The following is a 44,297-nucleotide window of genomic DNA, read 5'->3' on the forward strand; positions in this document are numbered from 1 at the left end:
CCCCACGGGAGAACGCGTGCAGCAATAAGCGGGCGATCGAGCGGTGGTCCTGAAAATGCCCTATCGCGCTGCAAAACCAGCGCTGCACGGTGGGCACCATGATTGCCCCGACAATCGCGGCGGCGGTTGCCGAAAACAGGATCAACCGGAAATCGCCCAGCAGGTGACTCCCCGTTCCCGCTGCCAACGCATTCTCGATACGTTTGGCAAGGAACGGTCCCAGGAAACTGTTGGAGAGACGCGAAACCAGCACCAGAACATTAAACAGAGCGAAGGACATCGCGATACGGCGGGTCCTGACGCCTGCAATGCGCGCCGAATATGCGAGTGCACCAATTAGATGTATGCCGAAGGTCAGGAAGCATATGACGAAAAGCTGGATGTCCATGCGTACTCTTTCCGCGAGAGGGTGATTGCCCTAGTCGAGCGCTGGGCTTTATGGGATGAAAATGGAATTGACCACTCGCAACCGCATTGAGAGCACGCCGAATGTCGTTTGATCAGGCGGCAATCATGTTGATCCTTGGAACCATGCTGGTTGTTTACGCAAGCGAACGGTTCCGGGTGGAAGTCGTCGCCATGAGCGGCCTTGCCGCGGCATTCGTTATCGGCGTCGTTCCCGGCACTTCGGTGTTCGCGGGGTTCGCCAGCCCCGCAGTCATCACCGTCGTCGAAATACTGCTGGTCGTTGCCGCGCTTGCCAATGCGCGATCGCTCGACGGCATATCCCGGCGATTGACCGCCAGGCTCAAAAGCGAGACCGCGGTTATCCTTTTCCTGTGCGTGGCTGGGGCAGTGATTTCGGTCTTCATGAACAACATCGGCGCGCTCGCCCTGATGTTTCCTATAGCGATCTCGCTCTGCGCCAGGGCGGGCATAGCTCCGGCTCGCGTCCTGATGCCCCTATCCTTCGCTACGTTGCTTGGCGGGATGTGTTCGCTGACCGGGACGCCGGCCAATCTGGTCGTCAATGAATGGATGGCTGCGGAGACGGGCCGCAACCTGGGGTATTTCGAACTGGCACAGGTCGGCGGGCCGCTTGCCGTCTTCGGAATTCTTTGCCTCGTTCTGGTCACGCCGCGCATATTCACCCGTTTCGCAGCAAGTGATGGATCGCCAAGTGACGCAGGTCCATCCGATTTTCTGGCAGAGCGTATGCTAGCCAGCAGTTCCCGATTCGTTGGCCTGCATATTGCAGAATTCGAACTAAAGAGCGCACTTCGCATTCACGGAGTCGTTCGGCACGGGGCCCATGTCTTCGCTCGCCGGCAGGATATCGTCCTTTCAGCGGGCGACATACTCATGGTCGAAGGCGCTATCAGCCTGCTGGAGGAGTTGGAAGGCGATGGTGAGATCGAACCGCCGTACCACCATTCCGACGAGGAAACAGTCGAGCTCATCGTCATGCCGGACAGTCTATTGCTTGGCTCGCGGGTCGAAGATCTCGAGGCCTTGTCAGGGCCGTCGGTCCGCGTCGCTGCCTTGGCCAGTCGCCGGGGCCGAATCGAGGGGCGGTTTGCCGATCTGCCGCTATCCATGGGCGATGTTATTGTCCTGACAGGCGCACGCGAGGCTATTCGTCAGCTTGCCGGAGAGTGCGGGCTGCTGGCACTATCGCCAAGACGTTTGATGCGTCGGCAGAAAAATGCGCTTGCCGGCGTCGGTCTTTTCGCGATCGGGGTACTCGTCACGGCATTCGGGCTGTTACCCGTCGAGGTCGCTTTCGGAGCGGTCGTCCTGGCTTTGGCCATGACGGGCATTCTCAATCTTCGGACCGCACTTGCCGATGTAAATTGGGGCATCGTAATACTGCTCGCCTGCATGATACCCTTGGGCCTTGCGGTTGAAGAGACCGGCGCGGCGCGGGTGATCGCGGACCATCTTGCGGACCTTCTCCCCTTTGGCGAGCCATTGGTGGTCGTGCTCGCCGTTCTTGCAATGGCTGTGGCGATCACACCTTTCGTGGACAACGTTTCAACCGCCGTGGTGCTGAGCCCGATTGCCGCTGGGCTTGCCACGCGAACGGGAACCCCGGTCGAGCCGCTTCTGATCGCGGTTGCGATTGGTGCTTCACTCGACTTTCTGACGCCGTTTGGCCACCACAACAACGCCGTGGTCATGGGAGCAGGGGGCTATCGGTTCAGCGACTTTCCACGGCTCGGGGTTCCTTTGACGCTGGTCTGCCTAGTCGTCGCTGCGGTGGTCTTTGCCTTATTGCTAGCCATGTGACCGTTGAATCGACAGTTCATCTGATGTAATGCCTATTCACAACATAGGGAAAAAGAAATGATTTCGAACAAGGCCCGTTATGCCTTCCGTGCCTTGCTGGCGATTGCGGCCACGCCGGAAGGCGAAGCAGTAACAAGTGCCGAAATCGCCCGCCGCTACAACATCCCCCACAAATTTCTCGAGCAGATCCTGCTTGATCTGCGTAAGGCCGGGATACTTGACAGCAAGCGTGGGAAGAGCGGGGGTTATGTCATGCTTCGCCCTTCCGATACCGTAAGTTTCGGCGAAGTCCTGCGCATTTTCGAAGGTCCGCTGGCACCGCTGCCTTGCCTGTCCCGGCAGGCCTACCGTCGCTGTGAAGACTGCGTCAGCGAAGCGCAATGCGAGATTCGGCGCGAGTTCGGCCGTGCCTATGATGCCAGCCGCGCAGTGCTCGACACACGCACCATCGGCGATGCACTCTCCGACACGCCTTACAACGCACCATGGCACCGGGAAGACCGTCGGGCCAGCTAGTCCAAAATTCCCTATTGCTATTCCCTATTAGTCCGATAGGCTTAAAGGGTAATTGATTCGCTAGCGCTGCGGCGCGGCTTCGACGGGGAGAATATCGAATGGCTTTCGGACTGAAATCTCGGCGCGGCGCGATTGGCGTATTGCTCGGAACAACCGCTTTGCTGCTCGCCGCCTGTTCGCAGGCACCGGGCTCCGATGCAGGCGGCGCTGCCGACGCCGTAGAGCTGCTCAACGTATCCTACGATCCGACCCGCGAACTGTACGAGGAGATCAATCCGCTCTTCGCAGCCGACTGGAAAGCCAAGACCGGACAGGACGTAACAATCAACATGAGCCACGGCGGTGCAGGCAAACAGGCGCGCGCCGTGATCGACGGGCTCGATGCTGATGTTGTCACTCTCGCACTCGCGTATGACATTGACGAGATCGCCGCCAAGACCAACGCGCTGAGCGAGGGGTGGCAAAAGCGTTTGCCCAACAACAGCTCACCCTACACTTCGACGATTGTATTTCTCGTCCGCGACGGCAATCCGAAGAATATTCGAGACTGGGATGATCTCGTCAAATCAGGTGTCGGTGTCATTACGCCAAACCCGAAAACGAGCGGCGGGGCGCGTTGGAATTTCCTCGCCGCCTGGGCATTCGCAAAGGATAAATACGGGTCGGACGCAGCAGCCGAGGACTTCGTTCGAAAGCTCTTCGCCAACGTTCCTGTTCTCGACAGCGGTGCCCGCGGTTCGACCACGACGTTTGCCGAGCGCGGTATCGGTGATGTCTTGCTAGCATGGGAAAACGAGGCGTTCCTCGCACAGAAGGAACTCGGGGAAGACAAGTTCGACATCGTCGTTCCGTCGATTTCGATCCTTGCCGAACCGCCGGTGACGGTGCTCGACGGAAACGCCGGGCGTCATGGAACCGCAAATGTCGCAAGCGCCTATCTGAACTTTCTCTATACCCCCGAAGCGCAGGACGTGATCGGCAAGAACTTCTATCGGCCAACCGCGGATGCGGCGAAGGCAAAGTACGCATCGAGCTTCCCGGAAGTAAACCTCGTGACTGTCGATGGTGCATTCGGCGGTTGGCAGGCGGCGCAGAAACGCTTCTTCAATGATGGCGGCGTCTTCGACAAGATCTTCACCGAGACCAAGCGCTAGCGCGCGTTAGCGCAAGCGTTGAGCAGACCACTGCAGATGCACCAGCCATTGATCATCGAAGCCCCGCTGGGGGCTGCCGCACCGCGAACCTGGCGGCGCAAGTCGATCATTCCGGGCTTCGGCCTGACGATGGGTTTTACGCTCGCCTGGCTTTCCCTAATCGTGCTCATCCCGCTCAGCACCGTGTTCATTCGTGCTGCTGGAATGGGCTTCGCCGAATTCGTCGAAGTCGGCTTTTCCGATCGCGCCATGGCCGCTTACAAGGTCAGCTTCGGAACAGCCCTGGCGGCCGCCCTGATCAACGCGGTCTTCGGGATGATCGTGGCCTGGGTGTTCGTGCGATACGATTTTCCGGGTAAACGGATATTCGACGCACTGATCGACCTGCCGTTCGCCTTGCCTACTGCGGTTGCGGGTATTGCGCTGACGGCGATCTATGCGGGAAATGGCTGGATTGGGCAGTTCCTCGAACCACTTGGTATCCAGGTCGCATATAATCCGATCGGGATCACGATAGCACTCATCTTCATTGGCTTGCCGTTCATCGTTCGGTCCGTTGAGCCGGTGCTCGCCGACCTATCCAGCGAGGTCGAGGAAGCGGCGCTGTCGCTTGGCGCGACGCCGTGGCAGGTCTTCGCCCGGGTGATTTTGCCCGCCGTGCTGCCTGCTTTGCTGACCGGCTTTGCTCTCGCACTTGCCCGCGGGGTCGGCGAATACGGTTCGGTCATCTTCATAGCCGGCAACATGCCGTTTAAATCCGAAATCGCTCCGCTTCTGATCGTCACCCAGCTCGAGCAATATGACTACGCCGGAGCCACCGCGATCGCGGTGGTCATGCTGCTGGTTTCCTTCGCGATGCTGCTGTTCATCAATCTTGTGCAGGCCTGGAGCCGCAGAAAGGTCGACGCATGATAGGTTCGACCCATCAACGACGGCCAGTCCGATCTCCCTTGCTGCTCACACTGGCATTGGGTTTCCTTGCCGTATTCTTGCTCCTGCCGTTGATAACGGTGTTCGTCGAGGCGTTGGCCAAGGGCTTTGGCGAATATGGCGCCGCGCTTGTACAACCCGATGCGATTTCCGCGATCAAGCTCACCCTGCTCGTCGCCGCGATCAGTGTTCCGCTCAACATCGTCTTCGGGATCGCCGCCGCCTGGGCGATCGCCAAGTTCGATTTCCCGGGCAAAAGCATCCTGACGACGTTTATCGACTTGCCGTTTTCGGTTTCGCCGGTCGTCGCGGGCCTGGTTTACGTATTGATGTTCGGGATGCAGGGCTGGTTCGGCCCGTGGCTGCGCGAACATGACATTCAGATCATCTTTGCGGTTCCCGGTATCGTCCTGGCCACTGTCTTCGTCACCTTCCCCTTTGTCGCGCGTGAACTGATCCCCCTGATGCAGGAGCAGGGCCGGGATGACGAGGAAGCGGCGCTGTCGCTGGGCGCGAGTGGATTCCAGGCATTCTGGCGGGTGACACTGCCCAACATCCGCTGGGGCCTCCTGTACGGTGTCCTGCTCTGCAACGCGCGGGCGATGGGCGAATTCGGGGCGGTCTCGGTGGTTTCCGGTCATTTGCGCGGGCTGACCAACACGATGCCGCTGCATGTCGAGATTCTCTACAACGAATACAATTTTGTCGCGGCCTTTGCAGTCGCATCGCTTCTGGCGCTGCTTGCTCTGCTGACGCTGGTGCTCAAATCGATCCTCGAATGGCGTTACGGCTATAACCACGGGAGTGCGGGACATTGATCACGCTCGATAATATCTCCAAGCACTTTGGCAATTTCACCGCCTTGAGCGGGATCGATCTTGCTGTCAGGGATGGCGAGTTCCTTGCGCTGCTCGGGCCCTCCGGATCGGGCAAGACCACCTTGCTGAGGATTATTGCCGGCCTGGCTTTCCCCGACGAGGGCCGTGTTTCTTTCAATGGCGAGGATGTCACCGACCTCAAGGTTGCGGATCGCAAGGTCGGGTTTGTCTTCCAACACTATGCGCTGTTCAAGCATATGAGTGTCGTCGACAATGTCGGTTTCGGCCTTTCGGTCCGGAGGCGCGGCCAGCGCCCCTTGAAGGCGGATATCCGCGCCCGCGCGCATGAATTGCTGGACCTCGTGCAGCTGGGAGGACTGGGCGAACGATACCCGGCGCAGCTTTCGGGCGGCCAGCGCCAGCGCGTCGCGCTCGCACGCGCATTGGCCGTCGAGCCGCAATTACTACTTCTCGACGAACCGTTTGGCGCTCTCGACGCGAAAGTTCGCAAGGAGTTGCGCCGATGGCTGCGCCAACTTCACGAGCAGATGGGTCTTACTTCGATCTTCGTCACCCACGATCAGGAGGAAGCGCTTGAACTCGCCGACCGCGTCGTGGTCATGGACAAGGGTAAGATCGAGCAGATCGGCACGCCCGAAGAAGTCTATATGGCGCCCCGAAGCGGCTTCGTGTCGGGGTTTGTGGGCGACATCAACAGCCTGGCGGTAACCGTTGTTGATGGGAAAACCCGCTGGCATGACCGCATGATCGATATAGACCCTGATGGCGCAGCCGATGGCCCTGCACGGCTGGACTTCCGCCCGCATGATGTGGCGCTGGGCGCCGAAGGTAGCGGCAGCCTGCCGATGGTCGTCACCAGTGCCTATCGCAAGGGCGGGGACTGGCGGGTGGAAGGCACCGTCGGCGGTGCTGCCCGGGTGATCGAGGTAGATTTGCCGGCGGATGGTCCGCAGCCCCGTGCCGGACAGCGGCTAAGCCTGAGAATTGGCCGAGGGCGCCTGTTCAGGGAGGATGAGGAGGCACGCCGATGACCGAAATCCGCCAGGTCTCCAAAGCTCCTGCCGACAAGCACCGGCATGTCGAAGACGGCCTCGCTGCCATACGCGATGCTTTGCTGGGCCTCCAATTCGGATCGGTGACGGTCACGATGCACGAAGACCGCATCGTCCAGATCGACGTGACCGAAAAGAAGCGGATCGCTCCAAAGCACTGACTAAGAACCAAAGACGATGCTGACCGGTCAACCGGAGGTGTCGCGATCAGGAAAGGAAATCATGATGATCGCACGCTATCTGACCGCTGCCAGCGCATTGGCCCTTGCCGCACTCGGCAACCCCGCGCTCGCGCAGGACAAACCGAAATCCGAACCGTGGACTTTGCAAGAGGCCCTCGGCGATCCGGAAGGCCTGGAAGTCTCCGGCAGTATCCGCGTCCGTTACGAGGCACTGGCGAACCAGTTCCGCCCAGGGCTCGACGAGAATGACGACATCGTCTCGCTGCAAACCCGTCTGTTCGCGCAATACGATACCGGTCCGATCCGGATTGGCGGGGAAATCATCGATTCGCGGGTTTACGCAGCGGATGCAGGCAGTTCGGTCGGAACCGGTGAAGTGAATGCGCTCGAACTTGTCCAGGCCTATATCGGCGCGGACTTCGGCGATGCTTTCGGTGAGGGGTCCGAGGCAAAACTGGATGCGGGCCGGTTCACCCTCAACCTCGGTTCGCGCCGACTGGTCGGCCGCAACAATTTTCGCAACACGACCAACGCCTTCACCGGGGCGAAATTCGAACTGGCGGGCAGCGGCGGGGAACAGCTGACGCTCTTCTACACCTATCCCCAACAGCGCCTGCCGAGCGATAAGGACTCGATTCTCGACAACAAGGTGAAATGGGACCGGGAGGGTGACGAACTGGTGTTCTGGGGGGGATTCCTCAGCAAACCGAAGATCACAGGATCCACGAATCTGGAGGTCTATTTCTACGCCCTGGAAGAGGAAGATACCGCAATACGCGCCACCCGTGACCGCACGCTTTACACACCCGGAGCACGGCTGTTTCGAAATCCGGCGGCCGGCAAACTGGATTTCGAATTTGAATACGCCTATCAATTTGGTGATATCAACACCAGCAGCGCAGCCGCCGCGCCCAAGCAGGATGTTGCCGCCCAATTCCTTCATGCAGAGCTTGGATACCAGTTTGCCGGCGGGTGGCAGCCGCGCATCGCGCTCGAATATGACCTGGCCACCGGCGATGAGCCCGGCGGCAGCTATGGGCGTTTCGACAGTCTCTATGGCCCCCGCCGGTTCGATTACGGCCCGACCGGAATCTATGGTCCTCTTGGCCGCAACAATATCAGTTCGCCCGGCGTTCGGCTTGAAGTGAAACCGTCCAAGCGCTGGGACGGCTTCCTGTTCTACCGCGCGGCCTGGCTGGATAGCGCTGCCGACAGCTTCGCAAGCACGGGGGTGCGTGATGCGAGCGGAGCCTCGGGCAAGTTTGGCGGGCACCAGATCGAAGCGCGTGCGCGGTACTGGATCATTCCCAAGGCTTTACGGCTCGACACCGGTGCCGCTGCGCTGTTCCATGGCCGATTTCTTGAAACCGCCCCCAATTCAAACGGGTTTGGCGACACGCTGTATGGTTACATCGATGTAACGGCGAGTTTTTGATGGGAGGTGTCAGGATAATGCCAGACAATTCTTCCGCGGAATTTGGAGAAAGTCGATGTTCGACAGCATCCTGGTGCCGGTGAAGCTTACCAAACCAGCCGAGGCGGAGCGAGCGGTCAAAATCGCCAGCAAACTCGCGCGCGAATTCGACGCGTTGCTTACATTGGCAACCATCACACCGCACTGGGTAACAGTGAAGGATGCCGATTACTCGTGGGAAGCGCGCCGTTGGTTCGAATCTCGCGCGGCAATCGGTCTCGACCAACTCAAGCTTCTCACGGGTGATGCCCGGTGCCGGACCCTGAGCCGGTGGGGCTCGGTACCCGGGTCCATTCTGGACATGGCTGAGGAGGTTGACGCCGATTTGATCGTGCTCAATGCTGACAAGTCGAAGCTCACCCATTTCCTGCACCAGCCAGATTCTGGTCGCCTAGCGAGCAGGGCCAGCTGCTCGGTCTTCCTCATCAAATAACGAGATATACCTCGCTGCGGTTTTGGATGTCCGCGTTGAGTACTATCTTGGACCCTCCGAATGTCTCCATCAGGGCGAAGCTTGACGCGCCAGGATGTCCGCTATCCCAATGTGCGCTCCTGAAAGGAGACGTTCCGGTCTGTTCGACTTAGCAGCCAATCAATCCTGCTCTCTGAGCGTCTCGAAATAGGCGAGCAGATTGGCGATATCGTTATCTTCAAATACGAAGACTGGCATTTCCATCGAATGGCCGATCTGAACTCCACGCTCAAACGACGCCTCTACCGCCCATTCCGGCAAGCGGTGGGCCGCACGCCGAAGGCTAGGGGCGTTCGGATTGGGTGAAACACCGTCATCAAGCGCGTGACAGCTGGCGCAGTTCGCTTGGGCAAAGGCCCTGCCCTCGGCTGCACTTTCGGAGAGAGTGTTCGCATCGCGATCAGTTACGCACGCTGCGACGAGGAGCGGAATTGCAAGGATGAGTAGACGCTTGAGCACGATATTGCCCCCTTTCGGACCACGGCAGTGTATCGCAGTGAGGCAGGCAAACACAAGTAATCCCGGGACGAAGCGAGTATTGGCTGTGAATGTCCGCAATGGTGTCGTGTCCGGGCAGGCAGCCTTTCTATCAAGCAGGCATGAGCCGCCCGCTCAGCATGGCGGGGGAATTGCATCGCGCATTCCCCCGCCAACCTGTACCTGCTTGGCGCACAAGCGGCGCCGCGTTGTGCGCCGTTTTAGAAGCGCACTTCGCCGGTGACGAAGAACCTGCGCGGGTCGCCGTAGAAACCGGTCAGCGTGCCCTCCAGTCCCAGCGTGGAGCGGAAGGGCTGGCCGCCCGTGCCGCCGGATACGAAATTGTAGCCGGACACGATGTAGCGTTTGTCGAACAGGTTCTTGCCGTGGACCCCGATCGAAAACCGGTCTGCATCGTCGGTATAGACCAGGCTGGCATCGACCAGCGCGAAGCCGTCCTGATCGAGGAACGCGTTCGGCGCTTCGAACTGGCTGGCGTCGCTGCGCATGCTGACCGAACCGAGGAAATCGACCATTCCGGCGGCAACCGGCAGGCCCAGATCGAACCCGGCGTGGACGGTGAATTCCGGCGTGTTCTGGAACACCCGCTGATCGGCCACATCGTTGCCCAGCGCATCGATGAAGGTGTTGAACTTGGCGTCCAGATAGCCGAGCGACCAGTTCACATTGAACCGGCTACCCGCCCCGGCGAAGTCGCGTCCGACCAGCGCGCGGCCTTCGAATTCAAGCCCGTTCACATCCGCGCTGGCAGCATTGCTGGTGATCCCGGCGAAACTGTCGTTCTGCCCGTCGCCATCGGAATCGAACCCGACCGAACCGGGGATCTGGACATCGCTGTAATCGCCCTTGAACGCGGCAAGGCTGATGTTGAGCCGGTTGTCGAGCAGCGAGGCCTTCCAGCCCACTTCATAGGAATCGACGGTTTCGGGATCGAAGCTGAGGAAATTGAAGATATCCTCCGCATCCCGCGCACCGCTGCCGTTGAGGTCCGGCGCCTGGGTGGACTGGCCGCGCGGATCGAAACCACCGCCCTTGAAGCCCCGTGAATAGGAAATGTAGAAATTGTGGTTCTCGTTCGGCTTGAAGCTGATCGAGGCGCGCGGCGTGAATTCCTTGAACGTTTCGCTGCCGAGGAAGTCGGAGGTAACCGCAATCGGCACGCCGGTGCCATCGAACAGATCGGAAAATCCGCCGATAAAGGTCGTCCGCAGGATCCGCGAGGTCCGCTTGTCATTGGTATAGCGGCCGCCGACCGAAACCGAGAATTGTTCGGTCAGATCATAGGTGAAATCGCCGAACACCGACCATGTCTTGGTGCCGACATCGCCCAGCGTCTGGGCATTCAGCCCGGGCAGTCCGATCAGGGTGCCGGTGGTAAACAGTGCCACATCGAACGCGGTGAAGGCGTTGGCGTCGAGGTAATAGGCACCCAGCACACCGTTCAGATTGTCGCTTTCATACAGCAGCTGCAATTCCTGGCTGAGCTGGTCGTTGTTGTAGATGGCCGGCACGTCGAGGTCGGCAGCGGGAAGGCTGTCGAAATCGATCGGCGTGGTGGATTTGTCCTCGCGGTAACCGGTGATGCTCTTAAGGGTTATCGTGTCGCTGACCTGCAGGGCAATGTTCAGCGCGCCGCCGTACGCCTCGACACTCTGTTCCACCACATTCAGGCCCGCCCGCGTGTCGAAGACATTGTCGAGCACGGGGGCGCCGGTGAACAGGCTGGGGATCAGGCGGTGGCCCTGGCGCGCTTCGCTGTTGTCCTTGACGTAATCGCCCGACAGGCGAACGAACAGCGGACCGTTGTCGAATTCGACCGTGCCGCGCGCGGCCCACACGTCCTTGTTGTAATTTTCCGTGCCGAGCGTCAGATTGTCGCCAAACCCGCCGCGCGACAGCCGCGCACCGCTGGCACCGACGCGCAGACTGTCGGTCAGCGGGGTCGAAGCGGTCACGACCACGTCGGCCTGGTCGTACGAGCCATAGGTGCCGCGAATCTTGACCTGCGTTTCAGCCGGCAGCCGAGCGGTTACATATTTGATCGCGCCGCCGATTGTGTTGCGACCGTACAACGTACCCTGCGGCCCGCGCAGAACTTCGATCCGCTCCACGTCATAGACATCGAGCACGGCGGCCTGCGGCCGGTTCAGATAGACATCATCGACATAGAGGCCGACGCCCGCCTCGAACCCGGCGACCGGGTCCTGCTGGCCGACACCGCGGATGAAGGCGCTGAGCGTGGTGTTGGTCCCGCGGCTGACTTCGAGTGTCACGTTGGGCATTTCCTGCGCGATCTCGGTGATTTCGAGCGTGCCGCTCTTGGCCAGTGACTCGCCGCTAATCGAGGTGACCGACAGCGGCACATCCAGCAGCCGTTCTTCGCGGCGGCGCGCGGTAACCACGATCAGGTCGTCCGAATCATCGGCTGCAGCCGAATCGAACTGGGTTTCGGGCGCAGCATCCTGCGCAAGAGCCGGACCATCGGCCAGCGCGAGCGCAGCGACGCCGGCCAGAAGACTGCAGGCGAAGGTTTTGTTGATAGCCATTGGTTCGTTCTCCCTGTGCGTTTTTTTGCGCAATATTGAATGTTGAACCAACTTTCAAGTTCTGCTTGTAAATTTTCTTTTTGGAAACTACGCACCGCGAAATGAGGGCGGAAAAACACGCAGCCGGGCAGAACGCCGCAAAGCAGCCGCGCACGGCGCGCGGGGCGCAAACCATGCGCAAATTACTCGATGCGGCAGAGGCCGAATTCGGCGAGCGCGGCTTCCACGAAGCCTCGGTCAGCGGGATAACCCGCCGCGCCGGCACCGCGCTGGGCAGTTTCTACACCTATTTCGACACCAAGGACGATGTGTTCCGCGCACTGGTGCGGGACATGAGCGAGCGGGTAAAGACGCAGGTCGGCGGGGCAATCGGCCCCGGCCTGTCACCGCTGGACGTGGAATGCACCGCCCTGGAGGCATTCCTCGAATTCGTCCGCACGCACAAGGAAATCTACCGCATCATCGACGAGGCGGAATTCGTCGATCCCGAAAGCTACCGCGCGCATTACGAAACCACTGCCAGCCGGATCGAGGCGCGGCTGGCCAAGGGGATGGCGAGCGGCGAGCTGCGGCCGGACCTGGAAGAGGCGCACGCCTGGGCCATGATGGGGATGAACGTCTTTCTCGGGCTGCGTTACGGCGTCTGGACCGATGACCGGTCGCCCGCAGAGGTTGCCGAAATCGCGCGTTCGCTGCTGGAACGCGGCATCGCCAATCCGAAGGCTTAGCCCTCGATTGCCTCGATCAGTTTCCCGATCCGCTTCGCATTTGCGCCAAGGTCACTCAGGCCGACCCGCGAAGTGGAGCGGAAATCGACTTCGCTGCCGCCCTCCACCGGGGTGATCCGGGCAACCACGTCATCCTTGAAGCCGTAGAGAAATGTCTCGGCCACGCCCTCCACCCGTCCGTTGGCGCTGCGCACATTTGTGAATCCGGCCGCGGTCATCGCATCGGCAACCCGCTGCGCCGAGACATCCGGACTGACGGGCAGCAACACCGTGTTGAGCTCGGGATAGCCCGCCGCGATCAGCTCCGCCGCAGTCTGGTCCTCAACCTTGGCAAAGCGCTCACCCTGCCAGCGTTCCATTTCGCCCAGCGGGGTCTGGAAATCGATCAGGGGATTGGCCTCGATCGAGCTCCGCAGAGCCAGGGTCTCCTCCGAATAGGCCGGCGGATTGGCGGTGTTGGTGGTGATATCGTAGATCGGCGGGACCCGCTCGCCGGTGGCCTTAGTCGAGGCCAGAAGGGCGAAGAACACCGCGGGAATTGCCAGGGCGATTACCGCCTTGAACCATCCGCTGCGCGGTGCCTTCAGCAGTGTCCAGACCAGAGCGATCGCCGCGATCTGCGCGGTCAGGCCGATCAGGTAGAGCCCCCAGGTGAAGGTCATCGTCATCAGCCCGGTTTGCCAGTGGATGACCCCGAACTTCGGTCCGAACGCCGCCACGGCGAACCACAGCACCAGCGCGAGCGAGAGTAGCAGCGCGAAGCTGGCGAATTTGGCGGACCGGGTAGCGGGTTTCTTCATGCGCTGCGTGATGCACCAGCCGCTGCCTGCCCGCAAGAGATGGTTTTCAGTAGGAGCCCGAGGCCGCATCCACCGGGGGCTGCGGGTTATTGGGCACCAGGATCAGGACGTTGTCCTCCACCCGCCAGGATTTCAGGCGCGACAGCAGGTTCATGCCGATGACATTGGTCTCACCCAGATTGGGCGCGGTCACCGCGTCCAGCCCGCGCGCCGTAACGGTGCCGAACCGCAGTTCGTCGATCGAGGTGATCTGCGCGGAAATGGAACCGTTCGCGGTGTTGAGCCGGATCGGAATCCCGCCCCGCCGCGGCTCCAGACCGGCGGCGTCGGCCACCCGGCCCGACACAGCGGTCAGGGTGGCACCGGTGTCCACCATGAAGGCGACCGGAACGCCGTTCACTTGCGCGCTGAGCCAGAAATGCCCGTCCGGCGCCATCGGGATTCGGGTTTCCGCGCCTTCGACCACTTGCTGCGGCATACCCATCTCGGGGATCGCGAAATCCACCCGCGAATCGAACCGCGACAGTTGCAGCACCACGGTGACCAGGATCGCTGCCAGCGCAACGGTGCTGGCGGTGCTGACCAGCCCCCCCAGAGGTATCCGGCGGCGAACCATCATCGCCCCGATCCAGCCGGCCAAAAGCGCGCCAATCACCGCCACCAGCAGGCCCGACCGGGGTATTTCGGCGATCACGGCCGCCAGCGCGTTCCAGATTTCGGCAAGGGTCATGGCGGCAATATAGGAACGCTAGTCCTGCGGTTCCATGGACCGCGAGGATACATCCTGCGCAATGCATTCCGCCAGCGCCCGGCCGGACAGGAACGCATTTTCCACCCGCGGGCCGGCCAGCCAGTCCCCCGCCGCGCCGAGACCGAATTCGCCGTTCCAGATGGCGATGTCGCCCAGATCCTGCCCGGTAACCGGCTCCGCCACCGAGGGCACACGCGCATAGCGCCACCGATGCGCGGTGCAATGCACCGGCTCGACCGGGGCAATCCCCACCTGATCGAAGAATTGCGCCAGCATCATCGAGCAAATATCTTCCGGCGTGCGCTCGAGAACTTCGCTCGAGTATCTCGGGGATCCCTGGATGACCCAGCTTTCGGCCCCGTCCCGCCCCGGTTTGGCCCCGTTGCGCGCGGCCCAGGGGATCGGCGCGCCGTCATCCCGCACGATGTCCACCGGGATGTCGATTGGTTCGCCGAACAGGGCCATGACCGTCCAGCAGGGATCGGAGCAAACGGCGGCGGCCCGCCGGGCAATCTCCGTCTCGGTGTCCGCCAGCAGCACGGCCGCCTGTTCGGCCGGGACTGCGGCAACCAGACGATCGGAATTGTGCGTTCGGTCAGCGGTATGAACCCGCCACTGGCCATCGGCGCGCGAAATGCTGTCCACCCGGGTGCCCCAACGGACATCGAGCCCGGCGGCCATGTGGCGCAGCGGAGCGTTCATGCCCGGCACCCCGACCCACGCTTCGCGGCCCGCCGCTGGCCATGGGGCAATGATCCCCTCGGCGTGCCATGTCCGGCACACCGCGAGAAACGCGGGATGGCGCGCGGTAAAATATTGCGCACCGTGGTCGAAGCTGATCTCGCGGTTTCCGACAGAAATCCGCCGGGTGGCCATCCGCCCGCCCGGTCCGCGGCCCTTGTCGAACACGGTGCTGGCGATGCCGCGCTGGGCCAGCCCGGTCGCGCAGGCAAGGCCCGCCATTCCCCCGCCAATGATCCCGATTTGCAGGTCCCCGCTCAAGGCGCGCTCCGCTTGATACTGGCTTCGGCCAGGATCAAAGAGAACCGGCCCGCATCGTCGGTCCAGCGGTGAACCGGCGTCCACCCCCCGGCGAGCAGCAGGGTGGCGGAACTGCGCTGGTCGAACTTGTGGCTGTTCTCGGTGTGGATGGTTTCGCCTTTGGCCATGGTGAAACCCCGCCCGGCAATTTCGAACTCAAGGTCCTTCTGCGCGACCAGATGCATCTCGATCCGTGCAAAATCGTCGTTCCAGCGCGCTTCATGCTGCAGATCGTCCACCGGAATCGTCCCGCCCAATTCGCGGTTGATCCGCCGTGCAAGATTGCGATTGAACTGCGCGGTGACCCCCGCGGCATCGTCATAGGCGGCTTGCAGCACGCTTTGGTCCTTGATCAGGTCCATCCCGATCAGCAATCGTGCGCTTTCGCCAAGCGTCTCCCGCATTGTCCGCAGCAGATCGACCGCCGTGCGGGCAACCATGTTGCCGATCGTCGATCCGGGGAAAAACCCGAGTTTCGGCATATCCGCCACCCCTTCGGGCAAGGCGACCTTGCGCATGAAATCGGCTTCCACCGGATAAACCGGCAAATGGGGAAATTTGATCGCCAGATCGTCCGCCGCCGCGCGCAGGAAATCCCCTGAAATGTCGAGCGGCACATAGGCCGCCGGTTCGATCGCGCGCAGCAGCAGCGGAGTCTTGACCGAACTGCCCGATCCGAATTCGACCACCGCCCGGCCCGGCCCGATCAACCGGGCAAATTCCTCCCCGCGGCGTTCCAGGATCTCGGTTTCCGCGCGGGTGGGGTAATATTCGGGAATCCGGGTGATATCCTCGAACAATTGCGATCCGGCATCGTCGTACAGCCAGCGCGCAGGCACGGCTTTCTGCGCTTCCGACAGGCCTTCGAGCACGTCGGCACGAAACGCCCGGTCCACCCCCTCTTCGTCCCGGTCGACGAGTTGCAATCCGGTGTTGCTGGTCATTCGATATCCTTCGCCAGCCGCAGGCCGGTGAATTGCCACCGCTGATGCGGATAGAAGAAATTACGGTACGTTGCCCGTGAATGCCCCCGCGCGGTGGCGCAACTGGCACCCTTGAGCACGAACTGGCCGGACATGAACTTGCCATTGTATTCGCCGACCGCGCCCGCCGCCGGCTGGAAACGGGGATAGGGCAGATAGGCGCTGCGGGTAAATTGCCAGCAATCGCCGAACAGCTCCCTGCCCCCGCCCGGCAGCGGCGCTTCGGCGCTGTCGAGCTGGTTTCCGCCTGCCGGATCGGAACCCTGCGTGGCCACTTCCCACTCGAATTCGGTCGGCAGGCGCGCGCCGGCCCAGGTCGCGAAGGCATCCGCCTCGTAATAGGAAATATGCGTGACGGGAGCATCCGGTTCGCGGGGCTGCCAGCCGGCATGAGTGAAATGGTCGGCACCGCGCCAATAGAGCGGCGCGGTGACACCTTCGGCCTGCACCCAGGCCCAACCGTCGGACAGCCACAGGGCTGCCTTGCGATAGCCGCCATCTTCGATGAATTCGTCCCATTCGCGATTGGTCACCAGCCGATTCGCCAGCGCGAAGGGTTCCAGCAACACCCGGTGCCGCGGGCCTTCGTTGTCGAACGCGAAATCCCCGCCTGCCGCCGGCCCGCCTGCCGCCGGATCGTGACCGATCATGGCAATACCGCCGGGGTGTTCGTGCCATTCAAGATGAACCGGCACCGCGCACTTGGCTGCCGCCGCCTCGAACATCGCCGGACCGAGCGGGTTCTGGAACAGCGCGTGCTTGATATCGGTCAGCAGCAATTCCTGGTGCTGTTGTTCATGCGCGATTCCCAGCCGGATGAGCGGGGCAAGATCGGGATTATCCAGCAACGCGGTCATCCCTTCGTCGACATGGGCGCGCCACGCCAGAATCCGGTCCACGGCGGGCCGCGACAGCATCCCGCGCGAAAACCGCGCAATCCGTTCGCCTTCGGCCTCGTAATAGGAATTGAACAGGAACGGCCAGTCCTCGTCGAACAGCCGGTAGCCGGAAACATGATCCCGCAGCAGGAAGGTTTCGAAGAACCAGTTGGTATGCGCCAGATGCCATTTCGCCGGGCTGGCGTCCTCCATCGATTGCAGCACTGCATCGGCTTCGGACAGCGGCGCGATCAAATTCCGGGTCAGCGCGCGCGTTTCATGAAAGCGCTGCGAAAGCTCCGCCTGTTCAGAGGGTGTTCCGGACCCGGTGTTCGAGACAGCGGCCTCGGGCATCAATTATCTCCGGGTCAAACCAATCGCGGCTTCGCTATGGCGCATACAGTCGATCTTTTAAAGCCCGTGAACCCGATTTGTTCCAAAGGCGTGGATCAGGCCGCGTTGGCCTGCCGCTCCGCCACTTCGAGATTGAGCATTTCCGCCAGCAGGAACGCCAGCTCCAGCGATTGCGCCGCGTTAAGCCGGGGATCGCAATGCGTGTGATAGCGGTCACCCAGCCGCGCATCGGTGATCGCCACCGCACCGCCGGTGCATTCGGTCACATCCTGCCCGGTCATCTCGATATGGATGCCGCCCGCGTGGGTGCCCTCGGCCCGGTGAACCGCGAAGAAGCCCTTTACCTCGCTGAGGATGCGGTCGAAGGGCCGCGTCTTGTAGCCGCTGTCAGCCTTTACCACGTTGCCGTGCATCGGGTCGCAGGACCACACTACCTTGTGCCCTTCGCGTTCCACCGCGCGGACCAGCGGCGGCAGACCAGTTTCAACCTTGTCGTGTCCGAAACGGCTGATCAGGGTCATCCGCCCGGCCTCGCGCGCGGGGTTCAACGTGTCGAGCAGGCGCACCAGCGCATCCGGCTCCATGCTCGGTCCGCATTTCATGCCCAGCGGATTGCCGATGCCGCGCGCGAATTCCACATGGGCGCTGCCTTCGAAGCGGGTCCGGTCGCCGATCCACACCATATGCGCGCTGGTATCGTACCAGTCCCCGGTCAGCGAATCCTGCCGCGACATCGCCTGTTCGTAGGGCAGCAGCAACGCCTCGTGACTGGTGTAGAAACTGGTGCCCTGCAATTGCGGCACGGTCTGCGGGTCGATCCCGCAAGCCTCCATGAAATCGAGCGCTTCGCCGATCCGGCTGGACACTTCGGCGAATTTGTCCGCCCACGGGCTGCGGCCCATGAAATCCAGCGTCCATTGGTGCACCTGGCGCAGATTGGCATAGCCGCCGCCGGCAAAGGCGCGCAGCAGATTGAGCGTGGCGGCGGCCTGCGAATAGGCGCGGACCATGCGCTGCGGATCGTTGCGGCGGGTCTCGGGCGAAAATTCGATCCCGTTGACGTTGTCGCCGAAATAGCTCGGCAGGGTCACGCCGCCTTGCGTTTCGGTGTCGGAACTGCGCGGCTTGGCGAACTGCCCCGCCATCCGCCCGACCTTCACCACCGGCAGCTTGCCCGCGAAGGTCAACACCACCGCCATTTGCAGCAGCACGCGGAAGGTATCGCGGATGTTGTTGGGATGGAATTCGGCGAAGCTTTCCGCGCAGTCCCCGCCCTGCAGCAGGAACGCCTTGCCAGCGGCGACATCCGCCAGATCGGCCTTCAGTGCGCGCGCTTCCCCGGCGAACACCAGCGGCGGATAGTTGGACAGGGTCGCTTCCGCAGCAGCCAGTTCGGCGGCATCTTCATAGGCAGGCAGGTGCCGCGCCTCATGCGATTTCCAGCTATCGGGAGTCCAGGTCTGTGCCACTTCGTTGGTCTTTCGTCTGCTGCGCTGCGGTATGCGCCGGAAGCGCCCATAGGCGCAATCTGTCCGCTCGGCTACCCAAAGGCAAAACGCCGCCCCATGCAACGAAGTTAAGCTTGGGGGCGCTCAACACCCCGCAGGCGAAAGGTCAGCGTCCGGTCATTACCGAAGAGCCGGCGGGAATGCGGGTCGCCAGTTCCTGGCCCTCCGGGATGACCGCGACGCGGTATCCCGGGTGGCTGGCGAAATAGCGGCGGGCCAGCGCCTGCATCGCCTCGGGCGTGGTCTGCGTGTAATCGTTCAGCAGGCTGCGCACCTGTTCCAGCCGGACGGGCCGCTGCGAGGCCCCTTCGACCTGGAACATCCAGAAGGTATTGCCGGTGGAAGCGCGGCTGATCAGCTGTTTCAGTGGTTCGGTGACCCGCTCCAGTTCGTCCGCGGTGGCGGGGTTTTCCATCAAATCGCGGGCAATCGCCTCCGCAGCGGCAAAGAACACCGGCACGTCCTGCGGCCGCAATTGCGCAACCGCGGTGATCGCGCCGCCGCCGTCCACATCGACCGGCCAGCGCGAGGACACCTGCGGCGCATAGCTGGCACCGGCGCGTTCGCGCATTTCATCGACCAGACGGTTGTTGAACAGATCGGTCAGGATTTCCAGCTGCCGCGATTCGCGCAGATTGGTGTCTCCGCCCCCGCTCGGCCAGGCGACCGCCGCTGCCGCCTGGTTGGCATCGCCGCGGTGGCGCAGCACCACCGGATCGGCGGTGGGCTGGGGGAAGGAGGAAACCTTCGCCGCAATGGCAGGCGCGATCGGCTGGCGCGGCGGCAGCGCACCGAATGTCCGCGCCAGTGCTGCCACGGTCGCGTCGCGATCGAACTCGCCGAAGATCAGAACTTCGACCGGGCCCTGCTGCAGGATCGGTTCCCATACCTCGCGAAAGCCCTCGGGCGTGGCAGCCTCGATCGCGGCAGGGTCGGGAGTCTTGAACCGGGGCTCCTGATTGCGGAGCAGATATTCGAGATCGCGGCCGAGCACTCCGCCGGGGCTGGTGGCATAACTTTCATAGGCGAGCCGCGCGGCGGCCTTGGCACGGAGCACCGGATTGGGATCCCAGCGCGGCATACCCAGCTTGGCGGCGAACAGGTACAGCTGGTCCGCCAGATCGGCCGAGCGGGTTTGCGCGCCGAAGGAGAACACCCCTTCGCCGATGTTGAAATCGAACCCCATCTTGCGCCCGGTAGAGATCCGGTCGAGGTCTTCCTGGCCAAGTTCGCCCAGCCCGGAACTGATCAGCGCCGTTTCGCCAAGGGCGATATAGGGTGCGTCGCCCGGCCCGAAGGCGCGGTATCCGGCACCGAAGCGGACTTTCAGCGCCACCCGGCCCGGTTCGGCGTCGTTGGCCCACAGGATCGCGTTGACCCCATTGGCAAACTGCACCCGCTCGATACCGAGCAGTCCAAGCGATCCCTGCGCAACCACCGTGCCGGGTTCGCCGATGGGGGGCAGTTCATCGAAGGATATCGTGCTGGCTTCCAGCCGGCCGCTGGCGTCGGGGGTAACGGGCGCGAGCAGGGCTGCACGCAGCGCAGCTTCGTCCGCCTCCCCCACGACGGGGGTCACATAGGTCGCGCGGATCACATCGCCGGTGAACAGGTCCCGCGTGTGTTCCAGCACATTTTCCGGAGTGAACTGGTCGCGCATTCCGTTGAACACCTGCAGCACGGTTTCCGGCGCGGCGACGGCTTCGCGAATGTCCACCGCCTGCACGATGCTGTCCGCCAGCTGCGATCCGGCCATGACCGAACGCTGTTCGACCGAACTGGCGTAGGCGACTTCCTGTTCGGCCATTTCGCGGTCGATTTCCTCCTGCGTCGGCGGGGCGGACACGGCGTCGGCAATGACCCCGCGAACGTCGGCCAAGGCGGCCTGCCAGTCGTCGGTCAGCGGCGCGAAACTGACGAAGGTCGCGTCGGTGGAACGGCTGACATCGTCCTGCTGGACCTGCGCATAGAGATAGGATCCGCCGGCCCGCGCCTTGGCTTCCAGCCGCCGGTTGATGATCGCCTGCGACAAATAATCGATCAGCAGGCCTTCGTTATATTCAATCGTATCGTCGACCGGCCGCCATGGGCGCATGATCGAATAGGTCAGCGTGCGCGGCAAATCGGGTTCGACCAGCACGCCCACTTCGCCTACCGGATTGGCCGGATCGGCACCGGCGGGCGGCAGGGGATCGCCGAAGTTCGGCGCAGGGGCAGCCTCTCCGGCGACGTCCCAATCCCCGAACCAGCGTTCGACCAGAGAGGCAAGCTGAAGCGCATCGACATCCCCCGCCACCACGATCACGGCGTTTTCGGGCCGGTACCAGCGCTCGTGAAACGCCTCCACTGCGTCCGCGGTTGCGCCGGTCAGCGTTGCGTCGGTTCCGATCGGCAGACGGTCCGCCAGCCGCTGTCCGGCGAACAGAATCTTGCGCGTTTCTTCGCCCACCCGCTGCGCCGCGCCGCCCCGTTCGCGCTTTTCGGCGAGCACGATCGGCACTTCGGCAGCCAGATTCTCTGATGACAGCACCGGTTCGCGGATCATGCCCGACAGCAGGCGGAAGCTTTCCGCCAGCGCGGCCGGGGTCGCGTTCGGCAGGTCCAGCTTGTAGACGGTGTGCGTCGGGCTGGTTTCGGCGTTGGTGTCGCTACCGAAGGTCGCCCCCAGCCGCTGCCACGTGGGGATCGCCGCCGCCTGGCCGAGATATTTGCTTTCGCGGAATGTGAGATGTTCGAGCAGATGGGCAAAGCCGCGTTCGGCCTCTTCCTCGTGCAGCGAGCCGGCATCGATCCGGATGCGGATGGATACCTGCCCCGGCGGCACGCGGTTGTTGCGCACGGCATAGCGCAGCCCGTTGTCCATTTCGCCGAACAGCCACTCCTTGTCCTGCGGCACGTCGCTGCCGCGGTAGATCCACGGAGTCTCCGCCCCTGTCTGGAGCGCCGCGGGCGGCGGCAGGTCCGCAGCCAGCACCGCGTCGGCCGGAACTGCAGTGGTCTGCGCTACGCTACTGGGCGCGAACAGGACGAACGGGAGGAGGAGCGCAAGTTGCCGTGCGGCACGCGTAAGATCGATCATCCGCGGAATATAGGGGGCCGGGTGCTGAAGGGATAGTGAATGACGAAACCTTTTTCGCAGCGCCCCTGAAGGTACCTGCAGCGAAATGCCGTTTGCCCGCCTGAAAGGTTTATTCGCCGCCCCCGCCCTTGCCCCCGCCTGCGGCGCGTCCTACATTCGATTCATGTTCATAGAGACCGAAACCACCCCCAATCCCGCCAGCCTGAAATTCTTGCCCGGGCGGCAGGTCATGCCCGGCGGCACGCGGGAATTTTCCTCGCCCGAAGCCGCCGCGGCCTCCCCTCTTGCGGAAGCGATTTTCGACACCGGCGAGGTGGTGAATGTCTTCTTCGGCAGCGATTTCATTTCCGTCACCATTGCTCCGGGTGCCGACTGGTCGGCGCTGAAACCGCAAGTCGTTGCGATCCTGCTCGACCATTTCATCAGCGAAGCGCCCCTGTTCGCAGGCGGCAGCGCGTCGGGAATAGCGGTCCCGGCGGACGACGTCATGGTGGTGGAGGACGATCCGGCCAATGCCGATATCGTGGCGCAGATCAGCGAATTGCTCGAAACCCGCATCCGTCCGGCGGTGGCCGGCGATGGCGGCGATATCGCTTATCGCGGCTACAAGGACGGGGTGGTTTACCTGACCCTGCAGGGCGCCTGTTCGGGCTGTCCTTCATCGACCGCGACGCTGAAACACGGGATCGAAGGGCTGCTCAAGCATTATATACCTGAGGTGACCGAAGTTCGGGCCGCTTGAACACGCATTTCAGGAGCTCCCAGCGATGACGACCCAATATCACGGCAAGACCTTGTCGGACGAAGCGCTCGATCAGATTTTTCGCGAGGCGCGCAGCTACAATGGCTGGCTCGACAAGCCGGTCGAGGATGAACAGCTCCATGCCATCTGGGATGTGCTGAAAATGGGGCCGACATCGGCCAACATGCTTCCCGCGCGGATCGTGTGGGTGAAATCGGACGAGGCCAAGGCCAGGCTGGTCGATGCCGTATCCGAAGGTAACAAGGACAAGGTCAGGACTGCGCCGGTCACCGCGGTGATCGGCATGGACATCGATTTCCACGAGGAACTGCCCTGGCTGTTCCCCCACACCGATGCGAAAAGCTGGTTCGATGGCGACGAAAAGGGCCGCCGCGAAGGCGCGTTCCGCAATTCTTCGCTGCAGGGTGCCTATCTGATCATCGCCGCGCGCGCGCTCGGCCTCGATTGCGGGCCGATGTCGGGTTTCGATGCCGACGCGGTCAACCGGGCGTTCTTCGCAGACGATCCGAAGGTCGAGGTCAATTTCCTCTGCTCCATCGGCTATGGCGATCCCGAAAGCATCTTCGGCCGCAGCCCGCGCCCTGAATTCGGCAAATTCAACACCATCGTGTAACCTGCGCGGTGTGATGATTCTACTGATCGGGACCGGCCAATCTCATGCGAATGCTGGCAATAGAATGCGCGACCGAAGCTTGCTCGGTCGCGCTGTTCGATGATGACGCGCTGATCGCGCACGACCACCGTGTGCTGGGCCGCGGCCATGCCGAGCGGCTGGTCCCGATGATCGCCGCGCTTCCCGGTTCGGGCAAGGCAGACCGCATCGCCGTATCGCTTGGACCGGGCAGCTTCACCGGAGTACGGATCGGGCTGGCGACGGCGCGGGCGCTGGGCTTTGCCTGGCAGGCAGAGGTGCTGGGCTATCCGACGCTGGCGCTGGTTGCGGCGATGGCGCGGGCGGAGCGCGGCCCGCAGCCGGTTACCATTGCGATGACCGGCGGCCACGGACAGTGGTTCGTGCAGAATTTCGCCGCAGATGGCTCCGCGACTTCGGACCTGGCCTCGCTTGATCCGGCCGACGCCCTTCGCACCGCCGCCGACCTGGTGGCCGGGACGCAGGCCGAAGCCCTGGTCAGCGCGCGCGGGCACGGGGAGGCGTTGGCGCTGCATCCGGACGCGCAGTTCGTGGCCCTACTGCCGGCCCGCGCGATATCCCCCGATGCACTTCCCATTTACGGCCGCGCGCCGGACGCCAAGCTGCCCGCCTGATGGACCCTATCGACCACATGATGATGATCATGGCCGATGCGTTCGATCCGCATTGGGGCGAGGCGTGGACGCGCCGGCAACTCTCAGATTCTATGGTCCTGCCAACGATCTTCTACCGTCTGATCGGCACCGATGGTGAACCGCTGCCGTCAGGGCATGAATGTGTGCCGCCGGATGAATTCGTCCCTGCCGGATTTACCCTTTCGCGGCACGTTTGCGGCGAGGAGGAACTGCTACTGATCGCGGTTCGTCCGGACCACCGCGGCCGAGGGCTCGGCCGCAAGCTGATGGAGTGCTTCGAAGAAGACGCCCGCAAACGGGGCGCCGCGCAATTGTTTCTGGAAATGCGGATCAATAATCCCGCGGAAAAACTGTACCGTAGTTGCGGTTTTTTGCCCGCCGGAACACGCAAGAACTATTACCGCCTGAAAGACGGCACGCGCCTCGACGCCGTAACGCTTAGCCGTCAGTTGCAGTAACCTCGGGGCCGCACAAAACGGGGTACAGCCACCGGCTCCTCACATTGTCAAACCTCCCGGCAGGCAGTATAAAATAGTTTGGAACGCAATATCACTTCATAGGTTTGAAGAACAACTGTGGTCGCGGAAAGAGGATCCAATGAATAATATTGAGCAAGATATGTCGGAAACGCTGATAACCCTGGCGTCGGACATAGTCGCGGCACACGTTAGCAACAACAGCCTGTCCGCCGATGAAGTCCCGGCCTTGATCACGAATGTTTACAATGCGTTGGCAAACCTGGGCCAAGCGTCGGAACCTGTGCAGGAACGTCCCGAACCGGCCGTGTCCGTGCGGGCATCGGTCAAGCGCGACCACGTCGTCTGCCTCGATTGCGGCAAGAAGATGAAGATGCTCAAGCGCCACCTGATGACCGAGCACAACATGACCACTGACGAGTACCGGGCGCGGTGGGATCTGGGCAGCGATTATCCGATGGTTGCACCGGCCTATGCCGAAACCCGGCGTGACCTGGCGAAGAAAATCGGACTCGGCCGCAAGCCCGGGCAGAAGCGCGGACGCCGCAAGGCCGACGCCTGACGCCTTCGCTGCGCAAGCGAGCGAGCGAGCGGTTTGCCCGAACAACGGGCACGCCGCCCTATCGCTTGAGAAAATCGCGTCACGGTCCTATGGGTGGATAGCGCTTCTTTTGGTGAGGACTCCGGCTTGCAGCAATCGATCGATCTCGAACAATTATGTGCCGAGCGCGGGCTGCGCATAACCGAGCAGCGCCGCGTTATCGCCCGCGTATTGTCCGAAAGCGAAGACCATCCCGATGTCGAAGCGCTGCACCAGCGCGCCTCCGCCATCGACCCGAAGATTTCCATTGCCACCGTTTACCGCACCGTGCGCCTGTTCGAAGAGGCGGGAATTCTCGACCGGCATGACTTTGGCGACGGGCGCGCCCGCTACGAAGCGGCTCCCGAAGCGCATCACGATCATCTGATCGACGTCGAAAGCGGCAAGGTCGTGGAATTCGTCGATCCGGAACTGGAAGCCCTGCAGCGGCAGATTGCCGAGAAGCTGGGCTACCGGCTGGTCGATCACCGGATGGAATTATACGGTGTCCGGCTTGACCGGGCCGAAAGCGGCGACAAGGGGCGCGGCAAGCGGTGAACGCCGCGCGGCGGTCGGCGGCAGAACGCGGCGAGCCGAGCAACCTTACCGCAATCGAATGGGTCCGGTTCACCCTGCGCGTCCTCGGCATGGTCGCATTGCTGGTGATCTTTGTCCCGCTCCACTATTTCTACCGCATCTTCAAATACGGCTCGCCCTTCCCGATGCTGTTTCTGCGCTATGCCGGTCGGCTGGCGGGAGCCCGCGTCCGAACCATCGGCACGCCGCTGCGCCGCGACGTATTCTTCATTTCCAACCATGTCTCGTGGCTCGACATCCTTTCGCTCGCAGGGGCCAGCGGGACCGCATTCGTGGCCAAGTCGGAATTGGGCGAGGTGCCGGTGATCAGCTGGCTGTGCCGGCTGAACCGGACGGTGTTCGTCAAACGCGAGAACCGGCTGGGCGTGGCCGAGCAGATTAACCAACTGCGCGAGGCACTGGCGGACAATTGGTCGGTCACTGTCTTTCCCGAAGGCACCACCACCGACGGCCAGTCCCTGCTGCCGTTCAAGACCTCGATGCTGAGCGTGCTGGAGCCGCCGCCGCCCGGCGTGCTGGTCCAGCCGGTCCTGCTCGATTACGGCGCAGTGGGCGAGGATCTTGGCTGGATCGGGGACGAAAGCGGGGTGAACAACGCCAAGCGGGTATTGTCACGCCGGGGCAGTTTCGAATTGCGGATGCATTTCCTTGAACCGTTCAGCCCGGAAGAATTTCGCGGCCGTAAAGCAATCGGCGCCCGCGCGCGCGCCGCGATCGAGGCCGCGCTGCTGACCACGCTCGGCAAGCCGCTGCGCCAGTTCAAGCACGATGTCGTGCCGGTGCGCTACCACGCGCCGAAGGAAAGCCTGCCGATCGAATAAAGCCCGCCATTTGCTAACCCCCCGCGGGGCGCTATAGGCCCCAGCCATGCGCAAGACTGCTTCCCCCAAGACCTACCGCGTCGAAAGTTTCGGCTGCCAGATGAACGTCTATGACGGCGAGCGGATGGCCGAAATGCTCGACCGCGAAGGGATCGCGCCCGCAGCCGATGGCGCGGATGCGGACTTGGTCGTGCTCAACACCTGCCACATCCGCGAAAAGGCGTCCGAGAAAGTCTATTCGCGCATCGGGCGATTGACCAAGGGGCGCGAGAACCCGCCCCTGATCGCGGTGGCAGGATGCGTCGCCCAGGCCGAAGGCGAGGAGATCATGGCCCGGTCCCAAGCTGTCAGCATGGTGGTTGGCCCGCAGGCCTATCACCGGCTCCCCGCAATGCTCGAGCGGGCGGTGGGCGGCCTGCGCACGGCGGACACGGATATGCCCGCGGACGCCAAATTCGCCGCTTTACCCAGCCGCCGCAAAAGCGCCCCGAGTGCGTTCCTGACCATTCAGGAAGGGTGCGACAAATTCTGCACCTATTGCGTAGTTCCCTATACCCGCGGCGCAGAAATATCGCGTCCGTTCAGCGCTCTGGTGGACGAAGCGAAGAAACTGGTCGAAGTTGGCGCGAAGGAAATAACCCTGCTCGGCCAGAACGTCAGCGCCTGGCGCGGCGAGGATGCCAAGGGCCAGGCAATCGGCATGGCCGGCCTGATCCGCGCGCTCGCGGAAATTCCCGAGCTCCTGCGGATACGCTACATGACCAGCCACCCCGCCGACATGGACGATGCGCTAATTGCGGCGCACGGCGAAGTGGCCAAGCTGATGCCATTCCTCCATTTGCCGGTGCAAAGCGGCAACGACCGCGTGCTGAAGGCGATGAACCGCAGTCACACGGCAGAAAGTTACCTGAAACTGCTGGACCGGTTCCGCGCCGCGCGGCCGGACCTGGCGCTGTCGGGCGACTTCATCGTCGGCTTTCCAGGGGAGACGGACGCCGAGTTCGAGGACACGCTGAAGCTCGTCGATGCCGTGGGATATGCGCAGGCCTACAGCTTCAAATACTCGCCCCGCCCCGGCACCCCCGCGGCCGACATGGACGGGCAAATCGCACCCGAAGTGATGGACGAGCGGTTGCAACGCCTGCAAGCCGCCCTCGGCCGCGACCAGCTGGCCTTCAACGCCGCCAGCGTCGGCAAGACCTGCGAAGTTCTGGTCGACCGGACGGGCAAATTTCCCGGCCAGATGCTCGGCAAGTCACCGTGGCTGCAATCGATTCACTTCACCGGTGATGCACAGATTGGCGATCTGGTGCGCGTGGAACTGGTCGAAGCAATGGGCAGTTCGCTGGGCGGGCGTCTGGTCTGACCACTGCGCCTGATCGGTCAATCTTCGTTGAAATACCCGCGCACGGCTGCATCCCTGATCGAAAGCGATCCTGCATTGGGCCGTAAACCGTAGACAGCACGTAGGTATCCGCGATCGAAGCGAGTTAGTTCATCAGGCGCATTTTCAGGAGCGACGAACAGGTTGAGAATCGTATCGAGGGAGCCAGCCTTTTCAGGTGGCAATTCATCGACCGACGCAAGCAGCCGGAGCGATGCATAATCCGCCAACTGGTGCAATGTCTTTCCGGGCAGATAAGCAACATCGATAAGTACGACCGCGCCAACCATGTCCAATCGGTTGGGAGCATTCAGCCGTCCAGTTTGATACTGGTTGTTCACCGCCACTTCCCGCCCATTGATAATCTGGTACTCCAGCTTCTTGCCGTCGACACCGCGCAATTCAGTCGTTTGCCAGGCATGTGCTGCAATATCGCCGTCGATGATCCGACGGTACTCGTAATCCAGAAGATTGGTGAACAGCCATGGTTCCTCTTCGCGCAACTCTTCTACTGTTGATCGGCCATTCTTGGTGAAGATCAGCAGCGCATTGGGCGTGCAATTCTCAGCAGCGACGGGTGCCCCTGCCGCCCGGGCGTTATCCTTGATCCGATCGCCGATGGCGATGGCATAATCGGACTTGAGACCGATGATATGGAGGCAGAAGGGATCATAGAAACGCGACACGGGCTTGTCGATTGGCGGCCGGCGGGTAATATCTCCGGCCAACTGGCGCACGGCCTTTTCTTCTGACGCGCGATCTCCCTCTACGATGATTTCCTGGCTCTGTACCGGGTCGGCAGCCGACCGTTCTTGTGCCAAAACCGGGGGCGACGCTGCCAATCCGAGAAGCGCGATCATCTTCGTAACCCGGCCCACCATGACTCACTTCCTGCAAATTTTCGAGTGAAGTCAGATACCTCTTTTGCACGTGCTTGGGAAGATCAAGTATTAAGCTGACCAGCCGGTTACTATCCACCGCTTCCTGGCACGCCGCGCCTTGCCTGAGGCCGGAACGCGCCTACATTCCGAATCAGACATGAAAGGAATACATGGCTCGTAAACCTGCCAAGGCCCATCCGGCCATCTCGCCATCCCCCGTCGCGCTGCGCGAGAATCGCCGGGCGAAAGCGGATGTGAATTTCGAGGACCAATCGCTGCTGGTTCCGCTGTTCGGCCAGTTCGATGCCAATCTGGTACAAGTCGAAAACCGGCTCGGCGTGTTCATCTCGGCGCGCGGCAACGCGGTCCAGATCGAAGGCCCGGAAGATTCGGTCGCCCGCGCCCGCGATATCCTCAACAAGATGTACGACCGGCTGGCCATGGGTCAGGATCTCGGCGCGGGCGAGATCGAGGCGCTGATCGCCATGTCCAACGAACCCACGCTGGAAGGCATCCTGCGCGGCTCGCCCGATTTGCCCCCGGTGATGATCCGTACGCGCAAGAAGACCATTGTCCCGCGTTCCGCCACCCAGATCGAGTATATGCGGGCATTGGCGCGCGAAGACCTGATCTTTGCGCTGGGTCCCGCCGGCACCGGCAAGACTTATGTCGCGGTGGCGCAGGCGGTTTCGCAGCTGATCACCGGCAGCGTCCAGCGGCTGATCCTGTCGCGTCCCGCGGTCGAGGCGGGCGAGAAGCTGGGCTTCCTGCCAGGCGATATGAAGGACAAGGTCGATCCCTATCTGCGCCCGCTGTACGATGCGCTATACGATTGCATGCCGCCGGAACAGGTGGAGCGGCGCATTGCCAGCGGCGAGATCGAGATCGCGCCAATCGCGTTCATGCGCGGACGCACGCTGGCCGATGCCTTCGTCATCCTGGACGAAGCGCAGAACACCACGCGCGAACAGATGAAGATGTTCCTCACCCGTTTCGGCCAGAACAGCCGGATGGTGGTGTGCGGCGATCCGAAACAGGTCGATATTCCCGGCGGCGACCGGATGAGCGGACTGATCGACGCGGTCGAGAAGCTGGAAGGTATCGAGGGCATCGCGATTACCCGCTTCACCCGCGCCGACGTGGTCCGCCATCCGATCGTGGGCCGGATCGTCGAAGCCTATGAAGGGCCGGATGCCTGAGATGCTGCCTTGAACCTCGACATCGACATCGACGGTTGGCCGCCATCGTCCGACTGGCCCGACCTGGCCGAACGTGCGGCAGAGGCGGCACAGCAGGTCGCGCCGGAACTTGCCAACCAGCGGCTGACCGCCAGCCTGCTGTTTACGCTGGACGAGGACGTTCACACGCTGAACCGCGAATGGCGCAGCAAGGACACCGCCACCAACGTCCTGTCTTTCCCGATGCTGACGCGGGAGGAACTGCTCGGCCTCGCGCCGGAGGGCGGGCCGGAAATGCTTGGCGATCTGGCGCTGGCGTATGAAACCTGCGCGCGGGAGGCGGCCGAAAAGGGCATTCCGTTGGCCGATCACGCCGCGCATCTGATCGTCCACGGCCTGCTGCATCTGGCCGGTCACGACCATGTGCATTCGGACGAGGAAGCCGATGCAATGGAAAGATTGGAAATTAAGGCACTTGCGATTATGGGGCTATCTGACCCATATTGAACCCGGCCCCTGACGGGCCTGACGATTCCCAGGAGTAACCACACAGGGCCATGCCCGAGTTAGATCCCCCCGCCGGAGACGCGGACAGTAGAGGCGGGCTGTGGCTCGCACTTCGCAAATTGCTGGGTGCCGATGACGGCGAACGTTCCCTCCGCGCACAGCTGGAGGAAGCGATCGACGAGCACGAGGACGAACACCCCTCGGACGAAGAGACTCCGAAAAACGGCGACCTGTCGAGCGTAGAGCGGCAAATGCTGCGCAATATGCTCCATTTCAGCGAGCACGATGCCGACGACGTGGCGATCCCGCGCGGCGAGATTATCGCCGTGCCGGCCCATGCGACATGGGAAGAACTGGTCGAAGCCTTTGCCGAACATGGCCATTCGCGCTTCCCGGTTTACCGCGAGACGCTCGACGAGGTCATCGGCATGATCCACATCAAGGACGTGTTCCCGTTCCTCGCGCGCAAACTGCCCCCGCCGGCGGACTGGACGATCCTGATGCGCCAGCCGCTCTACGTGCCGCAATCGCGCAATGCGCTGGATGTGCTGGCCGACATGCGCAGCCGGCGGATCCATCTGGCCGTGGTGGTCGATGAATTTTCCGGCACCGACGGGATCATCACGATCGAGGATCTGGTCGAGGAAATCGTCGGCAACATCGAAGACGAGCATGACGATATTCCCGAAGATCTGATCGTCGCCATCGGTGACGGGATGTGGGACTGCGACGCGCGCGCCGAGTTGGACGATGTCGCTCAGATAATCGACACCCGGCTGGCCGAAGTCGAAGAATCGGTCGACACTCTGGGCGGTCTTGCATTCGTGCTCGCCGAACAAGTCCCGCAAGTCGGCACGATAGTCACACACCCGAGCGGTTGGCGAATGGAAATAACCTCCGCCGACGAAACCCACGTAAAGCGGCTGCGGTTACATCCTCCTATCGGGGAAGAAGCCGGGAAAGACTAAGCCCGGCGGAGTTTTTTCCGCACTTGCGAAGAATCTCTCGACAAACCGGGCGCGGCAACACATCCTGTCTCCATGCCGGCCCGCCGACTGCCTCCCCTTCGCGCATTGGAAGCGTTTGTCCGGACGGTCAGGCTCGGGTCCTCGCGCGCGGCTGCGGACGAACTGGGCCTGAGCCCCTCCGCCCTGTCGCGCCGGATCGGCAATCTGGAAGAATTCGTCGGCAAGAAGCTGTTCACCCGGGCGCGCCAGTCGATGCAGCTGACGGTCGAGGGCGATGCGTTCTATCAGGCGGTTGCGCCGCAGTTGGAGGCGCTGGCCCGGGCGGTCGAAAGCCAGTCGGAAAACATGTCGCTGCTGCGGCTGCATCTGGGCGTTCTGCCGCTGTTCGGCAGCCAGCGCCTGTTTCCCCGATTGCAGGAATTGCGCAGCCTGCATCCCTTGCTTCACATCGATATCGACACCGGGCCGCATCTCGAAGACCGCGTTGGCGACACGCTGGACGCGGCCATCATCCTGTCTCGCCGGCCAGGCAGCGCACTTCATGCGGTGCGGCTGGATCACAACATGGTCCATGCGATCTGCAGCGAAAAGCTGGCCAAGGAACTCGGCCCCGAACCGGGTATCGAACAATTGTCCCGGCAGACATTCCTGCTGCACAACGAATTGCCCGACAGTTTCGAAGCGTGGAAACGCGCGCTCAAACTCGACGATCTGGAACCCGCCGCGATCGATCATTACGATTCCGGCCAGCTGATCCTGGAGGCTGCGGCGCAGGGCCTCGGCATTGCGATCATGCATGACGACCACATGCGCCGCGCGTCCGACAAACGACTGCGCAAGATCTTCGATGTCGAGATCGAAAGCCCCTACAGCTACTGGTTCGTCTGCCGCCCCAACGCGCTGGAGGAACGGCCCGTACGCCAGTTCCACGACTGGCTGGTCAAGGCCGGACTCTAGGACAAGCGCTATTTTTTCTTCAGCGGAACCTCGTGTGCGCAGGGCGTCCCGCGTTTCCCGCTCGTGCCGGGGTGCGGTTTTTCGGGCGGACCGCATTCCACTTCCGGCTTGGCGATACCATTGGACGCCAGCAGCTCGGCCGCCGCCGGTTCATCATACGCCGCGATCCACGTCAGGCAGTCGGCCAGCTTGCGAATGCTGTGCTTGCTGCCGGCATTGGCGGTGGGCGAACAGTTGATCACCACGACATTTGCAGCCGCAGGTTCGCGGTATCGGCGCAGCAGCCGCAAAAACTCGCCCCGCTCCGCAATTGCCAGGCGGTTTCCGGCGTTCTGCATCGGATCGCCGGTGAACAGCGGCGAGGTGTTGAATACGAACGCTTTCACATCAGGATTATCGATCGAAATCTGTGTCGCCAGCGCGCCGCCCAGCGAATGTCCGGTGACTTCGATGGGGACATCCGCCATCCCGTTGTCATCGAGGAGGGCGCGTTCGAGCGTATAGATGGCGCGCGCGCCTTCTCGCTGGCCTTCGCCCAGATTACCCGAAAACAGATCGGACCGCGATCCGAATTCGGTTCCGCGAAACGCGATGATGCGCGCTACGGGTTTGCCGACGCGGGCTTCCTTGGCAAATCGGTCGACCACGATGTAGGCAAGGCCGCTGCCATCATTTTCTGCCTCTTCGCGCTTCGCGAAACCGGCGGGAAGCACCTTGTATTCGTCATCGTCCTGATAGGCGTTCGAACTGAGCAACGCATAGGGATAGCTTTGCGCTGCCGCCTGCCGGACGAAGGAACACCAGCCGCCCGGCTCCGTCTGGCAGGGGCTGCGCGACTGGCTCAGGTCCGGCAGCGGCGTGATGCAGCCGCCCAGCGCCAGAACGCCAAGCAAGACCGCGAAATGGCGGATCACCGCCCTGCCCCCGCCCGCTTTCAGTTCAGCTGACGGTTGCTTTGACGATCTTGCCGGGCGAGCGCGGCGGTTCGCCCTTGGGCAGCGCGTCGACATGCTCCATGCCGCTCGTCACTTCGCCCCATGCGGTGTACTGGTTATCGAGGAAGCGCGCATCGTCGAAACAGATGAAAAACTGGCTGTTGGCGCTGTCGGGCGCGGAGGAACGTGCCATCGAACATACGCCGCGCACATGGGGCACCGCGTTGAATTCCGCCTTCAGATCGGGCTTCGGGCTGCCGCCCATGCCGGTGCCGGTCGGCTCGCCGCCCTGCGCCATGAAGCCGGGAAAGACGCGGTGGAACACCACGCCGTCATAGAAACCTTCCTTCGCCAGCTCCGTGATCCGCTCGACATGGCCGGGCGCGACATCGGGGCGCAATTTGATCACGACATCGCCTTCGCCGTTTTCGGTTGCGAGCGTAAGAGTAAGCGTCTGGTCGGCCATTTCGGTAAGTCTCCAAGCAAGTGCGTCGATTGATACCGGGCCGATATAGGCGATGAAGCGCAGAAGTCACGCGCGGCTTGCGATTACGCTGGCGCTTGCAATTGATGCCTCCGCCCTTAGAGCGAGGCAATGGCAAAGCACGAGCGCCCCGATCTGGAACAGGACGACCTGCTGGTGGTGGATGCGCCCACGCCGGACGAAGGCGCGCGTCCTGACGACCGCGTCGACGACGAGCGCCATGACGAAGAAAACCGCCTGAAGCCGGGCTATGTCCGCCGCGTCCGTGATGCGCTGGCGGAAGAAGATTACAGTACCGTCTACGATCTGGTGGAACCGCTCCACCCGGCCGACATCGCCGATCTTATCGAACTGTTCGATCCCGACGAACGGCGGGATTTCGCCAGCGCGGTGACCGATCTGATGTCCAGCGACGTGATCGCCGAGCTGAACGATCATGTCCGCGAGGACATGATGGAATCGCTGTCGGCCCGCTCGGTCGCGTCGATTGCGGGGCAGCTGGAAACCGACGACGCGGTGCAGCTGATCGAGGATCTCGACCATGCCGACCAACAGGCGGTGCTGGCCGAACTCGACGCGGAAGACCGCGCCGCCATCGAAAGCGCGCTGGCCTATCCCGAGGAAACCGCCGGTCGGTTGATGAGCCGCGATTTCGTGGCGGTGCCGGAACATATGACAGTCGGCAATCTGATCGATTATCTGCGCGAGGACGGCGATCTGACGACCGATTTCTTCGAAGTCTTCGTGGTCGATTACGCGCATCACCCGCTCGGCACCTGCCAGCTGAGCTGGGTTCTGCGCACCCCTCGCCAGATCGCGCTGACCGATGTGATGAAGCGCGACCAGACGCTGATCCCGGTGACGATGGACCAGGAAGAAGTCGCGCTGATGTTTCAGAAATACGCGCTGATTTCCGCCGCCGTGGTGGATGACAGCGGGCGGCTGGTCGGCCAGATGACGGTGGACGACGTCGTCCACATCATCTCCGAAGAAGCCAGCGAGGATGCGCTGCTGATGTCCGGCGCGGGCGATGGCGACATCAATGAACCGATCCGCGATGCTTATGGCGCGCGCGTCCGCTGGCTGGTGGCGAACCTCGGCACGGCGCTGATCGCCAGCCTGATCATCGCATCCTTCGGCGCGGCGATCGAACAATTGGTGGCGCTCGCGGTGCTGATGCCGATCGTCGCCAGCATCGGCGGCAACGCGGGCACGCAAACCATGGCGGTTTCCGTACGCGCGATCGCGATGAACCAGCTGACCCGCGCCAACACCGGTCGGATGCTGTGGCGCGAAATGCGCGTGGCGCTGCTCAACGGCGGGACCATCGCGGTGCTGGTCGGTGTCGCCACCGGAATGATCTTCACCCCGACGCTGGGCGCGGTGATCGCGGTGGCCCTGCTGATCAACATCGTGACCGCCGGCCTGGCCGGGGTGCTGGTGCCGGTAATCTTCGAGCGGTTGAAGCAGGACCCGGCGGTCGCCAGTTCGGTTTTCGTGACCATGATCACCGATTCGATGGGCTTTTTCGCCTTCCTCGGGCTGGCGGTGGCAGCCGGCCTGGCGGGATAGGCCATGCCGCTGCACATGACCAAGATCGCGTTCCGTAGCGAAAGCGTGGACAGCTTGCGCGCGTGGCTGGAAGCGCAGGATCCGGTCGCGCGGCTGACCACCAAGAACCGTCCGCTCAAGTGGGAGGACATGATCGGCGGATCGCTCTACTGGATTCACCAGCACGCGATCGTCGGCCGCAGCCCGATCCTCGGCTTCGAGAAAACGCCCGAGGGCCGCTGGTGGATCGAGTTGTCACCGCAGCTGATCGGCGTTCACCCCAAACCCAAGCGCGCCCACCAGGGCTGGCGCTACCTCAAGGGCGATCCCCCGCCCGATCTGGCCGAGGGCGAGGATATCGGCGACGTCCTGCCCGGCAAGCTGATGGGCAAGCTCGCCCGGCTGGGGCTGGTCTGAGGCATCGGAGACCGGCGGCCCGGCCAGTCCGGCAAACTGAAATCAGGCGTCGACCTTTGCCGCCACCCGCCGCAGCGCGTTCGCATAGACCTCCGGTTCCTGCGCACCCGGAATCAGATATTTGCCTTCGATCAGCATGGCTGGCACGCCGGTGATGTTCATGTCGTAAGCCGCCTGTTCCTCGGCGCGGACGTGGGCGGCGAATTCGCTACTGGCCAGCGCTGCTGCGGCGGCTTCGCGGTCGAGCCCTGTACTGGTGGCGATATCAAGCAGCACATCGTGGTCGCCCAGGTTGCGGCGCTGCCCGAAATGCGCGTCGAACAATGCCAGTTTGAGCCGGTTCTGCGCTTCCGGCCCGGCGCTTGCGAGCGCCCAGAGCAGCAATTTATGCGCATCGAACGTGTTCCACATCATCGCGGGCGGGGCTTCACCATTGTCATCCCCGGCACCCGCATAATCCAGCGACACCCCGGCTTCGATGGCCGCCGTGCGCATCTGGTCCTGCACGCCGTGTGCCTGTTCCAGAGTGCGGCCGTATTTGCGCGCGATGTGGGCGCTGCGTTCCTCTCCCTCGGGCGGCATATCGGGGTTGAGTTCGAAGGCGTGCCAGCGAATGTCCGCCTCGATCTCGCCGTCGAGCAGCGCCAGCCCCTTCTGCAGCTTGCCGTAGCCGACCAGGCACCACGGGCACATCACATCGGACCAGATGTCGATTGTAAGTTTGCGCGCCATGCCGGTTCTCCTGTTCGTTCTTGTCAGCCCTTCGCCAGCCACCATTTCAGCAGATGATGGGCGATCGCGACAGGCGGCGGCGGGGCGAATGGAATCAGTTCATCCTTCATCGCACCGTCGCGGCCCGCTGCCATGGCAGATAGGATGTCCTCGCGGGAAAACCAGCGCGCTTCCTCCAGTTCGGTAGTGTCGATGGTCAGCGCATCATCCTCCGCCACCGAATAGCACCCGATCATCAGCTGGCTGGGAAACGGCCACGGCTGGGTAGCGACATATTCGACATTGCGAACCCGCACCCCGGCTTCCTCGAACACTTCGCGCGCAACCGCTTCCTCGATGGTTTCGCCGGGTTCGACGAAGCCAGCCAGCGCCGAGAACGCCTTGGGCGGAAAGCGCGGCTGACGGCCGAGCAGCAGGCGGCCCGAATGCTCGACGAGCATGATCGTCACCGGGTCCGTCCGCGGAAAATGCTGCGCCTCGCACCCGCCTTCGCTTCTGGGACTGCAATCGCGCTGCCAGCCGCCCTTGCTGAGCCGGGTCGCCTTCCCGCAGCGGGCGCAGAACCGGTGCCGGGCGTGCCAATCAACCAGCGCCCGCGCGACGCCGTAGGTCGCCAGGTCTCCGGGCGCGAGCAATTGCATAGCCTGCCAGATCGCCGGGTTGGCATAGGCCGGTCCCGCCGCGCCCTCATCCGGCACCGCGGCAAAACAGCCCTTGCCGTCGATCAGACCGAGGAACACCAGTTCGGCGTCCTCCGCAGCATCGGCGAGAGTCCCCCAGCCCAGTTCCCCCAGGTCGCCGATCACCGGCATCAGCCCGTCGAGTTTCAGCAGCCGCGCGCGCCAGTCCATCAGCCCGGCAAGGGCAGCAGGATCGGCGCGGATATGGTCTGCCCGGTCGAGCGGAGACCCGGCGAATGCAACGATGGGCAGCGTCATCAGCCCTGCATGGCCGCGAGGTCGGCCAACACGGCTGTCGGGAACGCGCCGTGCACGGGAAATGCCTCCGACGGCATATACTGGGTGTAGAGCGACGCGCGCAGGCCGAGCTTCATGCTGACATAGGCCACCGTGCCCGCTGCGCCGCCCCAGCCATAGGTCCCTGCCTGCGCCCCGAGGCCGACCCGCCCGCCCGCGCCGAAACCGGCACCGTCAGCCATGGTCCCGGCGGTGCCGACCGTTTCGGGCAAGAGATTGGAGGTGCCGACGCGGACCGCCAGCTCGCCCATCACCCGCGTCCCGTCGATCGTGCCGTAACCCAGCAGCATCCGCAGGAACCGGTCGTAATCGCGCGGGCTGGAAACCAGCCCGGCCCCGCCGAAGGGAAAAGCGGGCGCCTGAGTGTAAATCGACGCATTGGCCGGATCGATCGGCAGCAGCGCTCCGCCCATGACCCCGTAATTGGCGGTCAGCCGCCCAATTTCCGATTCGGGAACCTGGAACCAGGTGCTGGTCATGCCGCAGGGTTTAAAGATGTTGGCCGCCAGAAATTCATCGAATGGTGTGCCGGAAACCACTTCGATTACCCGGCCCAGCAGGTCGAGCGAGACCGAATAGCTCCACTTGGTGCCCGGCTGGTAAACCAGCGGCAAGGCGGCGAGCCCGTCGGCGAAGGCTTCCAGGCTCTCGACCGGCTTGCCCCGCCCGAAACCCGGGATCGGCAGGCGGCTGACTTGTCCGGCGATCAGGCCGCGATCCTCATACGCGGTCTTGATCGCGCCCTTCTGGACAACGTTATAACCAAGCCCCGCGGTATGGGTGAGCAAATGCCGGATGGTGATCGGCCGTTCTGCCGGCACCGTGTCGGTGATCGAACCGTCTGGTGTCCGCTGCACCTGCATCTTGGCATAGGCGGGCAGGATTTCCGCCAGCGGCTGGTCGAGACCCAGCTTGCCCTGATCGATCAGCATCATCACGGCCATGCCGGTTATCGGCTTGGTCATGGAATAGATCCGGTACAGGCTGTCGATTCCGGCGGGCGCGGCCTGTCCGACCGCGAGCGTGCCCCTGGCGATGATTTCGGGTGACTGCTGCCCCCAGCCCATGGCCGCAACCATGTTGGCGAGCGTCCCGCCGCCATATTTGTTGACCATCGCCGCGACATTGGTCCAGCTTGCCGAAGTCGCGCCGTCCTGCGCGAAAACGGCGGCACCCATCGGCAGTCCCGCCAGTGCCGCCCCGGCCCCGAGCCAGGCCCCGCCCCGCAGCAGCGAGCGGCGTGAAAAGGCAATATCCTCGAATTCCCGGTAGGCCATCAGACAGTCCTTATTTGCAATCTGTTGACAGCTTGATGATCGAAGCGAAGTGAACGGTCAATTACCGATCTTGCAATCCCGTGCTGTTTTACCTATGTAATACACATGCTGAACATTCTTTCGATCCTGATCGGTATCGTCGCTCTGGTCCTCGCCATCCCCTCGGCCATTCCGCTGCTTGGCTGGGGCAACTGGATTGTCCTGCCGATTGCCATTTTCGGTGCCGGTGTCGGCGCACTTTCCAGTTCCAACACGGGGCGCAATTTCTGCCTGGTGGTAATCGTGATCGCGGCGATCCGGCTTTCGCTCGGCGGCGGGATCATCTAGGCTTTACTGCAGCGCCAACCGCGCAGCCTTGGCGAACAGGGTGGGCAGCCCGGCATCGGGAAGCCGCTCGATCGGCCACCATTCCCCCTCTGCCGCCAGGTTCGGCACTCCGCTGCGCAGCCGCCTGACCGACAGCTCGAGCGCGAAGTGGCTGAAGGTGTGGCGCACCAGACCCGCCGCTTCCCATTCTCCTGCCAGAGGCGGCTCGCCCGTTCCGTCGCTCGCGGCCGCCCAGCCATCGTCGGGCAAGCCGCGCATACCGCCCAGCATTCCGCTGCCCTGCCGCGTGACCAGCCAGACAGCGCCGCCGCGCTCGATCCAGAACGCCGCCCCCTGCCGCACCGGCCTGACTGCTTTGGGGGCCTTGACCGGGTAGTCCGCCGGATTTCCCGCAGCGCGGGCGGCGCAGTGGCCGGACAGGGGGCACAGCAGACAATTGGGATCGCGCGTGGTGCAGATGCCCGATCCCAGATCCATCATCGCCTGGGCGAAATCGCCGGCGCGTGTGCCGGGGGTGATGTTCTCCGCAAACTCGGCGATCTTGCGGCGCGATCCCGGCAGCGGCTGCGCAATCGCGAACAGGCGCGAGACAACCCGCTCGACATTGGCATCGACCACCACCGCGCGCTGGCCGAAAGCAATCGCGGACACTGCCGCCGCGGTATAGGCGCCCAGCCCCGGCAATCTGCGCAAGTCCGCCTCATTGTCCGGAAAGCCGCCCATCGCCGCCACTTCCCGCGCGCAGCGAACCAGGTTCCGGGCGCGGGAGTAATAGCCCAGCCCCGCCCATGCCGCCATGACGTCCGCTTCCGGCGCAGCGGCCAGCGCGGCGACATCGGGCCAACGCGCGAGGAAGTGTGCGAAATAGGGCTTCACCGCCGCGACCGTGGTTTGCTGCAGCATGACTTCGGACAGCCACACACGGTACGGTTCCGGCGCAGGCATCCCGGGCGGCGCCCGCCACGGCAGAGCGCGCGCGTGGCGGTCGTACCAGCCGAGCAGCGCCGCGGGAATGGCCCCGGAAAAGGTGCCCGGGGCAGAAGGGACGCTGGCAGTCATCCCGCGCCTATGGCATGGGTTTGCAGGTAATGGAATCAGACAGCGAAAAGCCCCGGAAAGCCCCGGCCAAGCCGTCCGCCAAACTCGCGCGTCCATACGAGCGCGCGCGCGGCGGCCCGGCAAAACCGATTGCCGACCTGATGCCCCAGATCGGGCGCACTGCCTTTCGCCGGTTCGGCTTCGTCCAGTCCTCCGTCGTCACCCGCTGGCCCGAGATTGTCGGCGAGACTCATGCCCGCGTCTGCGCCCCAGAGGCGATCCGCTTCCCGCCGGGCGAGAAATCAGACGGAATCCTGCAATTGGTGGTGCTGCCGGCCCATGCACCGCTGATCCAGCATGTGATCCCCGAAATCATCGAGCGAGTGAACCGTTTCTTCGGCTATGCCGCTGTAAGCCGGGTAAAGCTTCGGCAAGGCGTGGTTAAGCCGCCCTCGGGTGAAAGACGCGGCAGCGCGCCGCCGTCGCTCCGGCCGATCCCGATGGAACTGGGCGACAGCCTGCGCGATATCGGCGATCCGGAGCTGCGCAAGGTGCTGGAATCGCTCGCCCGGTCGATGGGTGGGCCGGACGATGGAATGCCTGAAAAGGGCAAGAAGGAAGGCAACAGCTGATGTTCAGGAAATCTGCCGCACTCGGCCTCGCGGCATTGGCAATGATCGCGGCGAGCGGCGCACATGCCGAATCGGCCAGCTACATCAACCAGGTCCGGGTTACCGATGGCGGTCACCAGATCGGCAATCCCGATGCCAAACTCGCGGTGCAGGAATTCGTCAGCTACACCTGCCCTGCCTGCGCCAATTACACGCGCTTTCATCATGGCGCGCTGGAACTGGCCTATGTTTCGACGGGCGATGTCACCCTGGAAATACGCCATATCATTCGTGACCCGATCGACCTTACTGCCGTGATGCTGACCCATTGCGGCGCGGCGAGCAAATTTCCGCAAAACCACAAGGCGATGATGCTGGGGCAGGACAAATGGCTGCCGCGCGCCCAATCGGCTACTGCGGCGCAGCGCAGCCGCTGGGCTACCGGCACCGGAGCCTCCCGCCGCCGCGCGATCGCGAGCGACATGGGGTTTTACGCCATGATGGAAAGCCGTGGATACCGGCGCACCGATATCGACCGGTGCCTGGCGGATGAAGCCAAGGCCGCCGCGCTGGCCGAGGCATCCGAGGCAAACGGGGCGAAATATTTCGTCTCCAGCACCCCCAGCTTCGCCATCAACGGCGTGACATTGGCAGGCACCCACAGCTGGAACCTGCTGGAACCGCAAATCAGGGCGCGCCTGCCCTGAACTGCGAGCAGTACGGTGACGGGGCATAAACTGTGGAAACTGCCCGCCCCTTCTTCTACCGTCGCGCCAAATCATCTAGCCTTCCCATTCCAGCATCAGGATACCGACCGAAATGACCACGCTCCGCCGCATCGCCTTGTTGACCTTCTCCGCTCCGCTCGCCCTGAGCCTCGCCGCCTGCGGGGACAGCGCCACGACCGAGGGCGAAATCGCCGAGAGCGCACCGGTTGCGAAGGTTGCGGCACCCGCCGGGCAATCCTGGGCCGATGTGGCGACGGTCAGCGAATATGACGGCTATGTGATGGGCAACCCGGACGCGCCGATCAAGCTGGTCGAATATGCGTCGCTGACCTGCGGTGCCTGCGCCGCTTTCTCCACCGAAGCCGCCGAACCGCTGCGCGATGAATACATCAACACCGGGGCGGTCAGCTATGAAATCCGCAATCAGGTCCACAATGCGATCGACCTGGTGCTCGCCCGCCTGGTGCGCTGCGGGCAGCCGGAAAGCTTCCACCCGCTGGCGGAACAAATCTGGCTGAACCTGGGCCCACTTATGCAGCAAACGCAGGCCAATCCGCAGGCTCTGGAAGCCGCCATGACCCTGCCCGAAAATCAGCGCTTCGCAGCGATCGGTGAAGCCAGCGGCGTGTTCGATTTCTTCGCGGCGCGCGGGCTCAGCCGCGATCAGGCGCGCACCTGCCTGGCGGACAACGCATCGGTGACGGCGATTGCCGAACGCTCCGAAGCGCAGTCGACCGAATTCAACGTCACCGGCACCCCGACCTTTTTCATCAACGGTACGCGCGTTGACGGGACCAGCTGGAACATCGTGGAGCCGTTGCTCCAGCGTGCCGGCGCGCGCTGACGCAGGCGCGGCAAACCAGGGGGCGGGGGAACAGCGACCAGGATGCAAATCAAGCGGCTCAAGCTCAGCGGATTTAAAAGCTTTGTAGAGCCTGCAGAATTGCGCATCGAACCCGGCCTGACCGGGGTGGTCGGGCCGAACGGTTGCGGCAAATCCAATCTGCTGGAGGCGATCCGCTGGGTAATGGGCGAAAATTCGCCCAAGTCGATGCGGTCGGGCGGGATGGAGGATGTCATCTTCGCCGGGACCGTCACCCGCCCGCCGCGCGATTTTGCCGAAGTCGTGCTGCAGGGTGAAACCGCCGACGGCGAAGAACTCGACGTCACCCGCCGGATCGAACGCGGGGCAGGTTCGGCCTATCGGATCAATGGCCGCGATGTGCGGGCCAAGGACGTGTCGCTGATCTTCGCCGATGCCGCCACCGGCGCGCATTCCCCGGCGCTGGTCAGCCAGGGCAAGATCGCCCAGGTGATCGGCGCCAAGCCGGCCGAACGCCGCCAGATGCTGGAAGAAGCCGCGGGCATTGCCGGATTGCACGTTCGCCGCCGCGATGCGGAAGGCAAGCTGCGTCAGACGGAAGCCAATCTTGCCCGGCTGGAAGACCTGATGGCCGGTCTCGATACCCAGATGGCTTCGCTCCGGCGGCAGGCGAAACAGGCGGAACGCTATACCAAGCTGTCGGAGGAAATCCGCGTCTCGGAAGCCCGGCTGCTGTTCGCGCGGTGGCGCGATGCCGCTGCCGCCGCCACGGCCGCGCGCGAGGAAGCGAAAGCTGCAGAAGAGCGCGTATCCCGGGCACAACAGGCTACCGATGCGGCGCAGAAGGCGCAGCACGCCGCGGCCGCCGCGCTAGCGGAAGCGCGCGAGGAACTGGCCGATCGCCGGGACGACAGCAGCGCGCATGGTCACCGAATGGCCGCGCTCGGCACCCAGCTCGAAGCCGCCGAACAGCGCCTCGCCGACCTCACCCGGCAGAAGACCCGGCTGCAGGAAGATCGCGGAGAAGCGGACCGGATGACCCGCGACGCCGCAGAGGCGCTGGCCCGGCTGGAGAAAGACCTCGCCGCCAGCGAAAAATCCCTCGCCGAGGAGCAATCGCGGCGCCCCACGCTGGCGGCGAAGCTGGAAGATCAGGAACGCGCCGGCCGCGCCGCCGAACTCGCTTTCGCGAAAGCGACTGCCGACCATGCCGGGGTGGAGGCGGAATGGCGCGTGGCACAAGCCGCCATTGCCCAGGCGCAGTCGCGGATTGACCGGCTCGAACACGAAGCCCGCCGTCAGGATGCCGCCCGCGCTGCTCTGTCAGCCAACAGCGATCCGGATGCCGCAGTCGCCGCCGCGAAAGGTGCCGCCGCCGATGCCGCTGAAGCGCTGACCAAACTGCGCGATGCGCTGGCGCAGCAGCAGGCGCGTAAACAGACCTTGCAGGACCGCCGCGACGAAACCGCCAGCGCCGTGTCTGCCGCGCGCGCAGAACTGGCGGGGATCGAACGTGAATATGCGGCGCTCGCGCGTGATCGTGAGGCTCGGGAGAAACGCGCCGCCGGAAGGTCCGGTCTGCCCGCTGCGCTCGACATGGTGCGCGCTGAAAGGGGGTATGAACGCGCCTTGGCCGCGGTGTTGGGCCGTGACGCCCGGTCGCCCTTGGGCACTCCGGAACCGGCGACCGAGGGGCGATACTGGACCGGCCGCGATGCGCCGCAAGCAGTGGCAGACAGCCTCGCCGCGCATGTCCGCGATTGTCCGCCGCAACTGGCCGCAAGGCTGGCGCTGGTCCATGTCGCCGAAAGCGATGACGGCCGCACGCTGGCCCCCGGTGAATGGCTGGTTACCACTGCTGGCGCATTGCGGCGATGGGACGGGTTCATTGCGCGCGGCGAAGGCGCGGCGGAGGCTGCGCAACTGGAGGCGGAGAACCGCTACGCCGATCTCGCCGCCCGGTTGCCGGATATGCGCGAAACCG

46 protein-coding genes are annotated in these 44,297 nt (G+C 63.2%); 29 read left to right on the forward strand and 17 right to left on the reverse strand.

Annotation, left to right across the window (positions count from 1 at the left end):
• Positions 1–388, reverse strand: a 388-nt coding sequence (locus U0988_RS08535; RefSeq protein ID WP_322292198.1) for a lipid II flippase family protein, incomplete at its 3' end; no start/stop codon positions are given.
• 101 nt (positions 389–489) lie between these two features.
• Here U0988_RS08535 and U0988_RS08540 point away from each other — a divergent pair.
• The 9 genes from U0988_RS08540 (at position 490) to U0988_RS08580 (ending at position 8,809) form a co-directional block, all read left to right on the forward strand.
• The gene (locus tag U0988_RS08540) at positions 490–2,229 is read left to right on the forward strand and encodes an SLC13 family permease (protein ID WP_322292199.1); all 1,740 of its coding nucleotides are present in this window, start codon (positions 490–492) and stop codon (positions 2,227–2,229) included.
• 57 nt (positions 2,230–2,286) lie between these two features.
• Complete coding sequence (locus U0988_RS08545) at positions 2,287–2,745, forward strand: Rrf2 family transcriptional regulator (RefSeq protein ID WP_322292200.1); 459 nt, start codon at positions 2,287–2,289, stop codon at positions 2,743–2,745.
• Between the two features lie 98 nt (positions 2,746–2,843).
• Positions 2,844–3,899 carry a sulfate ABC transporter substrate-binding protein gene (locus tag U0988_RS08550; RefSeq protein ID WP_322292201.1) on the forward strand — a complete coding sequence of 352 codons (1,056 nt, stop codon included), beginning with the start codon at positions 2,844–2,846 and terminating at the stop codon, positions 3,897–3,899.
• Between the two features lie 18 nt (positions 3,900–3,917).
• Positions 3,918–4,811: a sulfate ABC transporter permease subunit CysT gene (gene cysT / locus U0988_RS08555; RefSeq protein WP_322292202.1), complete on the forward strand. Its 894-nt coding sequence runs from the start codon at positions 3,918–3,920 to the stop codon at positions 4,809–4,811.
• A complete protein-coding gene (cysW, locus tag U0988_RS08560; RefSeq protein WP_322292203.1) occupies positions 4,808–5,647 on the forward strand; it encodes a sulfate ABC transporter permease subunit CysW in 840 nt (279 codons plus the stop codon). The genes cysT and cysW overlap by 4 nt, the downstream gene beginning before the upstream one ends.
• Complete coding sequence (locus U0988_RS08565) at positions 5,644–6,699, forward strand: sulfate/molybdate ABC transporter ATP-binding protein (protein ID WP_322292204.1); 1,056 nt, start codon at positions 5,644–5,646, stop codon at positions 6,697–6,699. Before cysW ends, U0988_RS08565 begins: the two co-directional genes overlap by 4 nt.
• Complete coding sequence (locus U0988_RS08570) at positions 6,696–6,881, forward strand: YezD family protein (protein ID WP_322292205.1); 186 nt, start codon at positions 6,696–6,698, stop codon at positions 6,879–6,881. Before U0988_RS08565 ends, U0988_RS08570 begins: the two co-directional genes overlap by 4 nt.
• A 61-nt stretch (positions 6,882–6,942) precedes the next feature.
• Positions 6,943–8,337, forward strand: coding sequence for an alginate export family protein (locus tag U0988_RS08575; RefSeq protein WP_322292206.1), 1,395 nt, complete (start codon positions 6,943–6,945; stop codon positions 8,335–8,337).
• Between the two features lie 55 nt (positions 8,338–8,392).
• On the forward strand, positions 8,393–8,809 hold the full coding sequence (locus U0988_RS08580; protein WP_322292207.1) for a universal stress protein: 417 nt from the start codon (positions 8,393–8,395) through the stop codon (positions 8,807–8,809).
• 159 nt (positions 8,810–8,968) lie between these two features.
• On the opposite strand, the gene U0988_RS08585 is transcribed toward U0988_RS08580, so the two are convergent.
• Positions 8,969–9,307, reverse strand: a complete 339-nt coding sequence (locus U0988_RS08585) for a cytochrome c (protein ID WP_322292208.1) — start codon at positions 9,305–9,307, stop codon at positions 8,969–8,971.
• Positions 9,308–9,546: 239 nt separating this feature from the next.
• Positions 9,547–11,892: a TonB-dependent receptor gene (locus U0988_RS08590; protein WP_322292209.1), complete on the reverse strand. Its 2,346-nt coding sequence runs from the start codon at positions 11,890–11,892 to the stop codon at positions 9,547–9,549.
• 101 nt (positions 11,893–11,993) lie between these two features.
• On the opposite strand from U0988_RS08590, the gene U0988_RS08595 reads away from it, so the two are divergent.
• Entirely contained in the window at positions 11,994–12,620 is a 627-nt protein-coding gene (locus U0988_RS08595) for a TetR/AcrR family transcriptional regulator (protein WP_322292210.1), read from the forward strand.
• Here U0988_RS08595 and U0988_RS08600 read toward each other — a convergent pair.
• The 7 genes from U0988_RS08600 to U0988_RS08630 all read right to left on the reverse strand — a co-directional run bounded on the left by U0988_RS08600 (position 12,617) and on the right by U0988_RS08630 (position 22,014).
• Positions 12,617–13,420 (reverse strand): DUF1499 domain-containing protein, encoded by an 804-nt coding sequence (locus U0988_RS08600; RefSeq protein ID WP_322292211.1) that lies wholly within the window; start codon positions 13,418–13,420, stop codon positions 12,617–12,619. The genes U0988_RS08595 and U0988_RS08600 overlap by 4 nt on opposite strands.
• 46 nt (positions 13,421–13,466) lie before the next feature.
• Positions 13,467–14,150: a retropepsin-like aspartic protease family protein gene (locus U0988_RS08605; RefSeq protein ID WP_322292212.1), complete on the reverse strand. Its 684-nt coding sequence runs from the start codon at positions 14,148–14,150 to the stop codon at positions 13,467–13,469.
• 18 nt (positions 14,151–14,168) lie between these two features.
• Positions 14,169–15,173 (reverse strand): NAD(P)/FAD-dependent oxidoreductase, encoded by a 1,005-nt coding sequence (locus U0988_RS08610; RefSeq protein ID WP_322292213.1) that lies wholly within the window; start codon positions 15,171–15,173, stop codon positions 14,169–14,171.
• Positions 15,170–16,156 carry an L-histidine N(alpha)-methyltransferase gene (gene egtD, locus U0988_RS08615; protein WP_322292214.1) on the reverse strand — a complete coding sequence of 329 codons (987 nt, stop codon included), beginning with the start codon at positions 16,154–16,156 and terminating at the stop codon, positions 15,170–15,172. The genes U0988_RS08610 and egtD overlap by 4 nt, the downstream gene beginning before the upstream one ends.
• Positions 16,153–17,427 (reverse strand): ergothioneine biosynthesis protein EgtB, encoded by a 1,275-nt coding sequence (egtB, locus tag U0988_RS08620; RefSeq protein ID WP_322292215.1) that lies wholly within the window; start codon positions 17,425–17,427, stop codon positions 16,153–16,155. The genes egtD and egtB overlap by 4 nt, the downstream gene beginning before the upstream one ends.
• Before the next feature lie 95 nt (positions 17,428–17,522).
• Positions 17,523–18,896: a class II 3-deoxy-7-phosphoheptulonate synthase gene (locus U0988_RS08625; RefSeq protein WP_322292216.1), complete on the reverse strand. Its 1,374-nt coding sequence runs from the start codon at positions 18,894–18,896 to the stop codon at positions 17,523–17,525.
• Between the two features lie 145 nt (positions 18,897–19,041).
• The gene (locus U0988_RS08630) at positions 19,042–22,014 is read right to left on the reverse strand and encodes a M16 family metallopeptidase (RefSeq protein ID WP_322292217.1); all 2,973 of its coding nucleotides are present in this window, start codon (positions 22,012–22,014) and stop codon (positions 19,042–19,044) included.
• Positions 22,015–22,177: 163 nt separating this feature from the next.
• On the opposite strand from U0988_RS08630, the gene U0988_RS08635 reads away from it, so the two are divergent.
• The 8 genes from U0988_RS08635 (at position 22,178) to miaB (ending at position 27,904) form a co-directional block, all read left to right on the forward strand.
• Positions 22,178–22,756, forward strand: a complete 579-nt coding sequence (locus U0988_RS08635) for a NifU family protein (RefSeq protein WP_322292218.1) — start codon at positions 22,178–22,180, stop codon at positions 22,754–22,756.
• Positions 22,757–22,781: 25 nt separating this feature from the next.
• A complete protein-coding gene (locus U0988_RS08640) occupies positions 22,782–23,390 on the forward strand; it encodes a malonic semialdehyde reductase (RefSeq protein ID WP_322292219.1) in 609 nt (202 codons plus the stop codon).
• 44 nt (positions 23,391–23,434) lie between these two features.
• Positions 23,435–24,043, forward strand: coding sequence for a tRNA (adenosine(37)-N6)-threonylcarbamoyltransferase complex dimerization subunit type 1 TsaB (gene tsaB / locus U0988_RS08645; protein ID WP_322292220.1), 609 nt, complete (start codon positions 23,435–23,437; stop codon positions 24,041–24,043).
• Positions 24,043–24,522, forward strand: coding sequence for a GNAT family N-acetyltransferase (locus U0988_RS08650; protein ID WP_322292221.1), 480 nt, complete (start codon positions 24,043–24,045; stop codon positions 24,520–24,522). Before tsaB ends, U0988_RS08650 begins: the two co-directional genes overlap by 1 nt.
• A gap of 139 nt (positions 24,523–24,661) precedes the next feature.
• Positions 24,662–25,102 carry a MucR family transcriptional regulator gene (locus U0988_RS08655; RefSeq protein WP_322292222.1) on the forward strand — a complete coding sequence of 147 codons (441 nt, stop codon included), beginning with the start codon at positions 24,662–24,664 and terminating at the stop codon, positions 25,100–25,102.
• 126 nt (positions 25,103–25,228) lie between these two features.
• A complete protein-coding gene (locus tag U0988_RS08660; protein ID WP_322292223.1) occupies positions 25,229–25,678 on the forward strand; it encodes a Fur family transcriptional regulator in 450 nt (149 codons plus the stop codon).
• A complete protein-coding gene (locus U0988_RS08665; protein WP_322292224.1) occupies positions 25,675–26,538 on the forward strand; it encodes a lysophospholipid acyltransferase family protein in 864 nt (287 codons plus the stop codon). The genes U0988_RS08660 and U0988_RS08665 overlap by 4 nt, the downstream gene beginning before the upstream one ends.
• A 46-nt stretch (positions 26,539–26,584) precedes the next feature.
• A complete protein-coding gene (miaB, locus tag U0988_RS08670) occupies positions 26,585–27,904 on the forward strand; it encodes a tRNA (N6-isopentenyl adenosine(37)-C2)-methylthiotransferase MiaB (RefSeq protein ID WP_322292225.1) in 1,320 nt (439 codons plus the stop codon).
• A 17-nt stretch (positions 27,905–27,921) separates the two neighbouring features.
• Here the strand turns inward: miaB and U0988_RS08675 are convergent, their stop codons facing one another.
• The gene (locus tag U0988_RS08675; RefSeq protein WP_322292226.1) at positions 27,922–28,782 is read right to left on the reverse strand and encodes a hypothetical protein; all 861 of its coding nucleotides are present in this window, start codon (positions 28,780–28,782) and stop codon (positions 27,922–27,924) included.
• Positions 28,783–28,973: 191 nt separating this feature from the next.
• Here U0988_RS08675 and U0988_RS08680 point away from each other — a divergent pair, with 191 nt between their 5' ends.
• The 4 genes from U0988_RS08680 (at position 28,974) to U0988_RS08695 (ending at position 32,413) form a co-directional block, all read left to right on the forward strand.
• Complete coding sequence (locus U0988_RS08680; RefSeq protein WP_322292227.1) at positions 28,974–30,002, forward strand: PhoH family protein; 1,029 nt, start codon at positions 28,974–28,976, stop codon at positions 30,000–30,002.
• Between the two features lie 9 nt (positions 30,003–30,011).
• On the forward strand, positions 30,012–30,488 hold the full coding sequence (gene ybeY, locus U0988_RS08685) for an rRNA maturation RNase YbeY (RefSeq protein WP_322292228.1): 477 nt from the start codon (positions 30,012–30,014) through the stop codon (positions 30,486–30,488).
• 50 nt (positions 30,489–30,538) lie between these two features.
• A complete protein-coding gene (locus tag U0988_RS08690; RefSeq protein WP_322292229.1) occupies positions 30,539–31,456 on the forward strand; it encodes a hemolysin family protein in 918 nt (305 codons plus the stop codon).
• A 72-nt stretch (positions 31,457–31,528) separates the two neighbouring features.
• Positions 31,529–32,413, forward strand: coding sequence for a LysR substrate-binding domain-containing protein (locus U0988_RS08695; protein ID WP_322292230.1), 885 nt, complete (start codon positions 31,529–31,531; stop codon positions 32,411–32,413).
• An 8-nt stretch (positions 32,414–32,421) separates the two neighbouring features.
• Here the strand turns inward: U0988_RS08695 and U0988_RS08700 are convergent, their stop codons facing one another.
• Both U0988_RS08700 and U0988_RS08705 read right to left on the reverse strand, forming a co-directional pair.
• Positions 32,422–33,327, reverse strand: coding sequence for a hypothetical protein (locus tag U0988_RS08700; RefSeq protein WP_322292231.1), 906 nt, complete (start codon positions 33,325–33,327; stop codon positions 32,422–32,424).
• 25 nt (positions 33,328–33,352) lie between these two features.
• The gene (locus U0988_RS08705) at positions 33,353–33,814 is read right to left on the reverse strand and encodes a peptidylprolyl isomerase (RefSeq protein WP_322292232.1); all 462 of its coding nucleotides are present in this window, start codon (positions 33,812–33,814) and stop codon (positions 33,353–33,355) included.
• A 129-nt stretch (positions 33,815–33,943) separates the two neighbouring features.
• Between U0988_RS08705 and mgtE the strand changes: the two genes are divergently transcribed.
• Both mgtE and U0988_RS08715 read left to right on the forward strand, forming a co-directional pair.
• A complete protein-coding gene (mgtE, locus tag U0988_RS08710; RefSeq protein WP_322292233.1) occupies positions 33,944–35,404 on the forward strand; it encodes a magnesium transporter in 1,461 nt (486 codons plus the stop codon).
• A 3-nt stretch (positions 35,405–35,407) separates the two neighbouring features.
• The gene (locus U0988_RS08715; protein ID WP_322292234.1) at positions 35,408–35,800 is read left to right on the forward strand and encodes a DUF1489 domain-containing protein; all 393 of its coding nucleotides are present in this window, start codon (positions 35,408–35,410) and stop codon (positions 35,798–35,800) included.
• Between the two features lie 42 nt (positions 35,801–35,842).
• On the opposite strand, the gene U0988_RS08720 is transcribed toward U0988_RS08715, so the two are convergent.
• From U0988_RS08720 to U0988_RS08730, 3 genes are read right to left on the reverse strand one after another with little or no spacing between them, the layout of a single operon-like run.
• Positions 35,843–36,532 carry a DsbA family oxidoreductase gene (locus U0988_RS08720; RefSeq protein ID WP_322292235.1) on the reverse strand — a complete coding sequence of 230 codons (690 nt, stop codon included), beginning with the start codon at positions 36,530–36,532 and terminating at the stop codon, positions 35,843–35,845.
• Between the two features lie 23 nt (positions 36,533–36,555).
• Complete coding sequence (nudC, locus tag U0988_RS08725; RefSeq protein WP_322292236.1) at positions 36,556–37,470, reverse strand: NAD(+) diphosphatase; 915 nt, start codon at positions 37,468–37,470, stop codon at positions 36,556–36,558.
• Positions 37,470–38,786, reverse strand: a complete 1,317-nt coding sequence (locus tag U0988_RS08730; RefSeq protein ID WP_322292237.1) for a serine hydrolase domain-containing protein — start codon at positions 38,784–38,786, stop codon at positions 37,470–37,472. The genes nudC and U0988_RS08730 overlap by 1 nt, the downstream gene beginning before the upstream one ends.
• A 105-nt stretch (positions 38,787–38,891) precedes the next feature.
• Here U0988_RS08730 and U0988_RS08735 point away from each other — a divergent pair, with 105 nt between their 5' ends.
• On the forward strand, positions 38,892–39,113 hold the full coding sequence (locus U0988_RS08735) for a hypothetical protein (protein ID WP_322292238.1): 222 nt from the start codon (positions 38,892–38,894) through the stop codon (positions 39,111–39,113).
• Positions 39,114–39,116: 3 nt separating this feature from the next.
• On the opposite strand, the gene U0988_RS08740 is transcribed toward U0988_RS08735, so the two are convergent.
• Positions 39,117–40,172: an A/G-specific adenine glycosylase gene (locus tag U0988_RS08740; protein WP_322292239.1), complete on the reverse strand. Its 1,056-nt coding sequence runs from the start codon at positions 40,170–40,172 to the stop codon at positions 39,117–39,119.
• Positions 40,173–40,201: 29 nt separating this feature from the next.
• Here U0988_RS08740 and U0988_RS08745 point away from each other — a divergent pair, with 29 nt between their 5' ends.
• The 4 genes from U0988_RS08745 to U0988_RS08760 form a co-directional block, all read left to right on the forward strand.
• Complete coding sequence (locus tag U0988_RS08745; RefSeq protein WP_322292240.1) at positions 40,202–40,783, forward strand: DUF721 domain-containing protein; 582 nt, start codon at positions 40,202–40,204, stop codon at positions 40,781–40,783.
• A complete protein-coding gene (locus tag U0988_RS08750) occupies positions 40,783–41,469 on the forward strand; it encodes a DsbA family protein (RefSeq protein ID WP_322292241.1) in 687 nt (228 codons plus the stop codon). The genes U0988_RS08745 and U0988_RS08750 overlap by 1 nt, the downstream gene beginning before the upstream one ends.
• 112 nt (positions 41,470–41,581) lie before the next feature.
• The gene (locus tag U0988_RS08755; RefSeq protein WP_322292242.1) at positions 41,582–42,334 is read left to right on the forward strand and encodes a thioredoxin domain-containing protein; all 753 of its coding nucleotides are present in this window, start codon (positions 41,582–41,584) and stop codon (positions 42,332–42,334) included.
• Positions 42,335–42,376: 42 nt separating this feature from the next.
• A partial coding sequence (locus U0988_RS08760) for an AAA family ATPase (RefSeq protein ID WP_322292243.1) occupies positions 42,377–44,297 on the forward strand: 1,921 nt, incomplete at its 3' end.

The sequence above is a fragment of the Allopontixanthobacter sp. genome (assembly GCF_034376665.1).
Lineage (GTDB): Bacteria > Pseudomonadota > Alphaproteobacteria > Sphingomonadales > Sphingomonadaceae > Allopontixanthobacter.

What these genes read in the sequence shown, in the direction of transcription:
- U0988_RS08540 (WP_322292199.1), top strand. Translation starts at nt 490, where the DNA reads ATGTCGTTTGATCAGGCGGCAATCATGTTGATCCTTGGAACCATGCTG.
- U0988_RS08545 (WP_322292200.1), top strand. Translation starts at nt 2,287, where the DNA reads ATGATTTCGAACAAGGCCCGTTATGCCTTCCGTGCCTTGCTGGCGATT.
- U0988_RS08550 (WP_322292201.1), top strand. Translation starts at nt 2,844, where the DNA reads ATGGCTTTCGGACTGAAATCTCGGCGCGGCGCGATTGGCGTATTGCTC.
- cysW (WP_322292203.1), top strand. Translation starts at nt 4,808, where the DNA reads ATGATAGGTTCGACCCATCAACGACGGCCAGTCCGATCTCCCTTGCTG.
- U0988_RS08570 (WP_322292205.1), top strand. Translation starts at nt 6,696, where the DNA reads ATGACCGAAATCCGCCAGGTCTCCAAAGCTCCTGCCGACAAGCACCGG.
- U0988_RS08575 (WP_322292206.1), top strand. Translation starts at nt 6,943, where the DNA reads ATGATGATCGCACGCTATCTGACCGCTGCCAGCGCATTGGCCCTTGCC.
- U0988_RS08580 (WP_322292207.1), top strand. Translation starts at nt 8,393, where the DNA reads ATGTTCGACAGCATCCTGGTGCCGGTGAAGCTTACCAAACCAGCCGAG.
- U0988_RS08590 (WP_322292209.1), bottom strand. Translation starts at nt 11,892, where the DNA reads ATGGCTATCAACAAAACCTTCGCCTGCAGTCTTCTGGCCGGCGTCGCT.
- U0988_RS08595 (WP_322292210.1), top strand. Translation starts at nt 11,994, where the DNA reads ATGAGGGCGGAAAAACACGCAGCCGGGCAGAACGCCGCAAAGCAGCCG.
- U0988_RS08600 (WP_322292211.1), bottom strand. Translation starts at nt 13,420, where the DNA reads ATGAAGAAACCCGCTACCCGGTCCGCCAAATTCGCCAGCTTCGCGCTG.
- U0988_RS08605 (WP_322292212.1), bottom strand. Translation starts at nt 14,150, where the DNA reads ATGACCCTTGCCGAAATCTGGAACGCGCTGGCGGCCGTGATCGCCGAA.
- egtD (WP_322292214.1), bottom strand. Translation starts at nt 16,156, where the DNA reads ATGACCAGCAACACCGGATTGCAACTCGTCGACCGGGACGAAGAGGGG.
- egtB (WP_322292215.1), bottom strand. Translation starts at nt 17,427, where the DNA reads ATGCCCGAGGCCGCTGTCTCGAACACCGGGTCCGGAACACCCTCTGAA.
- U0988_RS08630 (WP_322292217.1), bottom strand. Translation starts at nt 22,014, where the DNA reads ATGATCGATCTTACGCGTGCCGCACGGCAACTTGCGCTCCTCCTCCCG.
- U0988_RS08635 (WP_322292218.1), top strand. Translation starts at nt 22,178, where the DNA reads ATGTTCATAGAGACCGAAACCACCCCCAATCCCGCCAGCCTGAAATTC.
- U0988_RS08640 (WP_322292219.1), top strand. Translation starts at nt 22,782, where the DNA reads ATGACGACCCAATATCACGGCAAGACCTTGTCGGACGAAGCGCTCGAT.
- tsaB (WP_322292220.1), top strand. Translation starts at nt 23,435, where the DNA reads ATGCGAATGCTGGCAATAGAATGCGCGACCGAAGCTTGCTCGGTCGCG.
- U0988_RS08650 (WP_322292221.1), top strand. Translation starts at nt 24,043, where the DNA reads ATGGACCCTATCGACCACATGATGATGATCATGGCCGATGCGTTCGAT.
- U0988_RS08655 (WP_322292222.1), top strand. Translation starts at nt 24,662, where the DNA reads ATGAATAATATTGAGCAAGATATGTCGGAAACGCTGATAACCCTGGCG.
- miaB (WP_322292225.1), top strand. Translation starts at nt 26,585, where the DNA reads ATGCGCAAGACTGCTTCCCCCAAGACCTACCGCGTCGAAAGTTTCGGC.
- U0988_RS08675 (WP_322292226.1), bottom strand. Translation starts at nt 28,782, where the DNA reads ATGATCGCGCTTCTCGGATTGGCAGCGTCGCCCCCGGTTTTGGCACAA.
- U0988_RS08680 (WP_322292227.1), top strand. Translation starts at nt 28,974, where the DNA reads ATGGCTCGTAAACCTGCCAAGGCCCATCCGGCCATCTCGCCATCCCCC.
- U0988_RS08690 (WP_322292229.1), top strand. Translation starts at nt 30,539, where the DNA reads ATGCCCGAGTTAGATCCCCCCGCCGGAGACGCGGACAGTAGAGGCGGG.
- U0988_RS08695 (WP_322292230.1), top strand. Translation starts at nt 31,529, where the DNA reads ATGCCGGCCCGCCGACTGCCTCCCCTTCGCGCATTGGAAGCGTTTGTC.
- U0988_RS08705 (WP_322292232.1), bottom strand. Translation starts at nt 33,814, where the DNA reads ATGGCCGACCAGACGCTTACTCTTACGCTCGCAACCGAAAACGGCGAA.
- mgtE (WP_322292233.1), top strand. Translation starts at nt 33,944, where the DNA reads ATGGCAAAGCACGAGCGCCCCGATCTGGAACAGGACGACCTGCTGGTG.
- U0988_RS08715 (WP_322292234.1), top strand. Translation starts at nt 35,408, where the DNA reads ATGCCGCTGCACATGACCAAGATCGCGTTCCGTAGCGAAAGCGTGGAC.
- U0988_RS08720 (WP_322292235.1), bottom strand. Translation starts at nt 36,532, where the DNA reads ATGGCGCGCAAACTTACAATCGACATCTGGTCCGATGTGATGTGCCCG.
- nudC (WP_322292236.1), bottom strand. Translation starts at nt 37,470, where the DNA reads ATGACGCTGCCCATCGTTGCATTCGCCGGGTCTCCGCTCGACCGGGCA.
- U0988_RS08730 (WP_322292237.1), bottom strand. Translation starts at nt 38,786, where the DNA reads ATGGCCTACCGGGAATTCGAGGATATTGCCTTTTCACGCCGCTCGCTG.
- U0988_RS08735 (WP_322292238.1), top strand. Translation starts at nt 38,892, where the DNA reads ATGCTGAACATTCTTTCGATCCTGATCGGTATCGTCGCTCTGGTCCTC.
- U0988_RS08740 (WP_322292239.1), bottom strand. Translation starts at nt 40,172, where the DNA reads ATGACTGCCAGCGTCCCTTCTGCCCCGGGCACCTTTTCCGGGGCCATT.
- U0988_RS08745 (WP_322292240.1), top strand. Translation starts at nt 40,202, where the DNA reads ATGGAATCAGACAGCGAAAAGCCCCGGAAAGCCCCGGCCAAGCCGTCC.
- U0988_RS08750 (WP_322292241.1), top strand. Translation starts at nt 40,783, where the DNA reads ATGTTCAGGAAATCTGCCGCACTCGGCCTCGCGGCATTGGCAATGATC.
- U0988_RS08755 (WP_322292242.1), top strand. Translation starts at nt 41,582, where the DNA reads ATGACCACGCTCCGCCGCATCGCCTTGTTGACCTTCTCCGCTCCGCTC.